This is a genomic window from Comamonas faecalis (genome assembly GCF_039538025.1).
Taxonomy (GTDB): domain Bacteria; phylum Pseudomonadota; class Gammaproteobacteria; order Burkholderiales; family Burkholderiaceae_C; genus Comamonas_C; species Comamonas_C faecalis.
Genome location: NZ_BAABBP010000030.1, coordinates 1 through 45,181, shown reverse-complemented (window position 1 = coordinate 45,181; position 45,181 = coordinate 1). Strand labels below are relative to the sequence as shown.

The following is a 45,181-nucleotide window of genomic DNA, read 5'->3' as shown; positions in this document are numbered from 1 at the left end:
TGGTGCGGGTGAATTCGTCGATGTTCTTCCTGGTGCCGGGGCCGGCGGAGCGGCTCGATACCGTGGCGACGATTTCCGCGTAGGGCACGGCCTGCACGCGCGAGACGGCCGCCACCATGGGGATGGTGGCCTGGCCGCCGCAGGTGACCATGTTGACGTTCATCTCGCGCTTTCCCACGTGCTCGGGCAGGTTCACCGGGGGCACGCAGTAGGGGCCGATGGCCGCGGGGGTCAGGTCGATCATCATCGCGCCCTGCTCGGTGACTTTGCGCGAGTTCTCGGCGTGCACGTAGGCGCTGGTGGCGTCGAAGACGATTTGCACGCCGTCGGCTTTCATGTGCGGCACCAGGCCGTCCACGCCTTCATGGGTGGTCTTGATGCCCATCTCGCGGGCGCGCTTGAGGCCGTCGGATTCGGGGTCGATGCCCACCATCCACACGGGCTCGAGCACGGCGCTCCTGTGCAGCTTGGCCAGCAGGTCGGTGCCAATGTTGCCCGGGCCGATCAGGGCGCATTTGATTTTGCGGGTCATGAATGTCCTTTCAATTGTCAGTCGGCGAAGGTGATGGAGCATTCACCCAGCCCCTCGATCGCCATGTGGAAATAGTCGCCCGCCTGCGCGGGCACCAGCGGCGCGAGCGATCCCGACAGGATCAGCTCGCCGGCCTTGAACGGGATGCCGAACGCGCCCAGCGTGTTGGCCAGCCAGGCGACTGCCTCGGCCGGGTGGCCCTGCACCGCGCTGCCCAGGCCACTGCCGGCGCTCTGGCCGTTCCTGGTCATCTGCATCGCGGCGGCGGCCAGATCCAGGCTGCGCGGGTCGGTGTGCTGGCGGCCGACGACGAAGATGCCGCAGGACGCGTTGTCGGCCACGGTGTCTTCGATCTTGATCTTCCAGTCCTGGATGCGCGAGTCGACGATCTCGAAGCACGGCGCGACCCATTCGGTCGCGGCCATGACGTCTTGGCGCGTCACGCCCGGGCCCTTCAGGTCGCTTTTCAGCATGAAGGCGATCTCGCCCTCGGCGCGCGGCTGGATCAGCCCGGCCTTGCGCAGCGACACGGTTGCGCCGTCCTCGTAGTGCATCACGTCGGTCAGAAAACCGAAGTCGGGCTGGTGCACGCCCAGCATGTCCATCACCGCCTGGCTGGTCACGCCGATCTTCTTGCCCACCACGCGCTCGCCGTCCTGCTGGCGGCGCGCCAGAAAGCGCAGCGAGATGCGGTAGGCATCTTCCACCGTCAACTCATGCGTGTCGCTCAGCGGCGCCAGCGTGCGCCGCTGGCGCAACGCGTCGTACAGGGCGTCGCCCAGCCGCTCCGTCAGGTTGGTGTCCATGTCAGCCATTCTTCAGAAAGTCGATGCACGAGCGGTTGAACATCGCCTGGTGCTCGACCTGCACCCAGTGGCCGCACTGGTTGACCAGCACCATGCGCGCCTGCGGGCAGTTGTCCATCAGCTTCATCGTGCCGCTGGCGGGGTTGAACTGGTCGTTCACGCCCCAGAAGCCGAACACCGGGCACTTGAGCTCGTGCAGGCGCTCGGTCATGTTGGGCACTTTCAGGATGGAGCGTGCCGCCTGCGTCTGAGTCTCGGCGATCGGCGCGCGCTCGTTGATGATGTCGTCGGAGAGCAGGCTGGGGTCGAACAGCTGCATGGTCATGACCGCGCGCATGGCCTCGGCGCCGGTCTTGCCCGACTGGTAGATCTTGAACATGTTGGCAATGCCGGGCATGGCCAGATAGGTGTCCAGGTCTTCCACGCCGCCCGGCGCCATCAGGATCAGGCGCTTGACCTCATCCGGGTAGGCCAGCGCGTAGCCCAGCGCCACCGCCCCGCCCAGCGAGTTGCCCAGCAGCGTGACGTTCTTCAGGCCCAGCGCGTCGACCAGGCCCTTGACGCCGGCGACGAAGAAGTCCAGGTCGTACTGCTCGATGTCGGGCTTGCTCGACAGGCCGTAGCCCAGCAGGTCGGGCACGATGCAGCGGTAGCCCGCCTGCGCGAATACCGGGTAGTTGCCCTTGAAGTTGCTGTAGCCGCTGGCGCCGCCGCCCGCGCCGTGCAGAAAGATGACGACCTCGCCCTCGCCCTGCTCGTGGTAGTGGATGGTCTGCGCGCTGCCCGCGACCGGGGCGATGTCGGCAAACTTGCCGCGCGGAATGGGACTGGTCGTCGTCATGGGTTTCCTTGTCTGGGGTCGTAAAACATTCACTGGGCGGCGGCTGCGGTCCACAGCGTGGGCAGGCCCGGGTCGGTGGCGCGCACGAACTGCTTGAGCAGGTTGCGCAGCAGCGCCGCCTCGCTCTCGCCCATGCGTTCGAGCACGTCGGCTTCCTCGGCCTTGGCCGCGGCCACCACGTGAAGGATGGCGTCGCGCCCGGCGTCGGTCAGCGCATAGGCCGGGGCGTCGGTCTTGCGCAGCAGCGCGCGGTCGCACAGCTGCTGCAGCAGCACGCTGCCCACGTCGATGCCGGTGTAGGCGATGTGGCGCGCAATCTCGGCCGCGGGCAGCGGCTCCTGCACGCTGAGCAGCGACAGCACGAAGAAGTCGGCGTCGGTCAGGCTGCGCTCGTTGAGCAGCGGACGGATGCCGGCCAGGAACTGGTAGTGCGCGCGCCCGAGCAGATAGCCCAGCAGGTTCTCGGAGTACAGGCTGGCCGAGGTGTCGGCCTGCGCCTCGGTGGCCACCGCCTGCGCCTTGCGCGAGGCCAGCGCGTACTGGCCCATGGCGTACAGCAGCGGCGGGCGCTGGGTGCGGTCGTAGGACAGCACCTGGCCGACGAAGATGGTGTGGTCGCCCCCGTCGTACTGGAACATGGTCTTGCACTGAAAGCGCGCGCTGCAGCCGGGCAGCAGCGGCGCGTCGCTCACGCCCTGCTCCAGCTGCTGCTGGCCGAACTTGTCCTCGCCGGCTCGGGCGAACAGGTTGGAAAGAGCCTCCTGCTCGTGCGCCAGGATGTGCACGTTCCAGTGGTCGCTGCCGCTGAATGCGTCCAGGCTGCGCGCGTTCTTGGCCAGGCTCCACAGCACCAGCGGCGGGTCGATCGACACCGAATTGAAGCTGTTGGCCGTCACGCCCACCGGCGCACCATCGGCCCCTCGCGTGGTGACGATGGTGACGCCAGTGGCGAACATGCCAAGCGCCTGGCGGAAATCCCTGGGGTCAAAGTGTTGCTGGTGTTCCATATCCCGTGCTCTCCTGAACCGATCCAGGCACAGCATGCACCGCAGCGGCGCCCGCCGAATCCCTCACTTGGACTATCTGGACAAGCCGGGGCGCAAGCGTGCGCCGCCAAGGTTTTTTCGCCCATCGCCAGCCGTTAGTCCGTCCGGACGATGAACGAAACCAGGCCAGCACGGACGATATGTCCAAACCCCATGGCGGCCGCCCCCCGCCATGGACATTTCCCCTCCGGAGACACCGCATGACCACCACCCAAGACGATTACCTGACCCCCGACGCACAGATGCTGATCGAGCGCGCGCGCGCCCTCGTGCCGATGCTGGCCGAGCGCGCCCACGCGGCCGACCGCGACGGCCGCGTGCTGCCCGAGACCATCGCCGCCCTGGCCGACGCCGGCCTGTACCGCGTGCTGCAGGCCAAGCGCTTTGGCGGCTACGAGCTCGACCCGCGCGTCTTCTACACCATCCAGATGACGCTGGCCGAGGGCTGCATGTCCACCGCCTGGATGTATGGCGTGCTGGGCGTTCACCCCTGGCAGCTGGCGCTGTTTCCCGAGCAGGCCCAGCAGGACGTGTGGGCCCAGGACACCAGCGTGCGCATCGCCTCCACCTACATGCCCACCGGCCAGGCCAAGCCCGTAGAGGGCGGCTACCGCTTCAGCGGCCGCTGGGGCTTTTCCACCGGCTCGGAGCACTGCGACTGGCTGTTCCTGGGCGGCCTGCTGCCCAAGAAGGACGGCTCGGGCGCGCTGGAGCACACCACCTTCCTGCTGCCCAAGTCGGACTACCGCATCGAGGAAAACTGGGACGTGCTGGGCCTGCGCGGCACCGGCAGCCACGACATCGTGGTCGAGGACGTGTTCGTCCCCGAGCACCGCACCCAGCGCACCAACGACCACAGCGACGCTGGCTGCCCCGGCCGCGCCACCAACCCCGGCTGGCTCTACCGCATCCCGTTCACCCAGGTGTTCCAGCGCGCGGTGTCGTCGGCCTGCATCGGCGCGCTCGACGGCGCCATCGAGAGCTTTCGCCAGCGCTCGATCGCGCACATCGGCAAGCACGGCATCAAGATGGCACAGGACACCAACGCCCAGCAGGCGGTGACCGAGGCCATGATGACCAGCGACCAGCTCAAGCTGGTGCTGTACCGCAACTACGCGCGCATCGTGCACTGCGCCAAGACGGGCGACGCGATGCCGGTCGAAGAGCGCCTGATGCAGCGTGCCCAGGCCGCAAGCGTGCCCAAGCTCACGTTTGACTGCGTCAACGAGCTGATGCGCGCCTGCGCCGCCTCGGGCACCTTCAAGTCCAACCCGATCGAGCGCGTGCTGCGCGACATCGCCACCGGCCGCGGCCACATCGCCAACAACACCGACGCCTACGTGCGCGCCCACGGCGCGGTGATGCTGGGCCTGCCCAACGCTGACCCGTACATCTGATAGCCCTCCTGAGGCGCTGCGCGCGCCGGGAGAGGGAACGCAGCCGGTGCGGCGGGGCGGCCCTTGCACGGCTGCTGCTGGCCTGAAGCGCGTCAGTTTCAAGCACCCGCTCACACAACATAGATAACGAGGAAACAAGGTGGAACAGAACGAATTTGACGTCGTCGTCGTCGGCTCGGGCGCCGGTGCGCTGCTGGCCGCCATCCGCGCAGCCGACCAGGGGCTCAAACCCCTGGTGGTCGAGAAAACCGCGCTGCTGGGCGGCACCTCCGCGATCAGCGGCGGCGGCATCTGGATTCCGGACAACCACGACATGCCCAAGGCCGGGCTGCGCGACAGCATCGAAGCGGCGTTTCACTACGTCCGAACCTGCGCGCGCGGCCTGTCCAGCGACGACCGCATCCTGGCCTACGTCGAAACCGCGCGCCAGATGGCGCGCTACCTGGCCGAGATCGGCGTGCCCTACCGCTGCGTGCCCTCCTACGCCGACTACTACCCCACGCTGGACGGCGCCATGCCCGGCGGGCGCACCATGGATCCGATGGACTTCAACGCCGCCAAACTGGGCGTGCAGGATCTGGAGCTGCTGCGCCCCACCAGCCCGGGCCAGCTGGTGCTGGGGCGCATGCACATCAACGCTTTCGAGGCGCGCACCATGCTGGCGCGCGAGCGCAAGGCCAAGTTCGTGCTGCTGTGGATGATGGCGCGCTACTACCTGGACTACCCCTGGCGCAATAAAACCAAACGCGACCGCCGCCTGACCGGCGGCCAGGCGCTGCTGGGCGGCCTGTTCACCGCGCTGCGCAAGCGCGGCATCACGCTGTGGCTGGAATCCCCGCTGCAGTCGCTGACCGAAAAAGACGGCCGCGTGACCGGCGTCGTGGTGCAGCGGGGCGGCCAGGACGTGGCCGTGACCGCGCGGCGCGCCGTGGTGCTGGCCGCGGGCGGCTTCGAGCGCAACCAGCAGATGCGCGAACAATACCTGCCCAAGCCCACCGACCAGGGATGGACCGCCACGCCCCCCGAGGCCAACACCGGCGACGCCATCCGCGCCGGCGCGGCGCTGGGCGGCGCGCTGCGCCTGATGGAGCACACCTGGGGCGCGCCGACCATCTTCGTGCCCAAGGAAGAGAAAAACCGCGCCATGTTCGTCGAGCGCTCCATGCCCGGCTGCATGGTGGTCAACGGCCGCGGCGAGCGCTTTCTGAACGAATCGGGGCCCTACCCCGAGTTCCAGCAGGCCATGTTCGCCAACAACGACAAGACGGGCTGCGCCATTCCCGCATGGATCGTCTTCGACGCCACCTTCCGCGCCAACTACCCCATCGGCCCCATCATGCCCGCCATGGCCGTGCCCGACAGCCGGCTGCGCAAGAGCTGGCTGGGCACGGTGTACTGGAAGGGCGAGACGCTGGAGGAGCTGGCGCAGCAAATCGGCGTCGACCCGCAGGGGCTGGCGGCCAGCGCAAAACGCATGACCGAATTTGCCAAGACCGGCAAGGATCTGGATTTCGGCCGCGGCGACAACGTGTTCGACCGCTACTACGGCGACGTCAACGTCAAGCCCAACCCCAACCTGGCGCCCATCGAGAAGGGGCCGTTCTACGCCATGAAGCTCAACCCCGGCGACATCGGCACCAAGGGCGGCCTGCTGACCGACCGCGACGCGCGCGTGCTGCGCGAAGATGGCGAGGCGATCGAAGGCCTGTACTGCGTGGGCAACAACAGCGCCTCGGTCATGGGCCCGTCCTACCCCGGCGCCGGCTCCACGCTGGGCCCGGCAATGACGTTCGCCTTCCGAGCCATCGCCCACATCACCGGCAAGCCGATTGCGCTTGAGCGCACCGACCTGCTGGAGCAAACCGCATGAACACAGGCAGCGGCACGCGCAGCACCGTCACTCCCACCACGGCGCCGCTGTGCGTCGCGCCCGGCAGTCGCCTGGACTGGCATGCCAGCGCCGACGTGGTTGTCGTCGGCTGGGGGGCGGCCGGTGCCTGCGCCGCGCTGCAGGCGCGCCAGGACGGCGCCAGCGTGCTGGTGATCGACCGTTTCGAGGGCGGCGGCGCCAGTGCGCTGTCGGGCGGCGTGGTCTACGCCGGCGGCGGTACGGCGCAGCAGCGCGAAGCGGGCTTCAGCGACTCGCCCGAGGCGATGCACGGCTACCTGCGCCACGAGGTGGGCGACGCGGTCAGCGACGCGACGCTGCAGCGCTTCTGCCAGGACAGCGTCGCCAACCAGCAATGGCTGGAGGGCCACGGCGTGCGCTTTGGCGCCGCCATGCCCGACCACAAGACCTCGTACCCGCCCGACGGCAAGTTCCTCTACTACTCGGGCAACGAGATCGTCCCCGCCTACGCCACCCATCTGCCGCCCGGCCACAAGAGCGCGCCGCGCGGCCACCGCGTCGTCGCCAAGGGCCAGTCCGGCGCCACGCTGTACGCGGCGCTGCAGGTGGCCACGACCGGCGCCGGCGCGCAGACGCTGCTGCAGGCCAGCGTGCGCCGCCTGGTGTGCGAGGCCGGCGAGGACGGCCAGCCCGCGCGGGTGGTCGGCGTCGAGGTCTGGCAGATGCCGCCCGGCGACCCGCGCACCCGCCGCCATGCGCAGCTGCATGCGCAATACCGCCGCCACCGCACGTTCCGCGCTGCCAAGGCCAAGGCCTGCCTGCGCGAGGCCGCGCGCCTGGAGCGCGAAGCGGCCCAGCCGCTGCTGGTGCAGGCGCGCCGCGGCGTCGTGCTCAGCACCGGTGGCTACATCTTCAACCCCGAGCTGATCGCCCAGCACGCGCCGCACACGCGCCGCGGCTGGCCCATCGGCGACGCCGGCTGCGACGGCAGCGGCCTGCGCCTGGGCCAGAGCGTGGGCGCTGCCAGCAGCGGTCTGGACAACATCTCCTGCTGGCGCTTCATCACGCCGCCCGCGGTCTGGCCGCAGGGCGTCGTGGTCAACCGTGCCGGCGAGCGCTTTTGCAACGAGCAGGTCTACGGCGCCACGCTGGGCCACGAGCTGGTCGAGCACCAGGGCGGCAAGGCCTGGCTGATCCTGGACGCCGGCCTGCGCCGGCGCGCCACACGCCAGTGCCTGTTCGGCGGTCTGTGGGCCTTCCAGTCGCTGCCGGCGCTGGCCATGATGTGGCTCAAGGCGGTCAAGGCGCCCGACGCCGCCGCACTGGCCGCACGCATTGGCGCCGACCCGGCGCGGCTCGAAGCCAGCATTGCCGCCGCCAACGCTGCCGCGCAGGGTGCGGGCGACGACGCCTTCGGCAAGTCCGCCGACATGCGCCACGCGCTGGCCGGGCCGCTGCTGGCCATGGACATTTCCATCGGCAACCCGCTGTTTCCGCTGGCCACGCTCAGCCTGGGCGGGCTGCGCGTCGACGAGGCCAGCGGCCAGGTACTGGGCAGTGCGGGCCAGCCCATTCCCGGCCTGTACGCCGCCGGGCGCACGGCCATTGGCCTGGCGTCGTCGCGCTACATCAGCGGGCTGTCGCTGGCCGACTGCGTCTTCTCGGGCCGCCGCGCCGGGCGCGCCGCGGCGTTGGCCTAGCGTATGCAGGCCCACTGCAGCGCCGGCATTCACTCCCTCCCCCTCTGGGGGAGGGTTGGGGTGGGGGCCAGCGGCGCTTGCATTGGAATGCCGGCAAGATGCCGGCGCTCCCGGCCCCATCCCTGCCTTTCCCCAGAGGGGGAAGGAGAAAAAACGGGCTCTGACCCATCCTCAATCAGCGCCAACAGCGATCAAGACAATTGCAAAAAGGTCATGCCATGGGACAAGTAGAAAACAAGGTTGCCCTCGTCACCGGCGGGGCCAGCGGCGTGGGCCGCGAGGTGGTGCTCCTGCTGCTGCGCGAGGGCGCGCGCGTGATCATCAGCGACGTGAACGAAGCCGCGGGCCAGGCGCTGGCGGCCGAGTGCGGCGACAACGCCGCCTTCGTGCGCCACGACGTGACGCAGGAGGCCGACTGGCAGGCCGCCATTGCCGCCGCGCAACAGCGCTTTGGCGGGCTGGACATATTGGTCAACAACGCCGGCATCCTGATCCCGGGCAACGTCGAGACCGCCACGCTGGCGCAGTTCCAGCAGCTCATGCAGGTCAACGCCAGCTCGGTCTTCCTGGGCTGCCAGCAGGCCGTCGCGGCCATGAAGGAGCGCGGCGGCAGCATCGTCAACATGGCCTCGGTGTCGTCGTGGCTGCCGGTCGAGAACTACCTGGCCTACAGCGCCTCCAAGGCCGCCGTCGGCGCCATCACGCGCGCCACGGCGCTGTACTGCCGCGCCAACGGCCTGGCCATTCGCGCCAACTCGGTGCACCCGGACGGCATCTACACCCCGATGATGCAGGCCAGCGCCCCGGGCGTGCCGGCCAAGTACCTGCTGTTCGACCCCAAGGCCAACCCCAAGGGCCGCGCCACCATGCCCGACAAGATCGCGCAGGTGATGGTGTTCCTCGCAAGCGACGCGTCCAGCGCGATCAACGGAGCCGAGATCCGCGCCGACAGCGCCATCCTCGGCATGGGGCTGTGAGCATGGCTACCTCCGCACCGCGCTACCACAGCCTGACGATCCAGGCGATCGTCGAGGAAACCTCCGACAGCAAGTCCCTGGTGTTTGCCGTGCCGCCCGAACTGGCCGGCGCCTTTGCCTACAAGCCGGGGCAGTTCCTCACGCTGCGCCTGCCCATGGACGGGCGCTGGCTGCCGCGCTGCTACTCGATGTCCAGCGCGCCCAGCATCGACGAGTCGCCGCGCGTCACGGTCAAGCGCGTGCAGGGCGGGCGCGGCTCCAACTGGGTCTGCGACCAGCTGCGCGTGGGCGACAGCATCGAGGTCATGGCGCCCGCCGGCGTGTTCACGCCGCGGCGCCTCGAGGGCGACTTCCTGCTGCTGGCCGGCGGCAGCGGCATCACCCCGGTCTACTCCATCCTGCGCACCGCGCTGCACCACGGCGAGGGGCGCATCACGCTGCTGTACGCCAACCGCGACGAGCGCTCGGTCATCTTCCGCGAAGAGCTCAACGCGCTGGCCGCGGCCTACCCCACGCGCTTGCAGGTCATCCACTGGCTCGACTCGGTGCAGGGCGTGCCGTCGGTGGCGCAGCTGGCCGAGCTGGCGCGCCACCGCCAGGCGGCGCAGGCCTTCATCTGCGGGCCCGGCCCGTTCATGGACGCGGCGGTAAGCGCGCTGCAGGCGCTGGAGATGCCGCAGGAGCACATCCACGTCGAGCGCTTCGCCTCGCTGCCCGAAGAGGACGACGGCAGCACGCCCGCCCTCGCCGCCGCGCCGGTGCCAGACGCGGTGGACGAGGCCGAGATCGAGCTGCTGCTGGACGGCCAGACCTACCACCTGCGCTGCGCCGGCACCGAGACCGTGCTGGCCGCGGCGCTGCGCGAAGGCATCAACGCGCCCCATTCCTGCCAGGCCGGCCTGTGCGCCTCGTGCATGTGCCAGGTCAAGGAGGGCAGCGTCCACCTGCGCCACAACGAGGTGCTGGACAAGAAAGACCTGGCCAAGGCCTGGACGCTGGCCTGCCAGGCCCTGCCCACCAGCAAAAAGCTGCGCATTCAGTTTCCGGAGTGACCCTTCCCATGTCTGCTGAGACCCCTCGCTACCCCCATCCCCCGCACCTGCCGGCCACGCTGCCGCAGCTGATCGCCCGCTCGGCGCAGCAGCACGGCGACAGGGCCGCCATCGTCGACGGCGACACCACCCTCACCTACGCCCAGCTGCACCAGGCCAGCCGCGACGTGGCGCGCAGCCTGATGGCGCTGGACGTGCAGGCCGGCGACCGCGTGGCGCTGTGGGCGCCCAACATCCATGAATGGATAGTCGCCGCCTGCGGCGTACATGCCGCGGGCGCGGTGCTCGTGCCGCTCAACACTCGCATGAAAGGCGTGGAGGCGGCCGACATCCTCGAGCGCAGCGGCGCACGCGTACTGTTGTGCATCGGCGACTTCCTGAACCAGTACTACCCGGCGCTCCTGCAGGACTGCCGCCCCGGGACGCTGGCCCACGTCGTCGTGCTGCGCGGCGACACGCGCGCGGGCATCAGCCAGCCGGGCGACCTGGGCTGGCAGCAGTTCCTGGCGCGCGCAGACGGCGTGGACCCGGCCCGGGTCGACGCGCGCGTGGCCGCGCTGACCGCGGACAGCACCGCCGACCTGATGTTCACCTCGGGCACCACCGGCCGCCCCAAGGGCGTGATGGCGGCGCACGGCCCCACCATCCGCGCGTTCGACGAATGGTCGCGCGTGGTCGGCCTGGGCGCGGATGACCACTACCTGATCGTCAACCCGTTCTTCCACACCTTTGGCTACAAGGCCGGCTGGGTCGCGGCCTTCGTGCGCGGCGCCACGGTCTACCCCGAGCAGGTGTTCGACGCCGAGGCGGTGCTCTCGCGCATCGCGCGCGAACGCATCAGCTTTCTGCCCGGCCCGCCCACGCTGTTTTTGACCATGCTGGCGCACCCACGCCTGGCGGACTTCGATCTGTCGTCGCTGCGCTCGTCGGTCACCGGCGCCGCCAGCGTGCCGCCGGTGCTGATCCGGCGCATGCGCGACGAGCTGGGCATTGCCAACGTGACCACCGCCTACGGCCTGACCGAGTGCGGCGGCTGCGCCACGCTGTGCGACCCCAGCGACAGCGCCGAGACCGTGGCCAGCACCTGCGGGCGCGCCCTGCCCGGCACCGAGGTGCGCTGCGCAGACGAAGACGGACGCGACGTGCCCACCGGCCAGCCCGGCGAGGTGCTGCTGCGCGGCTACCACGTGATGCAGGGCTACTTCCAGGACGAAGAGGCCACGCGCAAGACCATCGACGCCGACGGCTGGCTGCACACCGGCGACGTCGGCGTGCTCGACGAGCGCGGCTACCTGCGCATCACCGACCGGCTCAAGGACATGTTCATCGTCGGCGGCTTCAACTGCTACCCGGCCGAGATCGAACGCCTGCTGGCCGACCACCCCGACATCGCCCAGGTGGCCGTCGTCGGCGTGCCCGACGAGCGCATGGGCGAGGTGGGCTGCGCCTGCGTCATCACGCGCGGCGGCAAGAGCCTGCCCGCGGCCGACCTGATCGCCTGGTCGCGCACCCACATGGCCAACTACAAGGTGCCGCGCCACGTGCTGCAGCTCGATGCGTTCCCGATGAACGCATCCAACAAGGTCGACAAGCGCCAGCTGCAAAAGCTGGCCGCGGCCCACTGCACCGCCTGATCCGCACCGCGCCACCGACACCGAAGGACTCTCGCCCCATGACTTCTTCCCCCACCGGCGGCGTGGCCGTCGTCACCGGCGCCAGCCGCGGCGTTGGCCAGGGCATTGCCCAGGCGCTGGGCGCCGCCGGCATGACCGTCTACGTCACCGGGCGCAGCACGCGCGAGGGCGAGCAGCAGCTCGCCGGCGAGCCGCTGCACGGCACCATCCACAGCAGCGCGGCGGCCGTCACCGCCGCCGGCGGGCGCGGCATTGCCGTCGCCTGCGACCACGCCGACGACGCGCAGGTGGCCGCGCTGTTCAAGCGCATCGGGCAGGAGCAGGGCCGCATCGACATCCTGGTCAACAACGCGCTGGCCATCGACGACAGCCTGATCGCGCCCGGCCCGTTCTGGGAAAAGCCGCTGACCCAGGCGCGCATGCTCGACGTCGGCCTGCGCTCGCACTATGTCGCCAGCCACCACGCCGCGCCGCTGCTGCTGGCCGCGGGGCGAGACGGCGGCGCGCTGCTCGTCTTCACCTCCAGCTTTGGCGCCGGCTGCTACATGCACGGCCCGGCCTACGGCGCGCAAAAGGCCGGTTGCGACAAGATGGCCTTTGATATGGCCGTCGACTTCGAAGGCACGGGCGTGGCCGCGCTGTCGCTGTGGCTGGGCGTGCAGCGCACCGAGCGCACCGAGATCGCCGCGCGCCAGCGCAGCGACGCCTATGGCGACTTCATGGCGCGCAGCGAAAGCCCGCAGTTCGTCGGCCGCACCATTGCAGCGCTGTGGCGCGACGCACAACTGGCCGGGCGCAGCGGCCAGACCCTGATCGTCGCCGAGCTGGCGCAGCAATACGGCCTGCGCGACGAGGGCGACCGCAGCCCGCCGAGCTGGCGCGAATTCCTGGGCGCGCCCCGCCCCTACCACCCCGCCCGCGTCAGCTGATTCCATTTCTATATCGATCGAGTACGCGAAGGTGAAGCGCAGACAGTGCTGTAGCACGACAAGCGAAGCCGACAAAGTAATCGGTTGATATGGAAATGGAATGACCCCTCTGGAGACCCCGGCCCATGACCATCGAAGAACGCCTGGCCCGGCTGGAAGCCGTCGAAGCCATCCGCCAGCTCAAGCACCGCTACCTCAACGCCTGCGACCTGAAAGAGGTCGAGACCATCCGCGACTGCTTTGCCACCGGCGCGATCGACATCGACTACGGGCCGCTGGGCCGCTTTGCCGACCGCGACAGCTTTGTCGACCTGTACCAGCGCCTGGCCTGCCAGCCCCAGGTGCGCGACAGCCACCACGGCGCCAACCCCGAGATCGAACTGATCGACGCCGACAACGCCCGGGGCCGCTGGTCGCTGGCCTACTTCAACCTGGACGCCCACACCGGCGCCACGCGCCGCCTGGGCGTGATGTACGAGGACGCCTACCGGCGCATCCAGGGGCAGTGGAAGATCGTCGCCACGCGCTCGACCATCCTGGCCGAGGTCACCGGCCACGCGGCCAGCCCCCAGGCCGGCGCCTGACCCGACCCGCCGGCGCATCGGCGCATCGGCGCCCGCGCTGCAACCACGCACAAGGAAACCCATGCGACTCAAAGACAAGGTGGCCCTGATCACCGGCGCCGCGGCCGGCATTGGCGCCGGGGTGGCCCGCCGCTTCGCGCGCGAGGGCGCCAGCCTGTGGCTGTGCGACATTGACGGCGCGGCCGCCGAACGCACGGCGCAGCAGCTGCGCAGCGAACACGGCATTGCCGCGCAGGCCGGCGCCTGCGACGTCACCGAGCATGCCCAGGTGCTGGCCACGGTGCAGCAGGCCATGGCGCATTTCGGGCGGGTGGACATTCTGGTCAACAACGCCTGGGGCCGCCGCCCCGGCCAGCGCGGCTACAGCGCGGTGCAGCAGCTTGCAGACGCCGACGTGGACTGGGCCATGGCCATGGCGCCCAAGGCCGCGCTGTGGGCCATGCAGGCGGTGCAGCCGGGCATGCGCGAGCGCGGCTGGGGCCGCATCATCAACATGTGCTCGCTCAACGGCGTCAACGCCCACCCCTATACCGGCGACTACAACATGGCCAAGGAGGCGCTGCGCACGCTCACCCGCACCGCCGCGCGCGAATGGGCGGCCGACGGCATTTGCTGCAACGCCATCTGCCCGGGCGCAGCCACCGAGGCATACCAAAAATTCGCCGCCGCCAATCCGGCCAACGCCGCCGAGCTGCTCAAGTTCAACCCCATGGGCCGCATGGGCGACCCGGAGGACGACATCGGCAGCGTGGCGCTGTTTCTCGCCAGCGACGACTGCCGCTACCTCACCGGCAACACCTTGTTCGTCGACGGCGGCAGCCACATCAACGGCATTCCCTGGCTGCCGCAGGCCCGGGGCTCCTAGTAGTCCCATCGGACGATGGCACGCCGGCCTGCCGTCCTTACGCTTGAGCCGACTCGGGCACAAGCCCCAGGATCAACATCGGAGCAAACAATGAAACTCAAGGACAAAGTGGCGCTGGTGACCGGTGCCGGCCAGGGCATGGGCCGCGCGATCGCGCAGCGTTTCGCCGCCGAGGGCGCCACCGTCGTGGCGCTGGACCTGAACCTGGAGGCCGCGCAGCAGACGCTGGCCGGCCTGGCGGGCAAGCACCTGGCGCTGGCGCTCAACGTGGCCGATTCGGCCGCGGTCAACACCATGGTCGACGAGGTGGTCGCAAAGCTCGGCCGCGTGGACGTGCTGGTCAACAACGCCGGCACCGGCGGCATGGACAGCTTTACCGAGATGAGTGACGAGGCCTGGGCCCGCGTGATCGGCGTCAACCTCAACGGCGCCTTCTACTGCGCCCGCGCGGCGGTGCGCGCCATGCTCAAGAACGGCGGCGGCGCGGTGGTCAACGTCGGCAGCACCTCGGCGGTGAGCGGCGACGGCCCGGCGCACTACGTCACCTCCAAGGCCGCCATCCAGGGCCTGACGCGCGTGATGGCCAAGGAGCTGGCCAAGAGCGGCATCCGCGTCAACACCCTGGTGCCCGGCCCGACCAACACGCCGATGATGCAGGGCATCCCCCAGGAATGGGCCGACGCCATCATTGCCGGCGTGCCCATGGGCCGCATGGCCGAGCCCGAGGACATCGCCAAGGTGGCGGTGTTCCTGGCCAGCGACGACAGCGGCTTCGTCACCGGCCAGAGCGTGGCCGTCAACGGCGGCAGCGCCTTCTTGTGAGCACAAAGGAGAAAAACATGGGTAATCGACTGCAAGGCAAGGTCGCCTTCATCTCGGGCGCCAGCAGCGGCATTGGCGCGGCCACCGCGCAGCGCATGGCGCTCGAAGGCGCCACCGTCGTCATCTGCGGGCGCCGCCAGGAGCCGCTGGACGCGGTCGTGGCGCAGATCCGCGCCGCGGGCGGCAAGGCCGAGGCCGTCGTGGCCGACGTGGGCGTCGAGGCGCAGTACGTCGGCGCCATCGAGGCCGCCGCACAGCGCCACGGCCGGCTCGACGTCCTGGTCAACAACGCCATGGCCTACACCTGGGGCGCCATCGAGGCGATGAGCACCGAGGATTGGCACGCCAACTTCAAGACCACGGTCGACGGCAGCTTCTGGGGCACGCGCACCGCGCTCAAGCTGATGAAGGACAAGGGCGGCTCCATCGTCAATGTCTCGTCGATCTGCGGACAACTGGGCACGCCCTGGATGGCGGGCTACAGCGCGGCCAAGGCGGCGGTGGACAACTTCTCGCGCGCGGCCGCGGCCGAGGGCGCGCCGCACGGCGTGCGCGTCAACGTGGTGATCCCGGCCGTGGTCGAGACGCCCGCCACCGCCGGCATGCTGGCCACCGACGAGAGCCGCAAGGCCACCGAAAAACTCATCCCGATGGGCCGCGTGGGCCAGCCTGACGACCTGGCGCACGCCATCGTCTTCCTGGCCAGCGACGAGGCCGGCTACATCACCGGCGCGTCGCTTCCCGTCGACGGCGGGCGCTCCGCCGTGCTCGTCACCGCCTTGTAAGACCCGGATCAGCCATGACCACAAACACCTGGCCCGCCACGCTGGAAGAGCGCATCGACCGCCTGGAGTCGCTCGACGCCATCCGCCAGCTGGCCGGCAAATACTCGCTGTCGCTGGACATGCGCGACATGGACGCCCACGTCAACCTGTTCGCGCCCGACATCCGCGTCGGCAAGGAGAAGGTCGGCCGCGCGCACTTCAAGGCCTGGCAGGACAGCACGCTGCGCGACCAGTTCACCGGCACCTCGCACCACCTGGGCCAGCACATCATCGAGTTCGTCGATGCCGATCACGCCACCGGCGTGGTCTATTCCAAGAACGAGCATGAATGCGGCCCCGAGTGGGTCATCATGCAGATGCTGTACTGGGACGACTACGAGCGCATCGACGGCCAGTGGTACTTCCGCCGCCGCCTGCCCTGCTACTGGTACGCCACCGACCTGAACAAGCCGCCGATTGGCGACATGAAGATGCGCTGGCCCGGCCGCGAGCCCTACTGGGGCACGTTCCACGACCTGTTTCCCTCGTGGCGCGAGTTCTGGGCCCAGCGCCCGGACAAGGACAGCCTGCCCGAAGTGGCCGCCCCCGCCCCGCTGGAGCAATTCCTCAAAACCATCCGCCGCGGCACGCCGGCGCCGCGCATCCGCGTGCGCTGACGCTGCGCAGCCCTTGAACTGTTTCGCCCGCCCATGACACCGCTTTTGTTCACCCCCACCCAGCTCGGCGACCTGCAACTGGCCAACCGCATCGTGATGGCGCCGATGACGCGCAACCGCGCCGAGGCCGACGGCACGCCCAACGCGCTGATGGCCGAGCACTACGGCGCGCGCGCCGACGCCGGCCTGATCGTCGCCGAGGGCACCTGGCCCGAGGTGGCCGGCCAGGCCTACTGCCGCCAGCCCGGCATCGAGACTCCGGCCCACGTCGCCGGCTGGCGCCGCGTCACCGACGCGGTGCACCAGCGCGGCGGGCGCATCGTGCTGCAAATCATGCACGGCGGGCGCGTTGGCAGCGCGCACATCAAGCCGGCCGGCGTACCCACGGTGGCGCCGTCGGCGCTGCAGGCGCGCGGCGAGATCTGGACCGACGCGGCCGGCATGCAGCCCTTCGACCACCCGCAGGCACTCACCACCGAGCAGGTGAAAGAGGCGATTGCCGAGCACCGAGCGGCCGCGCTGCGTGCGCGTGACGCGGGCTTTGACGGCGTGGAGCTGCACGGCACCAGCGGCTACCTGAGCATGCAATTTTTGAGCTCGCACACCAACGCGCGCCAGGACGCCTACGGCGGCAACGCCACCGCGCGCGCGCGCTTTGCCTTCGAGTGCCTGGCCGCCATGGCCGACGCCATCGGCGCCGGCCGCGTGGGCCTGCGCCTGAACCCGGGCAACACCTACAACGACACGGCCGACGAAGACTCGGCCGCCACCCACGCCGAGCTGATGCGCCAGGCGCGCCCGCTGGGCCTTGCCTATCTGCACGTGATGCGCGCCTCGGTCGACGACATCGACGCCTTCGCGCTGGCGCGCGCCAACTTCGGCGGCCCGCTGATCCTCAACGACGGCTTTGACGGCGCCAGCGCCGAGGCAGCGCTGCAGGCCGGCGAGGGCGAGGCCATCTCGTTTGCGCGCCACTTCATCGCCAACCCCGACCTGGTGCAGCGCCTGCGCGCAGGCCTGCCGCTGGCGCGTTTCGACCGGCGCACGCTGTACACCGCGGGCGCAGCCGGCTACACCGACTACCCGCTGGCGGCCACCGCGACGGCTTGAAATAGCCACTTGCTCTCACATAACGCCCTGGCAACCCCGGGGCGTTTTGCATGGTGCCGGAGTGCCGGCGTCTCGCCGGCACTCATCGCGGCGAGGGCGCCGCTCCCACAAAGGCGCCACTCCCACAACACCCCCCGCTTCTGCCCAGGCGCGCTATGAAGCTTCGCCGCGCTGTGGCCACTGCACGTGGCGACTCATGTCGCCGACGAAATCCATCTGCCGGTAGTCGCGCTCGGCAAAGCGCCAGGCGCCGTCCACGCATTCAAAGCGGTCGAGGTAGCGACCGCTGGCGATGACCTGCAGCGCAAAGCCGTCGACTGCCTGCAGCACCGTGTAGCACGAGCGCGCGCTCGCCGTGCGGCCGTCCGGCGCCACTTCGACGATGGGGTTGGTGATCAGGTGGCGCGTACGCGGCGTGCCGCAGGGGTAGAGGATGAGCAGCTTGCGCCACAGCGCCAGCAGCTGCTGCGCGTCCAGGGGCTGGGGCGCGCCGGTCAGGATGCGCGCATGCTCGAACAGCGCCGCCGCCTGCGTGAGCCGCCCCTGGTCGATGGCCTCGCCATAGCGGTACAGCAGCTGGGGGATGGCGACGTGGGCCGTGATGGCGTGCATGTCCATGCAGTCTTCCTGAGTTCAACAAAAACGGGACGCCCAGGGCGTCCCGCAATCAAGCAGCAATCACGCCGCTGTCTTGGCTGTTACGTCGGGCTATGCGCCCCCGGGTGATCGCCCGTGCGCGTGCCGCCCGTCGCGTCGCCGTGCGCACCGCCGCGGTAGTGGCGCTGCTGCTCGTCTTCCACGCCCAGCCAGCAGGCCAGCGCCGGCAGCAGGAAGATGGCGCCCAGCACGTTGACCAGGAACATGAAGGCCAGCAGCACGCCCATGTCGGCCTGGAACTTGAGCGCCGAGAACACCCAGGTGCCAATGCCCACGGCCATGGTCACGGCGGTGAACACGGCGGCCGTGCCGCGCTGGCGCATGGCCTCGTAGAAGGCCTCGCGCAGACTCAGGCCGCGGTTGTGGATCTCGTGCTGCATCGACTCGAAGATGTAGATGCCGTAGTCCACGCCCACGCCCACGCCCAGGGCGATCACCGGCAGCGTGGCAACCTTCAGGCCAATGCCCAGCAGCGCCATCAGCGCGTTGCACATGATGGTCACCAGCACCAGCGGCACGATCACGCACAGCACGGCGCGCCAGCTGCGGAAGGTGAGCCAGCACAAGAGCGAGATGGAGGCAAAGATGGACAGCAGCATCTGCACCTCGGCCTTCTCCACCGCCTCGTTGGTGGCCGCGGCCACGCCGGCGTTGCCCCCGCCCAGGCGGAACACCGCATGGGGCAGCGGGTTGGCGTCGATGAAGTGCTGCACCTCGTCGACCACGTTCTTGAGCGTGCTGCCCTCGTGATCCGCCAGGTAGATGGCGATGTGCAGGACCTTGCAGCCGTCGGTGTTCAGGCCGTTCTCCGGATTGGACGCGCGCGCGCCGGTGCGCAGGCCGCCCTCGCTGCGCTGCAGCGCGGCCCAGCGCGGGTTGGCCTCGTTGTTGCTTGACGCATAGAGCTTGGTCAGCCCCGCGATCGAGCTGACCGAGCGCACGCCGGCCACGCCGCGCATGTGCTGGTCGAAGCGCTCGACCGCGTTCATCACCTCCCAGTTCAGGCAAGCCTCCTGCAGATCCTTGGTCTCAACATAGACCGACAGCACGTCCATGCCGATGGAGTAGTTGGCGATGATCTTGTCGTTGTCCTGGTTGTAGCGCGAGTCGGCGCGCAGCTCGGGCACGCCGCTGCCGATGTCGCCCGTCTGCAAGAGGCGCGAGTAATAGGTGGCGCCGGCCAGCAGCACCAGCATGACGGCAAACGTGGCCAGCGCCGGCTTGGGCAGCGCCAGCGCCGAGACGCGCCACCACAGCGGGTGGTGCTTGGCAACGCCGTCAGGCGCTTTTTTCGCCGAGAACTCCAGGCGCAGGTGCGACAGGATGATGGGCATGAACATCTTGTTGGTCATGATCATCAGCGCCACGCCCAGGCAGGCGGTCAGGCCCAGCTCGTGCACGATCGGGATGTCGATCACCATGATCACCATGAAGCCCAGCGCGTTGGCCAGCAGAGCCATGATGCCGGGGATAGCCAGCTTGCGAAACGAGTTCTCCGCCGCCAGGCGCGCACTCTCGCCGGCCATGACGTTCTGCTTCCAGGCGTTGGTCATCTGCACCGCGTGCGACACGCCGATCGAGAAAATCAGAAAGGGCACGAGCACCGACATCGGGTCGATGCCGCGCCCCAGCAGCGACAAAATTCCCAGCAGCCAGATCACCGGCAGCATGGCGACGACGATGGCCAGCACGGTGAGCTTGAGCGAGTGCGAATACCACCACAGCAGCGCAAAGGTGATGACGAAGGCCATCAGAAAGAACAGCGCCACCGTGGTCAGGCCGTCCATCACGTCGCCCATCACCTTGGAGAAACCGACGATCTGCAGGTCGATGTCCTTGCCGGCGAACTCGCTGCGGATGCGTTCGAGCTGGCCGGCCACCTTGGCGTAGTCCAGGTGCTCGCCGTTCTCGGGGTTGATCTCCAGCAGGTCGGCCTGGACCATGGCCGACTTCAGGTCGTTGGCCACCAGCTGCCCCACCACCCCCGAGCGGGCCACGTTGGCGCGCACCTGCGCAATGCTCTCGGCGTCGGCGTTGAAGCGCGCGGGAATCACCACGTCGCCGGTAAAGCCCTGCTCGGTCACCTCGATGTAGCGCACGCTGGGCGAGAAGATCGAGCGCACGCTGCCGCGGTTGACGCCGGGGATGAAGAACACCTCGTCGTTGACCTTGCGCAGCACCGCCAGGAACTCGGGGTTGTAGATGTCGCCCTCGCCCTTCCACTGCACGCTCACCATCACCCGGTTGGCTCCCGAGAAGCTGCCCGAATGCTCCAGGAACGCGCTCATGTAGTTGTGCTTGAGTGGAATGAGCTTGTTGAACCCCGGGTCGAGCCGAGTGTTGACCGCCGCCGCCCCTAGCAACAGCGTCAGCAGCAGGAAGAAGATGCCCAGGGGCTTGCGCAGATTGATCAGCGCATGCGCCATCTTGGCGACGAAGGCATCGGTGCGGGACAGGGTTTCTGGGGCGGTGGTCATGGCAGGCGCAGGTCAGGGGAATGGGGAGGTACGCGGCCATTATTCAAGACACCTGCCCCCCGGCATCGTCCAAAAGGAGTAGCGCGCCGCGCCCCCCAGGGACAACCCTCAGCGGGGTTTTTCAGTAGTCCGAACGCGGTATGCAGCCACCCCCTGGGTGCTGGCATCGTCTGGCGCCGCATGGATTTGATGCACCTCAACCCTCATTCAAAACCCCCAAGGAGATTCCCCATGGATTTTTCGTCCCCCGCTCGCCGGGGCAAGGCTCCCGCGCGTACGCTGGTGGCGCGCGCCGCCACGCTGGCGCTGCTGACGCTGGGCGCCGCCGCCCAGGCCGCGCCCACGGTCTACCTGTCGGACGACACCACGCTGGACTATTCGCTGACCCTGTCCTACACCGGCTCGATGCGCACCATGGCGCCCTCGTCGGTCTACCTGGCCGCGCCCGACTATGACGACGGCACGCGCAACTTCAAGCGCGGCGACCTGGTCAACAACCGCACCAGCGTGCTCGGCGAGATCAAGCTCAAGCACGACAACGTCGGCTTTCTCGCCCGCGCCACGGGTTTTTACGACACCGTCTACCGCGGCATCAACGCCAACAACTCGCCGTCCACGGTCAACAAGATCGGGCCGCACAACGAATTCGTCTCGACCACGCGCAAGCGCAGCGGCCAGGACGCGCGCCTGCTCGACTTCTACGGTTTCGGCAGCTGGACCGTGGGCAACGACCAGTACCTGTCGGTCAAGCTCGGCCAGCACGTGGTGGCCTGGGGCGAGAGCATGTTCTGGGCCAACATCAGCCAGGGCCAGGTGCCGCTGGATGCGACCAAGTTCAACGTGCCCGGCACCGAGGCCAAGGAAGGCTATCTGCCCGTGCCGCAAATCTCGGCCGACCTGACGCTGACCGACGACCTGACGGCCACCGGCTTCTACCAGTTCCACTGGGAGGAGACGCGCCTGAACCCGGTGGGCGACTTCTTTGGCAGCGACTCGTTTGGCCCGGGCGCGCAGTTCATGCGTTTCGCTCCTGGCGCCATCAACAGCCTGCCCGATCACAGCGGCGCCATTGCCAACTTCGCCGGCGAGATCAAGCCCAAGAACTCCGGCCAATGGGGCCTGGGCCTGCGCTGGCAGGCCACCGACGCCACCGAGCTGGGGCTGTTTCACTACCGCTACCACGACCGCGTGGGCTCGATGTTCTTCGACTTCACCGGCGACACGCAATACTCGTCGTTCACCAAGTTCGGCGCCCAGGCCTCGCCCGCAAGCGCCCCTTACTACAAGCTGGCCTACTTCGACAACATCAAGCTCACTGGTGTCAGCCTGTCGACCAAGATTGGTGACTCGGTGCAGTTCGGCGGCGACCTGAGCTACCGCGACGGCGCGGCCGTCTACCTGGACAACGGCGCGCCGGCCCGCGGCCGCTATCTGCAGGCCAACGTCAATGCGCTGTACATGATGGGCCCGAGCATGCTGGCCCACCAGACCACGCTGATGGGCGAGGTCATGCACCAGCGCATCGTTGGTGTGGACGCGCTCACCGTCACCAGCGGCGGCGTTAGCAGCACCTCCTCCAAATACGTCTACGACGGCCAGACCCGCGGCTCCACCCTGCTGGGCGTGGGTGCCATCTTCGACTACCCCAACGTCTTCAGCGGCTGGGACTTGAGCACCAGCGCCACCTGGACGCAGAACATCCAGGGCAGCGCCATCGGCGGCATGGGCCGCGATGAAAAGCGCCTGACGCTGGGCGCCACCATGAAATACCTGGGCAATCTATCGCTGGGCCTGACCTGGGTGAACTACCTGGGCTCGGCCGACATTGCCGCCGGCCGCACCATGGCCGACCGCGACTATGTGTCGTTCAACGCCAAATACACCTTCTAAACCCCGTTTCCAGAGAAAACCAGGATCGCAAAGATGAGCAAGAAATTCCACCACCTGTGGCTGGCAGCGGCCGCCGCCTGCCTGCTGGCGGGCCAGGCCAGCGCCAAGGGCACGGCTGAGGAAATCGCCCGCCTGGGCAAGGACCTGACCTGCGTGGGCGCCGAGAAGGCGGGCAACGCCGACGGCAGCGTTGCCGCCTACAGCGGCAAATGGCTGGGCGCGCCCCCGCACGTGAACTTCAAGGGCACGGGCGGCCACCCGATCAACCCCTACCCCGACGACAAGCCGCTGTTCACCATCACCGCGGCCAATATGGACCAATACGCCGCTCGCCTGTCCGACGGCGAGAAGGCGTTGTTCAAGAAGTACCCCGACACCTTCAAGATGCCCATCTACCAGAGCCGGCGCGATTTCCGCCTGCCCGACTCGGTCTGCGCCATCACCAAGGAAAACGCCGCCAAGGCCGAGCTGGTCGACGACGGCGAGGGCATTCTGGCAACCACCGGCGGCTTTGCCTTCCCCTTCCCCAAGACGGGGCTGGAGCTGTTGTGGACGTCCTCGGTCTTCACCTACCGCCCGTTCACCGAAGAGCTGATCTCCGACAACGCCTACGTGCTGGCCGACGGCAAGATCAACTGGGGCCGCGTCAAGTCGCGCAACCTCGCCTCGCACCTGGAGCCGGGCAAGCCGCAGAACACGGCGGACAACAACCAGTCGTCGTTCTACATGAACGAGACGCTGCTGCCCGAGCGCGACAAGGGCGAGATCAACACCGGCATGGAGTGGTGGAATTTCAAGACCAAGCCGCGCCAGAGCTGGCGCTACGACCCCGGCACGCGCCGCGTGCGCCAGTCGCCGGGCTACGGCTTTGACATGTCCTTCCCGGGCTCGGGCGGCTCCATCACCGTCGACGAGGTGCGCCTGTTCAACGGCACGGGCGAGCGCTACAACTGGAAGATCGTTGGCAAGCGCGAGGTCTACGTGCCCTACAACGCCTACCGCCTGCACTCGCCCGACATCAAGTACGCCGACCTGCTCACGCCCAACCACGTCAACCCCGACGCCATGCGCTATGAGCTGCACCGTGTCTGGGTGCTCGAAGGCACGCTCAAGGAGGGCTTTCGCCACCTCTACAGCAAGCGCGTGATGTACATCGACGAAGACAGCCACCTGATGCTGATGGGCGAGAACTACGACGCCCGCGGCGGCCTGTGGCGCACCGGCATGGTCAACTACTTCTACGCCTACGAGGCCAATACCTGGCAGGCCGGCGTGGGCCTGTACCACGACCTGCAGACCGGCTCCTACCTGGCGTTCAACCTGGTCAACGAGCAGCCCCAGGGCTACACGCTCAACACCGGCAAGTTGAGCCCCAAGGACTTCGGCCCCGACGCAGCGCGCCGCGCCGGCCTGTAAGCCACCCACCGACGCATGGCCCTGGATCCAGGCGACTGGATCCACGGTTTTTGGCACCACCCGCCCCTCGGCGCGTGGTGCTTTTTTGCGCCCTGTCCAACCCGCGACAGTGTGCGTTTTCGTTAGTCTCAACGGACGATGCCCGCAACAGCCGCGCTGTCCAGAATCACCAGCACATCCAAGAGACAAGAGCAGCCCCGCCTTGGCGCTCACCTTTTCGAGAGGACACGACACATGATGGACATTCGCGCACTGGCGTACGTGGTGGCGCAGACCACCGACATCGCACGCTGGAAGGAGTATGCCGAGGGCGTGCTGGGCATGATGACCGCGCCCGCAGAGGGCGGCGGCCTGTACGTGCGCATGGACGAGCGCCAGTTCCGCTTCGCGGTCGAGCCCGGCGCGCACAACGCCTATACCGCATCGGGCTGGGAGGTGGCGGACCAGCAGGCATTCGAGCAGGCCGTGCAAAGCCTGCGCGACGCGGGCGTGGCGCACCAGTTCGAAGACGCCGCCTTCTGCCGCCGCCGCTGCGTGCAGCAATTGGTGAGCTTTTGCGACCCCTCGGGCAACCGCCACGAGGTGAGCTGGGGCTTCAAGTCCGACTTCCAGCACTTCGCCTCGCCGACCGGGGTTTCGCGCTTCGTCACTGGCGCCATCGGCATGGGCCACACCGTGCTGCCCGCGCCCGACTTCGCCAAGACCGCCGCCTTCTTCAAGGACGTGATGGGATTCGGCCTGTCCGACATCATGAACTTCGAGCCCCCGGGCACCGAGGGCGTGTCGCTGCCCATCCACTTCCTGCACTGCAACAACGGCCGCCACCACAGCCTGGCGATCGCGGGCTTCCCCGTAGAGAGCGGCTGCGTGCACGTGATGGTCGAGGTCGAGGACATGCCCGAGGTGGGCCGCGCCATCGACCGCATGTACGCCCACAAGGTGCAGCAGACGGCCACGCTGGGCCAGCACACCAACGACAAGATGATTTCCTTCTACATGCGCACGCCGTCCAACTTCGACATTGAATTTGGCTACAACGGCGCAGTCATCGACTGGGCGCAGCACATCGCCCACGAATTCACCCGCGTGAGCCTGTGGGGGCACGACTTCAGCGTGTCGCAACAACAACTCTTGGACAAGGAGGCCTGAGCGCCATGAGCAACAAACTGATCAGCGCCGCGGACGCGGTAGCCCAAATCAAGGACGGCATGACCGTCGGCATCGGCGGCTGGGGCCCGCGGCGCAAGCCCATGGCCCTGGTGCGCGAGCTGCTGCGCAGCCCCGTCAAGGATCTCACCGTCGTCGCCTACGGCGGCGCCGAAGTGGGCATGCTGTGCGCCGCCGGCAAGGTCAAGAAGCTGATCTTCGCCTTCGTGTCGCTGGACTTCATTCCGCTGGAGCCGTACTTTCGCAAGGCCCGCCAGAGCGGCGCGCTTGAGGTGATGGAGATCGACGAGGGCATGTTCATGCTCGGCCTGAAAGCCGCCGCCATGCAAGTGCCCTTCATCCCCACCCGCCTGGGCCTGAACACCGACGTGCCCAAGGTCAACCCGGACATCAAGCTGATCGACTCGCCCTACGACGACAAGCAGTGGGTGGCCATGCCCGCGCTGCCGCTGGACGTGGCGCTCCTGCACGTGGATCGCGCCGACGTGCGCGGCGTCTGCCAGGTCAAGGGCCCGGACCTGTACATGGACGACCTGTTCGCCCGCGCCGCGCGCAACACCATCGTCAGCTGCGACGAGCTGGTCGACAGCAGCCACTTCGCCCAGGGCGAGGAAGCGCGCTACGTGCCCTGGGAGCGCTCGGAGACCAACGCCGTCGTGCACCTGCCCTTTGGCGCCCACCCCAGCTCGTGCGCGCCGCTGTACGGCTTCGACGTCAAGCACTTCAAGGAGTACGCAGCCAGCGCCAAGGAAGAAGGCGGCTGGGCCCACTACTTCGAACGCTATGTGCAGTGCAGCCAGGAGCAGTACCTGGAGCGCGTGGGCGGCGCCGACGCGCTTGCCAAGCTGCCCCTGCCCGTGTTCTGACCAGAAAGGAAATCGAAATGAGTGAAATTGCTCTGGTGGACCGCATCATCTGCGCTGCCGCCCAGGTCTGGAAGGACGACGGCGAGGTGCTGGCCACTGGCATCGGCATCGTGCCGCGCCTGGCCGCCTCGGTGTGCATGGTCAGCGTCAACCCCGACCTGATGATGACCGACTCCGAGTCCTGGATCGTGCAGGAGCCCGTGCCCATCGGCCCGCGCGGCGACTACCAAATCAAGCGCGAAAGCCACATGGGCTTTGCCCGCATCTTCGACAACGTCTGGGGTGGCAAGCGCCACGCCATGGTGGGCCCCACCCAGGTCGACCGCTTCGGCCAGGGCAACATCTCGATGGTGGGCGGCGACTACGCCCGCCCGAAGTCGATGATGCTGGGCGTGCGCGGCTTTCCGGGCAACTCCATCAGCCACGCCAACTCGTTCTTCGTGCCCAACCACAGCACCAAGGTGTTTGTCGAAGGCGAGGTCGACATGGTCGCGTCGGTGGGCTACAACCCGGCGCGCCTGGCGCGCGGCTGGAGCCTCCATGAAGTGGCCGACGTGCGCAGCATCTTCACCAACCTGTGCGTGTTCGACTTCGGCGGCCCCGACCACCAGGCGCGCCTGGTGTCGCTGCACCCGGGCGTGACTGTCGCCCAGGTGCAGGAAGCGACCGGCTTTGCGCTGCACATTCCCGAGAATGTCCCCACCACGGCCGACCCCAGCGCCGAGCAGCTGGCGCTGCTCCAGCGCTTCGACCCCCACAACCTGCGCGCCAGCGTCATCAAGGCCTGAGACCATGAGCACCACCGCCCCCGGCGACGCCCTCGTCCAACGCGAGGACAAGTCCGTCTACGAAACCCAGGAGCCCGTGCTGTACGCCGTGGCCGACGGCATTGCCACGGTCACGATGAACCGTCCCACGTTCAACAACGCGCAGAACTCGCAGATGACCTATGCGCTGGACGCTGCGTTCGAGCGCGCCATCGCCGACGACGCGGTCAAGGTCATCGTGCTGCGCGGCATGGGCAAGCACTTCAGCGCCGGCCACGACATCGGCACGCCGGGGCGCGACATCAACAAGAGCTTTGAGCGCAAGCACCTGTGGTGGGACCACACCAACAAGCCGGGCGCGGAGCAGCTCTATGCGCGCGAGCAAGAGGTGTACCTGGGCATGTGCCGGCGCTGGCACGACATGCCCAAGCCCACCATTGCCATGGTGCAGGGCGCCTGCATTGCCGGCGGGCTGATGCTGGCCTGGGTCTGCGACCTGATCGTCGCCAGCGACGACGCCTTCTTCCAGGATCCGGTGGTGCGCATGGGCATTCCCGGCGTCGAATACTTTGCCCACGCCCATGAGCTGAACCCGCGCATTGCCAAGGAATTTTTGTACCTGGGCGAGCGCATGCCGGCCGAGCGCGCATACCAGATGGGCATGGTCAACAAGGTCGTGTCGCGCGACGAGCTGGAGGCCGCCACCTATGCCTGGGCGGCAAAAATCGCCAGCCAGCCGCGCCTGGGCCTGTCGCTGACCAAGACCGTCATCAACCGCGTCGAAGAGCTGCAGGGCCTGCGCAGCACCATGGACATGGCGTTTGGCTATCACCATTTCGCCCATGCGCAAAGCCAGGTGCTGGGCGCCGGCCAACTGGGCGGCCACGACGCCAAGAGCATGGTGCAGGCCAACAAGCAGGGAGAGGGTGCATGAACACCAGCGCCGCCACGCGCCCTGCCCTGCGCACGCCGCTGTGCGACCTGCTGGGCTGTGAATACCCGGTGGTGCAGACCGCGATGGGCTGGGTCGCCGGCTCCAGCCTGGTGGCGGCGACGACCAACGCCGGGGGCTTCGGCTTCCTGGCCGGCGCCACGATTGCCGCCGACCGCATCGAGGCCGAGATCCTGCGCGTCAAAAAGCTCACCGACGACCGCCCGTTCGGCCTGAACTTCCACATGTTCCAGCCCAACGCGCAGCAGCTGCTGGACCTGGCGGTCAAGTACAAGATCCGCGCCGTCAGCTACGGCCGCGGGCCGGACAAGAAGACGATTGGCCGCCTGCGCGACGCAGGCATCGTCTGCATGCCGACGGTGGGCGCGCTCAAGCATGCGCAAAAAGCCATCGAGATGGGCGCCAACGTCATCACCATCCAGGGTGGCGAGGGCGGCGGCCACACCGGAAGCGTCCCCACCACGGTGCTGCTGCCCCAGGTGGTCGACGCTGTCGACGTGCCGGTGGTGGCCGCCGGCGGCTTCTACGACGGGCGCGGCCTGCTGTCGGCGCTGGCCTTTGGCGCGCAGGGCATTGCCATGGGCACGCGGTTTTTGATGACCAGCGACTCGGGCGTGCCGCAAGAGACGCTGGCGCGCTACCTGGCGGCCAAGGACGCCGAGAAGATCCGCATCTCTCACCTGGTCGACGGCATGCCCCAGCGCATGATTCCCAACGAATACCTGGCGATGCTGGAGAAGGCCTCGCCCTTCAAGCGCGTGCGCATCGCGCTGTCGCTGGCGCTGCAGTGGAAGGCGCAGACCGGCATGACCACCGGCCACGCCCTGTCGGTGCTGTGGCAGGCGCTGCGCGAAGACCCGGCCAGCGTCGCGCAGACCGTGATGGCGGCCAACGCCCCCATGCTGCTGCAGCGCTCCATGGTCGACGGCAAGCCCGCCGAGGGCGTGATGTCCGCCGGCCAGGTGGCCGCGCTGATTGGCCGCCTCGACTCATGCGAGCAAGTCATCCGCGGCATTGCCGCGCAGGCACAAGAGCGCCTGCAGGCGCTCACAACCGTACGAACCAACGCGATCCAGCCATGAGCGAACAACAGTTTTTCACCAAGATCCACGACAACGGCGTCGCCGAGATCGTGATCGACCGCGCGCCGGTCAACGCCCTGAACGCCGCCGGCTGGAACGGCCTGGCCGCCGAGATCGAGGCCACCGGCCAGCGCCCCGAAGTGCGCGTGATCGTCATCCGCGCCGAGAACCGCGGCTTTTGCGCCGGCGTCGACATCAAGGAGCTGGCGGCCAACGACAAGCTCATCGTCAGCGTCAACGCGGGCAACTACGCCACCTTCAAGGCGGTGCACCGCAACCGGGTGCCGGTGATCGCCGCGGTGCACGGCTTCGTGCTGGGCGGGGGCATCGGCATCTGCGGCGCGGCCGACATCGTGATCGCCGCCGAGGACGCCACCTTCGGCCTGCCCGAGGTCGACCGCGGCGCCATGGGCGGCGCGGCCCACCTGCAGCGCATGTTCGGCGTGCAGAAGACGCGCTACCTGTTCTTCACCGGCGAGATGATCGGCGCGGCCGAGGCGCTGCGCCTGGGCGCGATCGAGCGCGTCGTGCCGCGCGACGCGCTGCGGGACACCGCGCTTGAGATCGCCGCCAAGATCGCTGCCAAGAGCCCCGCCATGATCCGCATCGCCAAGGAGGCGCTCAACGGCATCGAGGACGGCAACCTGGAGGACAAATACCGCTGGGAGCAAGGCTTTACGCTGCAGGCCTACATGAGCCCGGACTCCGCCGAGACGCGCGACGCCTTCGTCAACAAGCGCGACGCCAAATTCTGAAATCGCCTCCAAGGACACAGCCACCATGGAACTACGCTACACGCCCGCCCAGCAGGCTTTTCGCGCCGAGGTGCGCGACTGGCTCGCCACCAACGTCCCCAAAGCGCCCTTTGCCAGCTACGACACGCGCGAGGGCTTCGAGCAGCACCGCCAGTGGGAGGCCACGCTGGCCGACGCGGGCCTGAGCAGCATCACCTGGCCCAAGGCGCTGGGCGGACGTGGCAGCGACCTGGTCGAGTGGCTGATCTTTGAAGAGGAATACTGGGCCCACGACGCGCCCCAGCGCGTCAACCAGAACGGCATCTTGCTGCTGGGCCCGACGCTGATGGAATTTGGCACGCCCGAGCAAAAGGCGCGCTTTCTGCCCAGCACGGCACGCTGCGACGACATGTGGGCGCAGGGCTGGAGCGAGCCCAACGCCGGCTCGGACATGGCCGCCATCAGCAGCCGCGCCATCCGCGACGGCGACCACTACGTGGTCAACGGCCAGAAGATCTGGTCCACGCGCGCGGTGTTCGCCAACTGGCTGTTCGGCCTGTTCAGGAGCGACCCGCAGTCCTCGCGCCACCACGGCCTGACCTATCTGCTGGTGCCGCTGGACGCGCCGGGCATTACCGTGCGCCCGATCCGCGCGCTCAACGGTAAAGAGGCGTTTGCCGAAATCTTTTTTGACGACGTGCGCGTGCCCGTGGCCAACCGCCTGGGCGACGAGGGCCGCGGCTGGCACGTGGCCATGGCCACCGCCGGTTTTGAGCGCGGCCTGCTGCTGCGCTCGCCGGCACGCTACCAGCGCACGGCGCAAAAACTGGTGCAGCTGTACCGCAAGCACCAAAGCGCCTGCGACCGCGACCCGAGCATCCGCGAGGCGGTGACCCGCGCCTGGATGGGCGCCGAGGCCTACACGCTGGCCTCCTACCACACGGTGGGCAAGCTGGCCCAGGGCGCCACCATTGGCGCCGAGGCCAGCACCAACAAAATCTTCTGGTCCGAGCTCGACTTGCTGCTGCACGAGACGGCCATGCGCATCCTGGGCGCGCGCGCCGAGCTGGTCGACGACGCCGAGGTGCACGAATGGCTGGAAGGCTTCCTGTTCGCCCAGGCCGGCCCCATCTACGCCGGCAGCAACGAGATCCAGCGCAACATCATTGCCGAGCGCGTGCTCGGCATGCCCAAAGCATGAACAACCCCCTGAGTCGCTTCGCGCCTTCCCCCTTCTCTCGCGCCGCTGCGCGGCGCGGGAAGGGGGACGCATCCAGCGCGGCGGGGCTGCCCTTGCGCGGATGCCCTGACCTGGGTTGCGCCAGTTTCAGCCGCTGAGCCCCAAGAATCACTGATATCCGGAGAACCACCATGGAGTTCACCTTCACCCAAGACCAGACGGCGTTTCGCGACTCGGTCAGCCGCTTTTTGATGACCGAGGCGCCGCCCGAGATGCTGCGCGAAGTCTGGGACACCGACAGCGGCCGCAGCCCCGCGCTGCGCAAGAAAATTGCCGAGCAAGGCCTCACCGCCCTGTCCGTGCCCGAGGAAGAAGGCGGCCTGGGCCTGGGCGACGTCGACTGGTCGCTGATGACGCAGGAACTCGGCTACTACGCCATTCCCGACTCGCTGATCGACACCGCCTACATTGCTGCCGGCCTGCTGGCCACCCTGCCCGCCGGCCACGCCGCGCGCGCCGCCTGGCTGCCGCGCATCGTCGACGGCAGCGCGCGCATCGCCGTGGGCCATCCGGTCAACCCCTGGGTGGCCGACGCCCACCTGGCCGACCTGCTGCTGCTGCCCCACGCCACGCCCCAAGGGCTTGAGGTGCACGCCGTTCCCGCCAGCCAGGTGCAGGTGCAGACCGAGCGCAGCATCGACGCCTCGCGCCGCCTGAGCACCGTGCAGTGGCAGCCGGGCGACGCCACGCGCATTGCCGACGCCGCCACCGGCCAGGCGCTGTGGGACGAAGCGCTCGAGCGCGGCGCGCTGGCCGTCGCCGGCGAGCTCATCGGCCTGTCCCAGCGCATGCTCGACCTGACGGTGGACTACGCCGGCCAGCGCAAGCAGTTCGGCAAGCCCATTGGCGCCTTCCAGGCGGTCAAGCACCACCTGGCCGACGTGTTCACCGCCATCGAATTCGCCAAGCCCGTGCTCTACCGCGCCGCCGCCGCGCTGGCGACGAAGGACGCCAGCACCAGCGCCCGCGTGGCCCACGCCAAGCTGGCCTGCGGCGAAGCCGCGCTGCTGGCCGCGCGCAAGGGCATCCAGGTACACGGCGCCATGGGCTACACCTGGGAGGTCGACCTGCAGATGTTCATGAAGCGCGCCTGGGCGCTCAACGGTGCCTGGGGCGACCGCGCCTTTCACCAAGAGCGCCTGGGCGCCGCCCTGTTCACCGACGGTGCGCCGCTGGGGGCGGGGGCGACGTTTCACTGAGCCGCGCCCCGCTTTCGCCCCCTCCCCCTCTGGGGGAGGGTTGGGGTGGGGGCCAGCGACGCATGCAACCAACACAAGGCATTTACCGCAACAGCCGCCCCCATCCCCTCCTTCCCCCAAAGGGGGAAGGAGCAAGCCGCCCACCCATCCATTGACAGACAAGGACACCCCATGGCCACCCCCCAAGCCTATATCGTCGACGCCCTGCGCTCGCCCACCGGCAAGCGCAAGGGGTCGCTGGCCCACGTGCATGGAGCCGACCTGGGCGCGCACGTCATCCGCGCACTGGTCGAGCGCAACGCCGTTCCGGCCGACGAGTACGACGACGTCATCTTCGGCTGCGTCGACACCATCGGCCCGCTGGCCGGCGACATCGCGCGCACCTCCTGGCTGGCCGCCGGCATGCCGCTTTGCGTGCCCGGCACCACCATCGACCGCCAGTGCGGCAGCTCCCAGCAGGCGGTGCACTTTGCCGCGCAGGCGGTGATGAGCGGCACGCAGGACGTGGTGCTCGCCGGCGGCGTGCAGACCATGAGCGCCATTCCAATCTCGTCGGCCATGCTGGCCGGCCAGCCGCTGGGCTTCACCACGCCGTTTGCCGAAAGCAAATGCTGGCAGGCGCGCTTTGGCGACGCGCCGGTCAACCAGTTCTACGCCGCGCAGCGCATTGCCGACCACTGGGGCGCCAGCCGCGCCGACATGGAAGTGTTTGCCAAGAACAGCCACGACAAGGCCTTGAAGGCGATTGCCGAAGGGCGCTTTGATCGCGAAATCGTCCCTTATCCATTGGAAGGGGGCAACTTCAAGATGGACGAGACCGCCCGCCTGAGCACGCTGGAGAAGATGGCCACGCTCGACCCGGTCGACCCCACCTACCCCAAGATCACCGCCGCCGTCTCCAGCTCCACCTGCGACGCGGCCGCCGCTGTGCTGGTCGTCTCCGAGGCCGCGCTCAAGCGCTACAACCTCACGCCGCGCGCGCGCATCCACCACATCAGCGTGCGTGCCGACGACCCGATCTGGCACCTGACCGCGCCGATCCCGGCCACCGCCTACGCGCTGAAGAAGGCCGGCATGAGCATGAACGACATCGACCTGGTCGAGATCAACGAGGCCTTTGCCTCGGTCGTCATGGCATGGCTGAAGGAGACCGGCTACGACCCGGCGCGCACCAACGTCAACGGCGGCGCCATCGCGCTGGGCCACCCGCTGGGCGCCACCGGCGCCAAGCTGATGACCACGCTGCTGCACGAGCTGGAGCGCACCGGCGGGCGCTACGGCCTGCAGACCATGTGCGAGGGCGGCGGCCAGGCCAACGTCACCATCATCGAGCGTCTGTAGAAACAACACCAAGGAGACACACCATGCCCCGCAGCGCCCAAGACCCCAAGCGCCGGCTTTTCCTGCAGGGCGCTGCTGCCGGCGCGGCAGCGGCCGCCCTGCCCGCCCAGGCCCAGGGCGCGGCGGCCAACGCAAGCCATGGAGTCGCGCCGCCCGACGCCACCACCTGGGCGCGGCAAATCGCCCGCGGCGAGGTCACCCCGCTGGACGCCCTGGACGCGGCGATTGCCCGCGTCGAGGCCTTGCCCAAGCTCAACGCCGTCGTCATCCGCGACTTTGACCTGGCGCGCCAGCAGGCCAAGGCGTTGTCGGCGCTCTCGGCCCAGGCGCGCAAGACCGCTGTGGAGAAGGCGCCGCTGTGGGGCTTGCCGTTTCTGATCAAAGACCTGGGCCAGTACGTCGAAGGCACGGTGACGACCAATGGCTGCGCCTTCTTCAAGGGCGCGGTGGCCACGCACAGCACCACGCTGGTCAAGCGCTACCAGCGCGCTGGGCTCAACATTTTTGGCAAGACGGCGTCGCCAGAATTCGGCATGACGACGACGACCGAATCGCGCCTGTACGGCGCCACGCTCAACCCCTGGAATACGGCGCACACCACCGGCGGCTCATCGGGCGGCACGGCGGCGGCCGTGGCCGCCGGCATCGTGCCGGTGGCGCACGCCAGCGACGGCGGCGGCTCGATTCGCATTCCGGCGGCGCACTGCGGGCTGTTTGGCTTGAAGCCCAGCCGCGGCCGCGTGCCGGCCGGGCCCGACGTGCTCGACGGCTCGGGCCTGTCGGTCAACCACGTGATCAGCCGCAGCGTGCGCGACAGCGCCCTGCTGCTCGACCTGACCGCCGGCCCCGAGGCGGGCTCGCGCATCGGCCCGCCGCCGGCCGCGCCGGGCAGCTACCTGGCCGCGCTCACCCGGGCGCCGCGCCCGCTGCGCATTGCCGTGTGGCGCAGCAATTACTTTGGCGTGCCGGTGCACACCGACTGCCTGGCCGCGCTCGAGCGCGCCGCCCACGTCTGCGCCGGCATGGGCCACCACCTGGAAGAGAAAATGCCGGCGCTTCCGGTGCAAGAGGTCTACGCCGGCATGGGCGCCGCCATGGGCGCGGGCATGCTCTACACCGTGAGCCAGCGCGAAAAGCTGCTGGGCCGCGCGGTGCGCGAAGACGAGATGGAGCCGCTGGACTGGGCCACGCTTGAGCAGGCCAGAAAGGCCACGGCGCAGCAGCTCTACCAGGCGCGCCTGGGCTTTGACAAGGCCGGCCAGATCATCGACGCCTTTTTGGGCGACTACGACCTCATCCTCACGCCGACGACGGCCGTGCCGGCGCAAAAGCTGGGCGTGCTCACGCTGGATCAGCCCTTCGAGAGCTACGCCCGCCAGGCCATGGCCTCGTCGGCCTTCACCTCGCTGTTCAACATCAGCGGCCACCCGGCCATGTCGGTGCCGGCGCACTGGACGGCGGACAACCTGCCCGTCGGCGCCCACTTCGTCGCCCCCTACGGCCGCGAAGACCGCCTGCTGGCCCTGGCCGCGCAGCTAGAGCAAGCCATGCCCTGGGCGCAGCGCATGCCGGATCTGGCGGCGCTGCGCTAAGGCTTTCCATCCCCCCTCTGGGGAGGGCCGATTTCCTCCCTCCCCCTCTGGGGGAGGGTTGGGGTGGGGGCCGGCGACGCCGGCGCGCCCATGCCGGCAAGATGCCGGCGCTCCCACCCCGCCCCCATCCCCGCCTTCCCCCAAAGGGGGAAGGAGCAAAACAAGCACTCTTCATTTCAAGCACCCAAGGAGCCCCCATGACCATCTGCACCAACCGCACCGTCGTCATCACCGGCGCCGGCGCCGGCCTGGGCCGCGCCTACGCGCTGGCGTTTGCGCAAGAAGGCGCGAGCGTCGTCGTCAACGACATCCGCCTGGACGCCGCGCAGGCCGTGGCCGACGAGGTCAAGGCCGCCGGCGGCCAGGCGATCGCCAACGGCGGCGACATCACCTCGCTGGCCGGCGCGCAGTCCATCCTCGACGCCGCACTGGCCGCCTTCGGCGACGTGCACGTCGTCGTCAACAACGCCGGCGTGCTGCGCGACCGCATGTTCCTGAGCCTCTCGGAAGAAGACTGGGACATGGTCATGCGCGTGCACCTGCGCGGCCACTACTGCATGGGCAACACCTTTGGCCGCTACTGGCGCGACCAGAAGAAGGCCGGCAAGGCGGTGGACGCACGCATCATCAACACCAGCTCGGGCGCGGGCCTGCAGGGCTCCATCGGCCAGAGCAACTACGCAGCGGCCAAGGCCGGCATTGCCGGGCTGACCCTGGTGCAAGCGGCGGAACTGGCGCGCTACGGCATCACCGCCAACAGCCTGGCGCCGGCCGCGCGCACCGCGATGACCGAGGGCGCGATGCCCGACCTGGTCAAGAAACCCGACGACGGCTTTGACGCCTGGGACCCGATGAACGTCGCCTCCATCGTCGTCTGGCTGGGCAGCCCGCTGTCGGCCCACGTGACCGGCCGCTGCTTCGAGGCCAAGGGCGGCGAAATCTCGGTGGCCGACGGCTGGCACACCGGCGCCATCCGCGACAAGGGCGCGCGCTGGGAGCCCGCCGAACTGACCGCCGTGGTCGACGAACTGATCGCCCAGAGCCCGAAGCCGCAAAAAGTCTACGGCACCTGAGCCGGTTTTCAGCTCCCTCCCCCCCTTTGGGGGAGGGCTGGAGTGGGGGCCAGCGACGCAAGCACAGCCCCTGCGCCAGGCAAGAAACCCCCACCCCTGCCTTCCCCAAAAGGGGGAAGGAGCAAAAAGCAGAGCCATGCCATGGATTTGAACCTGAGCGAAGAACAACGCCTGATCGTCGACAGCGCCGCCGAATTCCTTGCCGCGCACAGCACCAGCGAGCGCGTGCGCAGCGCGGGCAGCCAGCCCGGCGGCTGGAACGAAGCCCTGTGGCAAGGCCTGGCCGAGCTGGGCTGGTGCGGCATCCACAGCCCCGAGGACCAGGGCGGCCTGGGCCTGGGCGTGGTCGAGCTGGCGCTGTTGCAGGAACAGCTGGGCCACCGCCTGGCCTGCGTGCCCTACTTCGACGGCGTGGCCCTGGCCGCAACGGCGCTGCGCGCGCTGGCGGGCCAGCCGCAGGTGGACGCCGCGCTGCAATCCTTGACCAGCGGTGAACAGCGCTTTGCCCTGGCACTGCCCGAACCCGATGCGCCCACCGTCGGCGCCCAGGCGACGCCACAGAACAACCACTGGCTGCTGCAAGGCCAGTGGCCGCAGGTCGGATCCGCTCCCGTGGCGCAGCAGTTGCTGCTGCCCGCGCTGCAGGCCGATGGCGAATGGGGCCTGTTCCTCGTGCCTGCCGACGCACTCGGCCTGACCGTTACCCAGCAGCCCGCCGTGGACGCCACGCGCCTGCACGGCACCGTCACCGCAGAAAACGTAGCGCTCGACGCCACCCAGCGCATCGCCCACGGCCCGGCGCTGCAGGCACTGCTTGCGCACACGCGCTGCGTGGCCGCCATTGCACTGGCTGCCGAGCAGGTTGGCGTGGCGCAGCAGGCGCTGGACTTGTCCCTGGCCTACACGCTGGAGCGCCAGCAGTTCGAGAAACCCATCGCCAGCTTCCAGGCCGTCAAGCACCGCGTGGGCCAGATGCTGGTAGCAGTGGAGACCGCCCGCTCGGCCGTCTACGGCGCCGCCTGCCTGGCCGACACCGAGCCGGCCGACGGCGTGCTGCTGCGCGCCGCGGCGCACGCCATCAGCGAGGCGACCGAGGCCGCGCTGTACTGCACGCGCGAGTCCATCCAGCTGCACGGCGGCGTGGGCTTTACCTGGGAATACGACCCCCATCTGTACTTTCGCCGCGCCCAGGCCAGCAGCCAGCGCCTGGGATCGCTGCGCTGGTGGCGCGAGCAGGTCGCGCGCCAATTGCTCGACACCGAGGAGACCGCCGCATGAACCTGCATGAAACCGCCCAAGAACAAGCTTTTCGCGCCGAAGTGCGCGCCTGGATGGACGAACACCTGCGCGGCGAATTTGCCCCGCTGCGCGGCGCCGCAGGCCTGAGCTCGCCCCACTACGACGCCCAGCTGGCCAAACGCTGGGAGCAGGAGCTGGCCCGTGGCGGCTGGACCGGCCTGGGCTGGCCCACAGAGCATGGCGGGCGCAACCTGCCGCTGGCGCAGCAAATCATCTTCCACGAAGAGTACGTGCGCTGCGGCGGCCCGGGGCGCATCGGCCACATCGGCGAGACGCTGCTGGCACCCACCGTGATGGCCTGGGGCACGCCCGAGCAGAAAAAACGCTTTCTGCCCGGCGTGCTGGCCGGCACCGACTACTGGGCCCAGGGCTATTCCGAACCCGGCGCGGGCTCGGACCTGGCCGGCGTGCGCACCCGCGCGCGGCGCGACGCGGCCACTGGCGAATGGATGATCGACGGGCAAAAAGTCTGGACCAGCTGGGCGCATGAATCCAACTGGATTTTTGTGCTGGCGCGCTGCGAGGAACGCCAGCCGGGCCAGCCGCGCCACAAAGGCATGGTTTTTCTGCTGGTGCCGCTTGATCAACCGGGCGTGGAGATCCGCCCCATCCGCCAGATCACCGGCGGCAGCGAATTCAACGAAGTGTTCTTCGACGGTGCGCGCACCGAAGCCAGCCTGCACCTGGGCGCGCCGGGCGAGGGCTGGAAGGTGGCCATGTACCTGCTGGGCTGCGAGCGCGGCGCGTCCACTCTGGGCCAGCAGGCGCATTTCCGCGCCGAGCTGCAGGACGTGATCACCACCGCAAAGGCCAACGGCGCAGCGCGTGACCCGCTCTTGCGCCAGCGCATCGCCCAGGCCGCGCTGGGCCTGGACACCCTGCGCAGCCACGCGCTGCGCACCAGCGGCGAGCAGGCCGACCCGCGCGCGGCCAGCGTGTCGAAATACGCCTGGTCCAACTGGCGCCGCGACCTGGGCGAGCTGGCCATGGACGTGCTGGGCCCGGCGGCGGACATGGATGACGGTGACCCGCTGCACGACGGCCTGCGCCACATCTGGCTGTCGAGCCGCGCCGACACGATTTATGCCGGCAGCAACGAAATCCAGCTCAACCTGATGGCCGAGCGGGCGCTGGGCATGCCGCGCTGAGGAGGTGGGATTGACGGCGGGGATGTGCTGGCCGCCCCCATCCCTGCCTTCCCCCAAAGGGGGAAGGAGTAATACCGGGGCGGCGATGGCTGTTTCTCCCTCCCCCTTTGGGGGAGGGCTGGGGTGGGGGCCAGCAACATCGACGCCCTCGCACCGGCCAGCCATGCCAGCACAGCCAAAGACAGCCCATCGTCCTTGCGGACGATGCGCCGCCCGCGCCGGGGCGACACCATAGGGACAAAACCCAATCTGGAGATCCCCGCCCCATGAAACCCTCCCCCGATTACGTCCCCGCCCACGGCCTGCTGCGCGGCAAGTCCGTTCTGGTCACGGCCGCCGCCGGCGCCGGCATTGGCTTTGCCGCCGCCCAGCGCGCCGCCGAGGAAGGCTGCCGCGCCCTGGTCATCTCCGACGTGCACGAGCGGCGCCTCACCGAAGCCGTCGTCGCCCTGAAAGAAAAAACCGGCCTGCAAGCCATCCACGGCCAGCTGTGCGACGTGAGCCAGCAGGCCCAGGTCGACGCGCTGATCGCCTTTGCCGAGGAAAAAACCGGCGGCGTCGACGTGCTGATCAACAACGCCGGCCTGGGCACCAGCCGCCGCCTGATCGACATGCCGGACGACGAATGGCACAAGGTCATCGACGTGACGCTGACCGGCACGTTCCGCATGACGCGCGCCGCGCTGCAGGTGATGCAGCCGCGCGGCAAGGGCGTGATCGTCAACAACGCCTCGGTGCTGGGCTGGCGCGCGCAGGTGGAGCAGGCGCATTACGCCGCGGCCAAGGCCGGCGTGATGGCGCTGACGCGCTGCGCGGCGATGGAGGCGGCCGAGTTCGGCGTGCGCATCAACGCCGTCGCGCCGTCGATCGCCATCCACGCCTTCCTGAAAAAATCCGCATCCGAGGAACTGCTCAACGAGCTGTCGGCCAAGGAAGCCTTCGGCCGCGGCGCCGAGCCCTGGGAAGTGGCCAACGTGATGATCATGCTGGCCAGCGACTACACCTCGTACATGACGGGGGAAGTGGTCTCCGTCAGCTCGCAAAGGGCGTAAACCATGGCGCAGGCTTTCAATTCTGCCGCCGCCGTGCAGGCCGCCGTCGGCCAGGATCTGGGCACGACCGACTGGCTGGCCATCACCCAGGATCGCATCAACACCTTTGCCGACGCCACGGGCGACCACCAGTGGATCCACGTCGATCCCGAGCGTGCCAAGGACGGCCCGTTCGGCAAGACCATTGCGCACGGCTACCTCACGCTGTCGCTGGCCAACCTGTTTCTGCCCCAGCTGGTCGAGTACCAGGGGCTGAAGATGGGCGTGAACTACGGCTGCGACAAGGTGCGCTTTCCCTCCCCCGTGCCGGTGGGTTCGCGCGTGCGCGGCCACGGCGTGGTGGTGGCAGCCGAGCCCGTCAAGGGCGACGGCGTGCAGGTGACGGTGCGCGTCACCGTGCAGATCGAAGGTTCGGACAAGCCCGGCTGCGTGGTGGACACCATCAGCCGCCTGTTTTTTTGAAGGAATGCATTCATGAGCAACAACGCACAAGACGCAGTCATCGTCTCCACCGCCCGCACCCCCATCGGCAAGGCCTACCGCGGCGCCTTCAACGACACCGAGGCCCCCGTGCTGGGCGGCCACGTGATCCGCGCAGCGCTCGCCAAGGCGGGCGTGGACGGCAAGGACGTGGACGACGTCATCCTCGGCATTGCCGCGCAGCAGGGTTCTCAGGGCTACAACCTGGGACGCCTGTGCACCTACACCGCGGGCCTGCCCGAGAGCGTGGGCGGCATGGCCATCGACCGCATGTGCGCCTCGGGCCTGATGAGCATTGCCACGGCCGCCAAGGGCATCATGACGGGCGAGATGGACGTGGCCGTCGCCGGCGGCCTCGAATCGATTTCGCTGGTGCAGAACAAGCACAAGAACAGCTACCGCGCGCAGTCCAAGGCCGTGCTGGAGGCCATGCCGACGGCTTACATCCAGATGATCGAGACGGCCGAAATCGTCAGCCGCCGCTACAAGGTCTCGCGCGCCGCGCAGGACGAATACTCGTTGCAAAGCCAGCAGCGCGTGGCCGCCGCCCAGGCCGCCGGCCTGTTTGCCGACGAGATCGTGCCGCTCACGACGAGCAAGCTCTTGTTCGACAAGGAAGGCAACGAAGCCGGCCGCGAAGACGTGACCCTGACCCAGGACGAAGGCAACCGCCCGAGCACCACGCTGGAAAGCCTGGCCAGCCTCAAGCCCGTGTGGAAGAACGGCCAATGGGTGCCCCAGGGCGAATTCATCACCGCCGGCAACGCCTCGCAGCTGTCCGACGGCGCCAGCGCCAGCGTGCTGATGAGCCGCGCCGAGGCGCAAAAACGCGGCCTCACGCCGCTGGGCACCTACCGCGGCGTGGCCGTGGCCGGCTGCGGCGCCGACGAGATGGGCATTGGCCCGGTGTTCGCCATCCCCAAGCTGCTGGCGCGCCACGGCCTCACTGTGGCCGACATCGGCCTGTGGGAGATCAACGAAGCCTTTGCCTGCCAGGTGATCTACTGCCGCGACCAGCTGGGCATTCCCGATGACCGCCTGAACGTCAACGGCGGCGCCATCTCCATCGGCCACCCGTTCGGCATGTCGGGCGCGCGCCTGGTCGGCCACGCACTGCTGGAGGGGCGCCGCCGCGGCGTGCGCTACGCGGTGGTCAGCATGTGCATCGGCGGTGGCATGGGTGCCGCAGGGCTATTCGAACTGGTGTAAACCTGAAGCATCATTTCGCGGCGCAAGCAGGAGCCAACCGTTAGACTTGCGCCCCCACCGCCTCCCCTTCTCTGCCCTGCCCATGTCCGATCCCGCACCGTCCACCGGCACTGACAACAGCCCCATCACCCTGGATCGGTTCAGCCAGATCCTGGACAAGCTGTATGAGGCTGCGCTGAACGCCGAAGGCTGGGAAGACTGCCTGGAGCACATTCGCGACGAGCTGCACGGCAACTATGTCTCGCTGATCGTGCGCACCGTGACCGCAGAAGACGCGGGCCTGATCGTCTCGGTCAGCAAGGACAGGCGCACGCTGGAGCAGTACACCCCCAACCTCAACGTCAGCCCGTTCACCGGTGTGCAGCCCGACCGCCTGGTGACCACGGCCGACGTGATCTCCGACGCCGAGTGGCGCGCCTCGGACTACTACCGCGACTGGTGCGCGCCGCACGGCGTGTACCACGTCATGGCCGCCGACATCGGCACGCGCGAAGGCGAGGTCTACGGCTTTCGCGTCACGCGCAGCGAGGACGAGCCGCCGTTTTCCGCCGCCGACAAAGACCTGGGCCGGCGCCTGATTCCGCACATCAAGCGCGCGCTGAACCTGCACCTGGCGATGCACCAGGATCGCAAGGTGCTCTCGCTGTACAGCCGTGCGATGGCGCAGCTTCTGGTGGGCGTCGTTGTGCTCGACCGGGACTGCAACGTCATCGAGTCCAACCAGGCGGCCCAGTCCATCCTGGACAAGCACGACGGGCTGCGCATCGCCGGCAATCAGCTCGAAGCCACCTACGCCAACGACAACCGCAAGCTGCAACGCATGATCAAGGACGCGCTGCACCACGACGGCACGCAGCAGAAGGTGGGGCTGACCGAAGCCCTGTCGGTCGGCCGCCCCTCGGGGCAGCTGGCCTGGGGCGTGGTGGTGCAAAGCATCTCGCCCGACGAGTGGACCGAGGGCAAGCAGCGCCCGGCCGTCGCGGTCTTCGTGCGCGACTCCGAGAGCAAGAGCCAGCCGCCGGTCAAGCTGGCGCAGCAGCTGTTCCAGCTCACGCCGGCCGAGACCATGCTGGCCATCCAGCTGGCCAACGGCATGTCGCTCGAAGAGGCGGCCGAAGCGCTGAACATCCGCCGCAACACTGCGCGGGCGCACTTGCGCTCCATCTTCTCCAAGACCGGTGTGCGCCGCCAGATGGAACTGGTGCGCATCTTCCTCAACAGCGTCGCCTGGCTGGGCACCAAGGACTGACGCGCTTCTGCCGCGCAGGCTCCTATTGATCCGGCCCCTTGAAATTTTGAGGTTTCGTCATTGCGGCGAAAGCCGCAATCCAGTGCCAACGCTGGTGGGGGGTATCTGGGCCCCGGCTTTCGCCGGGGCGACGGGTTCAAACATTACGGGGCCGGATCAATAGGAGGCTAGCCCTCTGGCCGATAGCCGCCGGCAAACGCCCGCGCCGCGATCAACGCCGGCGCAGCGCGCCCATCGGCCCGAGGCGGACCCCTACACGGGCCCAAAACCCTAGATCGGAAACCGCGCGGCGCGAGACCGTCACACGGTACGCCCGGCGTGGTGGCCGGTGTGCATCGCGCCCTCGATATAGCCCAGCGTCTCGCTGTCTCCCAGGCGCTGCACCGGCACCTCGGTCAGCGCCTGCAGCTGCTCGGCCACGCTGGCATCGGGCTCGGCGCCCAGCGCCAGCACGACGGAATCGGCATCGGTGCTGTGCGCCTGTCCCTTTTTGTCCAGCCATTGCACCTGCTTGCGCCCAATGCTTTGCACCTGCGCCTGCAGGTGCAGCGTGCCATGGGCCTGCACCGCCTCGACCACGCGCCAGCGCCGCACGATGGACAGCTCGGTGCCGGCGTGGGTTCCCGGCTCCAGCACCGTCACCTGCCGCCCGCGCGCCAGCAGAAACTCCGCCAGCTCCAGCCCCACCAGGCCGCCGCCGACGACGACGACCCGCTTGCCCAGCGGCATCCACAGCTTGGACAGGCCTTGCAGCGCGGCCGCGCTGTCGGTCACGCCCAGCATGCCGCCGGCCTTGAACAGCGCGCGCTCGGCCAGGCCGAGCTTGGCCCGTGCGATCTCGTCGGCGCCGTCGCCCGTCATCAGGCGGCGCAGCTCGTCGCCGCTCCACACGTGGTTTTGCTGAGCGCCCTCGATGGCGGGCGCCGCACGTTTGGCGCCTGTCGCGACCAGGATGGCGTCGGGGCGCACGCGCGCCAGCAGCGCCGCGTCCGCCGTCGTATTCAGCTCCACCGTGATGTTGGGGTGCTGCATCTGGCGCACCAGGTAATCCAGCAGGCGGCCATTCTCTGGATAGGCCAGGCCGGCAAAGAACAGCGTGCCGCCCAGGCGGTTGCTGCGCTCGACCAGCGTCACCCGGTGCCCGCGCAGCGCCGCCACGCGCGCCGCCTCCATGCCCGCGGGCCCGCCGCCGACGATCAGCACCTGACGGGGCTGCTCGGCCGGGACGATGGGTGCCTCGTGTTCATGGCCGGTCTGCGCGTTGACCGCGCACTTGATGCCGCGGTTGACGAAGATCTCGCTGACGCAGGCGTAGCAGTAGATGCAGGGGCGCACGTCCTGCGGCTTGCCGGCCTGCAGCTTGTTGGGCAGGTCGGAGTCGGCCAGCAGCTTGCGCCCCATTGCGACGAAATCGACCTCGCCGGCGCGGATCGACGCATCGCCCACCTCGGGCTCGACGCGCCCGGCGACGATGACGGGCAGCTTGACCGCGCGCTTGAACGCCCGGGCGTACTCCAGGTAGGCGCCGCTTTGCTGCGGAATCGGCGCATCGGTGAAATCGCTGCCGCAGGTCATGCGCGCATAGGCCGAGACGCTGATCGCGTCCACGCCCAACGACTCGCAGATGCGCGCATTCTCCAGCGCCTCCTGCAGCTCGATGCCACCGGGCGTATGCATCTCCTCGGCATCCAGCCGCACCCAGACGGGAAAATCGGGGCCGACGCGCCGGCGCACCTCGGCCAACACCTCGCGCATCAGCCGCGTGCGGTTGGCATGGCTGCCGCCGTAGCCATCGGTGCGCTGGTTGAAGTACGGCGAGAGAAAGCCGGCAATGATGTAGTTGTGCGCGCAGTGCACCTCCACCGCGTCAAAGCCCGCCTGCTGGGCGCGCACGGCCGCCGCGGCATACCACTCGACCATCTGCGCCATGTCGGCCTCGTCCATCACGCGGTAGCGATCCGGGTACGGCCCGACGCCGACGAAGGTCGACAGCTCCTGCCTGGTGATCATGAGCATGGCCTTGTTGGGCGGCAGCTCCGGCGGCACCGAAGGCACCCACATCTCGCGCCCATGCGCGCGGTCGTTGGCGGCCACCTTGCCGCTGTGGTTGATCTGTATCGCCGCCTTGGCGCCATGCGCGTGGATGCGGCGCACCACCTCGGCCAGCGTAGGGATGAACTCGTCCTTGGAGATACCCAGCTGGTGCGGCTCGCTGGTGCCGCTGGGCCAGGACACGGCCGTCGTGCCCAGGATGATCAGGCCCGCGCCGCCACGTGCGCGTGCCTCGTAGTACGCCTGGGTCTTCTCGGTCGCGTGGCCGTCGGTGCCGCCGAAGTTCTCGCCCATGGGCGCCAGGGCGATGCGGTTGCGCAGTTGCAATGTGCCGATGCTGCCGGGCTGCAGCAGCGCGTCATAGGAAGTGGTGGCCATATTCGTGTGGGGGTGGATGCGGTTGTGAAGCCCATTGTGGGAAATCACTCGCGGGGGTCATCGTCCATTTGGACGCATCTGCTCCCGGGTTTTTCCCCGATAGTCATTCCGAGATCGTTGTTTTCAGTGTGAATTTTTGGAAGGTGAACCCATGAAAATCCTCGTCCCCGTCAAACGCGTGGTCGACTACAACGTCAAAGTGCGCGTCAAGAGCGATGGCACGGGCGTGGACATCGCCAACGTCAAGATGAGCATGAACCCCTTTGACGAGATTGC

General features: G+C 68.6%; 39 protein-coding genes and 1 pseudogene. 33 read left to right on the top strand and 7 right to left on the bottom strand.

The window, feature by feature from the left end; translation table 11 throughout:
* The 4 genes from ABD767_RS14240 to ABD767_RS14225 all read right to left on the bottom strand — a co-directional run.
* On the bottom strand, window positions 1–532 hold a 532-nt coding region (locus ABD767_RS14240; protein WP_344869836.1), incomplete at its 3' end, for an acetylating acetaldehyde dehydrogenase.
* A 17-nt stretch (window positions 533–549) separates the two neighbouring features.
* Entirely contained in the window at window positions 550–1,338 is a 789-nt protein-coding gene (locus ABD767_RS14235; protein ID WP_103046153.1) for a fumarylacetoacetate hydrolase family protein, read from the bottom strand.
* Between the two features lies 1 nt (window position 1,339).
* Window positions 1,340–2,179, bottom strand: coding sequence for an alpha/beta fold hydrolase (locus ABD767_RS14230; RefSeq protein ID WP_103046154.1), 840 nt, complete (start codon window positions 2,177–2,179; stop codon window positions 1,340–1,342).
* Between the two features lie 29 nt (window positions 2,180–2,208).
* Window positions 2,209–3,186 carry a flavin reductase gene (locus ABD767_RS14225; protein WP_103046155.1) on the bottom strand — a complete coding sequence of 326 codons (978 nt, stop codon included), beginning with the start codon at window positions 3,184–3,186 and terminating at the stop codon, window positions 2,209–2,211.
* A gap of 239 nt (window positions 3,187–3,425) precedes the next feature.
* Between ABD767_RS14225 and ABD767_RS14220 the strand changes: the two genes are divergently transcribed.
* The 13 genes from ABD767_RS14220 to ABD767_RS14160 all read left to right on the top strand — a co-directional run bounded on the left by ABD767_RS14220 (window position 3,426) and on the right by ABD767_RS14160 (window position 17,585).
* A complete protein-coding gene (locus tag ABD767_RS14220) occupies window positions 3,426–4,622 on the top strand; it encodes an acyl-CoA dehydrogenase family protein (protein ID WP_103046156.1) in 1,197 nt (398 codons plus the stop codon).
* Between the two features lie 139 nt (window positions 4,623–4,761).
* Window positions 4,762–6,492, top strand: coding sequence for an FAD-binding protein (locus ABD767_RS14215; RefSeq protein WP_103046157.1), 1,731 nt, complete (start codon window positions 4,762–4,764; stop codon window positions 6,490–6,492).
* Window positions 6,489–8,171: an FAD-binding protein gene (locus ABD767_RS14210; RefSeq protein ID WP_103046158.1), complete on the top strand. Its 1,683-nt coding sequence runs from the start codon at window positions 6,489–6,491 to the stop codon at window positions 8,169–8,171. The genes ABD767_RS14215 and ABD767_RS14210 overlap by 4 nt, the downstream gene beginning before the upstream one ends.
* A 218-nt stretch (window positions 8,172–8,389) precedes the next feature.
* Window positions 8,390–9,148 carry an SDR family oxidoreductase gene (locus tag ABD767_RS14205; protein WP_103046159.1) on the top strand — a complete coding sequence of 253 codons (759 nt, stop codon included), beginning with the start codon at window positions 8,390–8,392 and terminating at the stop codon, window positions 9,146–9,148.
* A 2-nt stretch (window positions 9,149–9,150) separates the two neighbouring features.
* Entirely contained in the window at window positions 9,151–10,200 is a 1,050-nt protein-coding gene (locus ABD767_RS14200; RefSeq protein WP_103046160.1) for a 2Fe-2S iron-sulfur cluster-binding protein, read from the top strand.
* A gap of 8 nt (window positions 10,201–10,208) precedes the next feature.
* The gene (locus ABD767_RS14195; protein WP_103046161.1) at window positions 10,209–11,834 is read left to right on the top strand and encodes a FadD3 family acyl-CoA ligase; all 1,626 of its coding nucleotides are present in this window, start codon (window positions 10,209–10,211) and stop codon (window positions 11,832–11,834) included.
* Between the two features lie 38 nt (window positions 11,835–11,872).
* Window positions 11,873–12,763 carry an SDR family NAD(P)-dependent oxidoreductase gene (locus tag ABD767_RS14190; RefSeq protein ID WP_103046162.1) on the top strand — a complete coding sequence of 297 codons (891 nt, stop codon included), beginning with the start codon at window positions 11,873–11,875 and terminating at the stop codon, window positions 12,761–12,763.
* A gap of 125 nt (window positions 12,764–12,888) precedes the next feature.
* The gene (locus ABD767_RS14185) at window positions 12,889–13,347 is read left to right on the top strand and encodes a nuclear transport factor 2 family protein (protein WP_103044880.1); all 459 of its coding nucleotides are present in this window, start codon (window positions 12,889–12,891) and stop codon (window positions 13,345–13,347) included.
* Between the two features lie 61 nt (window positions 13,348–13,408).
* Complete coding sequence (locus tag ABD767_RS14180; RefSeq protein ID WP_103044879.1) at window positions 13,409–14,212, top strand: SDR family oxidoreductase; 804 nt, start codon at window positions 13,409–13,411, stop codon at window positions 14,210–14,212.
* A 90-nt stretch (window positions 14,213–14,302) separates the two neighbouring features.
* The gene (locus ABD767_RS14175) at window positions 14,303–15,034 is read left to right on the top strand and encodes a glucose 1-dehydrogenase (RefSeq protein WP_103044878.1); all 732 of its coding nucleotides are present in this window, start codon (window positions 14,303–14,305) and stop codon (window positions 15,032–15,034) included.
* A gap of 17 nt (window positions 15,035–15,051) precedes the next feature.
* A complete protein-coding gene (locus ABD767_RS14170; protein ID WP_103044877.1) occupies window positions 15,052–15,819 on the top strand; it encodes a glucose 1-dehydrogenase in 768 nt (255 codons plus the stop codon).
* A gap of 14 nt (window positions 15,820–15,833) precedes the next feature.
* Entirely contained in the window at window positions 15,834–16,475 is a 642-nt protein-coding gene (locus ABD767_RS14165; protein ID WP_103044876.1) for a nuclear transport factor 2 family protein, read from the top strand.
* A 33-nt stretch (window positions 16,476–16,508) separates the two neighbouring features.
* Window positions 16,509–17,585, top strand: coding sequence for an oxidoreductase (locus ABD767_RS14160; RefSeq protein ID WP_103044875.1), 1,077 nt, complete (start codon window positions 16,509–16,511; stop codon window positions 17,583–17,585).
* Between the two features lie 153 nt (window positions 17,586–17,738).
* Here the strand turns inward: ABD767_RS14160 and ABD767_RS14155 are convergent, their stop codons facing one another.
* Entirely contained in the window at window positions 17,739–18,203 is a 465-nt protein-coding gene (locus ABD767_RS14155) for a nuclear transport factor 2 family protein (RefSeq protein ID WP_344869835.1), read from the bottom strand.
* A gap of 80 nt (window positions 18,204–18,283) precedes the next feature.
* Window positions 18,284–20,719 carry an efflux RND transporter permease subunit gene (locus tag ABD767_RS14150; protein WP_103044874.1) on the bottom strand — a complete coding sequence of 812 codons (2,436 nt, stop codon included), beginning with the start codon at window positions 20,717–20,719 and terminating at the stop codon, window positions 18,284–18,286.
* Between the two features lie 231 nt (window positions 20,720–20,950).
* Between ABD767_RS14150 and ABD767_RS14145 the strand changes: the two genes are divergently transcribed.
* From ABD767_RS14145 to ABD767_RS14055, 19 genes are all read left to right on the top strand, one after another.
* A complete protein-coding gene (locus tag ABD767_RS14145; RefSeq protein WP_103044873.1) occupies window positions 20,951–22,609 on the top strand; it encodes a DUF1302 family protein in 1,659 nt (552 codons plus the stop codon).
* A 33-nt stretch (window positions 22,610–22,642) separates the two neighbouring features.
* A complete protein-coding gene (locus tag ABD767_RS14140; RefSeq protein WP_103044872.1) occupies window positions 22,643–24,025 on the top strand; it encodes a DUF1329 domain-containing protein in 1,383 nt (460 codons plus the stop codon).
* A gap of 234 nt (window positions 24,026–24,259) precedes the next feature.
* Complete coding sequence (locus ABD767_RS14135; RefSeq protein WP_103044871.1) at window positions 24,260–25,174, top strand: VOC family protein; 915 nt, start codon at window positions 24,260–24,262, stop codon at window positions 25,172–25,174.
* A gap of 5 nt (window positions 25,175–25,179) precedes the next feature.
* Entirely contained in the window at window positions 25,180–26,058 is an 879-nt protein-coding gene (locus ABD767_RS14130; protein ID WP_103044870.1) for a CoA-transferase, read from the top strand.
* Between the two features lie 17 nt (window positions 26,059–26,075).
* The gene (locus tag ABD767_RS14125; protein ID WP_103044869.1) at window positions 26,076–26,846 is read left to right on the top strand and encodes a ketoacid CoA transferase; all 771 of its coding nucleotides are present in this window, start codon (window positions 26,076–26,078) and stop codon (window positions 26,844–26,846) included.
* 4 nt (window positions 26,847–26,850) lie between these two features.
* Window positions 26,851–27,759: an enoyl-CoA hydratase gene (locus ABD767_RS14120; RefSeq protein ID WP_103044868.1), complete on the top strand. Its 909-nt coding sequence runs from the start codon at window positions 26,851–26,853 to the stop codon at window positions 27,757–27,759.
* Window positions 27,756–28,859, top strand: coding sequence for a nitronate monooxygenase (locus ABD767_RS14115; protein ID WP_103044867.1), 1,104 nt, complete (start codon window positions 27,756–27,758; stop codon window positions 28,857–28,859). Before ABD767_RS14120 ends, ABD767_RS14115 begins: the two co-directional genes overlap by 4 nt.
* The gene (locus ABD767_RS14110; RefSeq protein WP_103044866.1) at window positions 28,856–29,614 is read left to right on the top strand and encodes an enoyl-CoA hydratase family protein; all 759 of its coding nucleotides are present in this window, start codon (window positions 28,856–28,858) and stop codon (window positions 29,612–29,614) included. The genes ABD767_RS14115 and ABD767_RS14110 overlap by 4 nt, the downstream gene beginning before the upstream one ends.
* Window positions 29,615–29,639: 25 nt before the next feature.
* Window positions 29,640–30,794 (top strand): acyl-CoA dehydrogenase family protein, encoded by a 1,155-nt coding sequence (locus ABD767_RS14105; RefSeq protein WP_103044865.1) that lies wholly within the window; start codon window positions 29,640–29,642, stop codon window positions 30,792–30,794.
* A gap of 170 nt (window positions 30,795–30,964) precedes the next feature.
* Window positions 30,965–32,032 (top strand): acyl-CoA dehydrogenase family protein, encoded by a 1,068-nt coding sequence (locus ABD767_RS14100; RefSeq protein ID WP_103044864.1) that lies wholly within the window; start codon window positions 30,965–30,967, stop codon window positions 32,030–32,032.
* A gap of 171 nt (window positions 32,033–32,203) precedes the next feature.
* The gene (locus ABD767_RS14095; RefSeq protein ID WP_103044863.1) at window positions 32,204–33,373 is read left to right on the top strand and encodes an acetyl-CoA C-acetyltransferase; all 1,170 of its coding nucleotides are present in this window, start codon (window positions 32,204–32,206) and stop codon (window positions 33,371–33,373) included.
* Window positions 33,374–33,396: 23 nt separating this feature from the next.
* The gene (locus tag ABD767_RS14090; RefSeq protein ID WP_103044862.1) at window positions 33,397–34,965 is read left to right on the top strand and encodes an amidase family protein; all 1,569 of its coding nucleotides are present in this window, start codon (window positions 33,397–33,399) and stop codon (window positions 34,963–34,965) included.
* Window positions 34,966–35,162: 197 nt separating this feature from the next.
* Window positions 35,163–36,038: an SDR family oxidoreductase gene (locus ABD767_RS14085; protein ID WP_103044861.1), complete on the top strand. Its 876-nt coding sequence runs from the start codon at window positions 35,163–35,165 to the stop codon at window positions 36,036–36,038.
* Window positions 36,039–36,179: 141 nt separating this feature from the next.
* Window positions 36,180–37,316: an acyl-CoA dehydrogenase family protein gene (locus ABD767_RS14080; RefSeq protein WP_344869834.1), complete on the top strand. Its 1,137-nt coding sequence runs from the start codon at window positions 36,180–36,182 to the stop codon at window positions 37,314–37,316.
* Window positions 37,313–38,485 (top strand): acyl-CoA dehydrogenase family protein, encoded by a 1,173-nt coding sequence (locus ABD767_RS14075; RefSeq protein ID WP_103044860.1) that lies wholly within the window; start codon window positions 37,313–37,315, stop codon window positions 38,483–38,485. Before ABD767_RS14080 ends, ABD767_RS14075 begins: the two co-directional genes overlap by 4 nt.
* A gap of 266 nt (window positions 38,486–38,751) precedes the next feature.
* Window positions 38,752–39,537 (top strand): SDR family oxidoreductase, encoded by a 786-nt coding sequence (locus ABD767_RS14070; protein ID WP_103044859.1) that lies wholly within the window; start codon window positions 38,752–38,754, stop codon window positions 39,535–39,537.
* Between the two features lie 3 nt (window positions 39,538–39,540).
* Window positions 39,541–39,999: a MaoC/PaaZ C-terminal domain-containing protein gene (locus ABD767_RS14065; RefSeq protein WP_103044858.1), complete on the top strand. Its 459-nt coding sequence runs from the start codon at window positions 39,541–39,543 to the stop codon at window positions 39,997–39,999.
* A gap of 12 nt (window positions 40,000–40,011) precedes the next feature.
* On the top strand, window positions 40,012–41,226 hold the full coding sequence (locus tag ABD767_RS14060; RefSeq protein ID WP_103044857.1) for an acetyl-CoA C-acyltransferase: 1,215 nt from the start codon (window positions 40,012–40,014) through the stop codon (window positions 41,224–41,226).
* A gap of 82 nt (window positions 41,227–41,308) precedes the next feature.
* Window positions 41,309–42,475, top strand: coding sequence for a LuxR C-terminal-related transcriptional regulator (locus ABD767_RS14055; RefSeq protein WP_103044856.1), 1,167 nt, complete (start codon window positions 41,309–41,311; stop codon window positions 42,473–42,475).
* A 300-nt stretch (window positions 42,476–42,775) separates the two neighbouring features.
* On the opposite strand, the gene ABD767_RS14050 is transcribed toward ABD767_RS14055, so the two are convergent.
* Window positions 42,776–44,905 carry an oxidoreductase gene (locus tag ABD767_RS14050; RefSeq protein ID WP_103044855.1) on the bottom strand — a complete coding sequence of 710 codons (2,130 nt, stop codon included), beginning with the start codon at window positions 44,903–44,905 and terminating at the stop codon, window positions 42,776–42,778.
* A 151-nt stretch (window positions 44,906–45,056) separates the two neighbouring features.
* Here ABD767_RS14050 and ABD767_RS14045 point away from each other — a divergent pair.
* Window positions 45,057–45,181, top strand: a pseudogene (locus ABD767_RS14045) (electron transfer flavoprotein subunit beta/FixA family protein); the annotation flags it as partial.

Coding starts and splice junctions, on each gene's coding strand:
- ABD767_RS14180 (WP_103044879.1), top strand. CDS start 13,409: ATGCGACTCAAAGACAAGGTGGCCCTGATCACCGGCGCCGCGGCCGGC.
- ABD767_RS14135 (WP_103044871.1), top strand. CDS start 24,260: ATGATGGACATTCGCGCACTGGCGTACGTGGTGGCGCAGACCACCGAC.
- ABD767_RS14105 (WP_103044865.1), top strand. CDS start 29,640: ATGGAACTACGCTACACGCCCGCCCAGCAGGCTTTTCGCGCCGAGGTG.
- ABD767_RS14190 (WP_103046162.1), top strand. CDS start 11,873: ATGACTTCTTCCCCCACCGGCGGCGTGGCCGTCGTCACCGGCGCCAGC.
- ABD767_RS14185 (WP_103044880.1), top strand. CDS start 12,889: ATGACCATCGAAGAACGCCTGGCCCGGCTGGAAGCCGTCGAAGCCATC.
- ABD767_RS14075 (WP_103044860.1), top strand. CDS start 37,313: ATGAACCTGCATGAAACCGCCCAAGAACAAGCTTTTCGCGCCGAAGTG.
- ABD767_RS14175 (WP_103044878.1), top strand. CDS start 14,303: ATGAAACTCAAGGACAAAGTGGCGCTGGTGACCGGTGCCGGCCAGGGC.
- ABD767_RS14205 (WP_103046159.1), top strand. CDS start 8,390: ATGGGACAAGTAGAAAACAAGGTTGCCCTCGTCACCGGCGGGGCCAGC.
- ABD767_RS14100 (WP_103044864.1), top strand. CDS start 30,965: ATGGAGTTCACCTTCACCCAAGACCAGACGGCGTTTCGCGACTCGGTC.
- ABD767_RS14150 (WP_103044874.1), bottom strand. CDS start 20,719: ATGACCACCGCCCCAGAAACCCTGTCCCGCACCGATGCCTTCGTCGCC.
- ABD767_RS14225 (WP_103046155.1), bottom strand. CDS start 3,186: ATGGAACACCAGCAACACTTTGACCCCAGGGATTTCCGCCAGGCGCTT.
- ABD767_RS14160 (WP_103044875.1), top strand. CDS start 16,509: ATGACACCGCTTTTGTTCACCCCCACCCAGCTCGGCGACCTGCAACTG.
- ABD767_RS14195 (WP_103046161.1), top strand. CDS start 10,209: ATGTCTGCTGAGACCCCTCGCTACCCCCATCCCCCGCACCTGCCGGCC.
- ABD767_RS14110 (WP_103044866.1), top strand. CDS start 28,856: ATGAGCGAACAACAGTTTTTCACCAAGATCCACGACAACGGCGTCGCC.
- ABD767_RS14155 (WP_344869835.1), bottom strand. CDS start 18,203: ATGGACATGCACGCCATCACGGCCCACGTCGCCATCCCCCAGCTGCTG.
- ABD767_RS14070 (WP_103044859.1), top strand. CDS start 38,752: ATGAAACCCTCCCCCGATTACGTCCCCGCCCACGGCCTGCTGCGCGGC.
- ABD767_RS14165 (WP_103044876.1), top strand. CDS start 15,834: ATGACCACAAACACCTGGCCCGCCACGCTGGAAGAGCGCATCGACCGC.
- ABD767_RS14140 (WP_103044872.1), top strand. CDS start 22,643: ATGAGCAAGAAATTCCACCACCTGTGGCTGGCAGCGGCCGCCGCCTGC.
- ABD767_RS14210 (WP_103046158.1), top strand. CDS start 6,489: ATGAACACAGGCAGCGGCACGCGCAGCACCGTCACTCCCACCACGGCG.
- ABD767_RS14085 (WP_103044861.1), top strand. CDS start 35,163: ATGACCATCTGCACCAACCGCACCGTCGTCATCACCGGCGCCGGCGCC.
- ABD767_RS14125 (WP_103044869.1), top strand. CDS start 26,076: ATGAGTGAAATTGCTCTGGTGGACCGCATCATCTGCGCTGCCGCCCAG.
- ABD767_RS14145 (WP_103044873.1), top strand. CDS start 20,951: ATGGATTTTTCGTCCCCCGCTCGCCGGGGCAAGGCTCCCGCGCGTACG.
- ABD767_RS14120 (WP_103044868.1), top strand. CDS start 26,851: ATGAGCACCACCGCCCCCGGCGACGCCCTCGTCCAACGCGAGGACAAG.
- ABD767_RS14115 (WP_103044867.1), top strand. CDS start 27,756: ATGAACACCAGCGCCGCCACGCGCCCTGCCCTGCGCACGCCGCTGTGC.
- ABD767_RS14220 (WP_103046156.1), top strand. CDS start 3,426: ATGACCACCACCCAAGACGATTACCTGACCCCCGACGCACAGATGCTG.
- ABD767_RS14065 (WP_103044858.1), top strand. CDS start 39,541: ATGGCGCAGGCTTTCAATTCTGCCGCCGCCGTGCAGGCCGCCGTCGGC.
- ABD767_RS14080 (WP_344869834.1), top strand. CDS start 36,180: ATGGATTTGAACCTGAGCGAAGAACAACGCCTGATCGTCGACAGCGCC.
- ABD767_RS14235 (WP_103046153.1), bottom strand. CDS start 1,338: ATGGACACCAACCTGACGGAGCGGCTGGGCGACGCCCTGTACGACGCG.
- ABD767_RS14170 (WP_103044877.1), top strand. CDS start 15,052: ATGGGTAATCGACTGCAAGGCAAGGTCGCCTTCATCTCGGGCGCCAGC.
- ABD767_RS14200 (WP_103046160.1), top strand. CDS start 9,151: ATGGCTACCTCCGCACCGCGCTACCACAGCCTGACGATCCAGGCGATC.
- ABD767_RS14060 (WP_103044857.1), top strand. CDS start 40,012: ATGAGCAACAACGCACAAGACGCAGTCATCGTCTCCACCGCCCGCACC.
- ABD767_RS14095 (WP_103044863.1), top strand. CDS start 32,204: ATGGCCACCCCCCAAGCCTATATCGTCGACGCCCTGCGCTCGCCCACC.
- ABD767_RS14230 (WP_103046154.1), bottom strand. CDS start 2,179: ATGACGACGACCAGTCCCATTCCGCGCGGCAAGTTTGCCGACATCGCC.
- ABD767_RS14050 (WP_103044855.1), bottom strand. CDS start 44,905: ATGGCCACCACTTCCTATGACGCGCTGCTGCAGCCCGGCAGCATCGGC.
- ABD767_RS14055 (WP_103044856.1), top strand. CDS start 41,309: ATGTCCGATCCCGCACCGTCCACCGGCACTGACAACAGCCCCATCACC.
- ABD767_RS14130 (WP_103044870.1), top strand. CDS start 25,180: ATGAGCAACAAACTGATCAGCGCCGCGGACGCGGTAGCCCAAATCAAG.
- ABD767_RS14090 (WP_103044862.1), top strand. CDS start 33,397: ATGCCCCGCAGCGCCCAAGACCCCAAGCGCCGGCTTTTCCTGCAGGGC.